49 protein-coding genes are annotated in these 57,265 nt (G+C 70.3%); 24 read left to right on the plus strand and 25 right to left on the minus strand.

Features of this window, described 5'->3' with window-relative positions; translation table 11 throughout:
• Nucleotides 1–181: 181 nt before the first annotated feature.
• Genes AB0M82_RS28590 through AB0M82_RS28600 form a run of 3 tightly spaced genes read right to left on the minus strand, consistent with a single transcriptional unit; the run spans nt 182 to nt 3,228 of the window.
• Nucleotides 182–649, minus strand: coding sequence for a DUF4262 domain-containing protein (locus AB0M82_RS28590; RefSeq protein WP_364728056.1), 468 nt, complete (start codon nt 647–649; stop codon nt 182–184).
• A gap of 60 nt (nt 650–709) precedes the next feature.
• Nucleotides 710–1,768, minus strand: a complete 1,059-nt coding sequence (locus AB0M82_RS28595) for a tartrate dehydrogenase (RefSeq protein WP_364728058.1) — start codon at nt 1,766–1,768, stop codon at nt 710–712.
• Nucleotides 1,765–3,228 (minus strand): NAD-dependent succinate-semialdehyde dehydrogenase, encoded by a 1,464-nt coding sequence (locus AB0M82_RS28600; protein WP_364728060.1) that lies wholly within the window; start codon nt 3,226–3,228, stop codon nt 1,765–1,767. The genes AB0M82_RS28595 and AB0M82_RS28600 overlap by 4 nt, the downstream gene beginning before the upstream one ends.
• 90 nt (nt 3,229–3,318) lie before the next feature.
• Here AB0M82_RS28600 and AB0M82_RS28605 point away from each other — a divergent pair, with 90 nt between their 5' ends.
• Entirely contained in the window at nt 3,319–4,575 is a 1,257-nt protein-coding gene (locus tag AB0M82_RS28605) for an aminotransferase class III-fold pyridoxal phosphate-dependent enzyme (RefSeq protein WP_364728063.1), read from the plus strand.
• A 2-nt stretch (nt 4,576–4,577) separates the two neighbouring features.
• Complete coding sequence (locus AB0M82_RS28610) at nt 4,578–5,075, plus strand: DUF3830 family protein (protein ID WP_364728065.1); 498 nt, start codon at nt 4,578–4,580, stop codon at nt 5,073–5,075.
• 52 nt (nt 5,076–5,127) lie between these two features.
• Here the strand turns inward: AB0M82_RS28610 and AB0M82_RS28615 are convergent, their stop codons facing one another.
• The 5 genes from AB0M82_RS28615 to AB0M82_RS28635 are packed head-to-tail and all read right to left on the minus strand — an operon-like array spanning nt 5,128 to nt 7,861.
• Entirely contained in the window at nt 5,128–5,949 is an 822-nt protein-coding gene (locus AB0M82_RS28615) for an aldo/keto reductase (protein ID WP_364728068.1), read from the minus strand.
• A 50-nt stretch (nt 5,950–5,999) separates the two neighbouring features.
• A complete protein-coding gene (locus AB0M82_RS28620; protein WP_364728071.1) occupies nt 6,000–6,269 on the minus strand; it encodes a hypothetical protein in 270 nt (89 codons plus the stop codon).
• A 52-nt stretch (nt 6,270–6,321) separates the two neighbouring features.
• Complete coding sequence (locus AB0M82_RS28625) at nt 6,322–7,197, minus strand: helix-turn-helix transcriptional regulator (RefSeq protein ID WP_364728074.1); 876 nt, start codon at nt 7,195–7,197, stop codon at nt 6,322–6,324.
• Nucleotides 7,127–7,660 (minus strand): DUF6879 family protein, encoded by a 534-nt coding sequence (locus AB0M82_RS28630; RefSeq protein WP_364728077.1) that lies wholly within the window; start codon nt 7,658–7,660, stop codon nt 7,127–7,129. Before AB0M82_RS28630 ends, AB0M82_RS28625 begins: the two co-directional genes overlap by 71 nt.
• Nucleotides 7,661–7,861, minus strand: coding sequence for a hypothetical protein (locus tag AB0M82_RS28635; protein ID WP_364728080.1), 201 nt, complete (start codon nt 7,859–7,861; stop codon nt 7,661–7,663). It abuts the gene before it with no gap.
• Between the two features lie 164 nt (nt 7,862–8,025).
• Between AB0M82_RS28635 and AB0M82_RS28640 the strand changes: the two genes are divergently transcribed.
• The 5 genes from AB0M82_RS28640 (at nt 8,026) to AB0M82_RS28660 (ending at nt 13,571) form a co-directional block, all read left to right on the plus strand.
• Nucleotides 8,026–9,411: an FAD-binding oxidoreductase gene (locus AB0M82_RS28640; protein ID WP_364728081.1), complete on the plus strand. Its 1,386-nt coding sequence runs from the start codon at nt 8,026–8,028 to the stop codon at nt 9,409–9,411.
• Nucleotides 9,408–10,970 (plus strand): acetolactate synthase large subunit, encoded by a 1,563-nt coding sequence (locus AB0M82_RS28645; RefSeq protein ID WP_364728084.1) that lies wholly within the window; start codon nt 9,408–9,410, stop codon nt 10,968–10,970. The genes AB0M82_RS28640 and AB0M82_RS28645 overlap by 4 nt, the downstream gene beginning before the upstream one ends.
• Nucleotides 10,971–11,012: 42 nt before the next feature.
• Nucleotides 11,013–11,813 carry an SAM-dependent methyltransferase gene (locus AB0M82_RS28650; RefSeq protein ID WP_364728087.1) on the plus strand — a complete coding sequence of 267 codons (801 nt, stop codon included), beginning with the start codon at nt 11,013–11,015 and terminating at the stop codon, nt 11,811–11,813.
• 88 nt (nt 11,814–11,901) lie between these two features.
• On the plus strand, nt 11,902–12,708 hold the full coding sequence (locus AB0M82_RS28655; protein WP_364728089.1) for an SAM-dependent methyltransferase: 807 nt from the start codon (nt 11,902–11,904) through the stop codon (nt 12,706–12,708).
• A 56-nt stretch (nt 12,709–12,764) separates the two neighbouring features.
• Nucleotides 12,765–13,571: an SAM-dependent methyltransferase gene (locus tag AB0M82_RS28660; protein WP_364728092.1), complete on the plus strand. Its 807-nt coding sequence runs from the start codon at nt 12,765–12,767 to the stop codon at nt 13,569–13,571.
• On the opposite strand, the gene AB0M82_RS28665 is transcribed toward AB0M82_RS28660, so the two are convergent.
• Nucleotides 13,568–14,971: an MFS transporter gene (locus AB0M82_RS28665; RefSeq protein ID WP_364728095.1), complete on the minus strand. Its 1,404-nt coding sequence runs from the start codon at nt 14,969–14,971 to the stop codon at nt 13,568–13,570. The genes AB0M82_RS28660 and AB0M82_RS28665 overlap by 4 nt on opposite strands.
• Nucleotides 14,972–15,062: 91 nt before the next feature.
• Complete coding sequence (locus AB0M82_RS28670; RefSeq protein ID WP_364728096.1) at nt 15,063–15,506, minus strand: DUF3761 domain-containing protein; 444 nt, start codon at nt 15,504–15,506, stop codon at nt 15,063–15,065.
• Between the two features lie 179 nt (nt 15,507–15,685).
• Here AB0M82_RS28670 and AB0M82_RS28675 point away from each other — a divergent pair, with 179 nt between their 5' ends.
• From AB0M82_RS28675 to AB0M82_RS28690, 4 genes are all read left to right on the plus strand, one after another.
• Nucleotides 15,686–16,375, plus strand: coding sequence for an MBL fold metallo-hydrolase (locus AB0M82_RS28675; protein WP_364728098.1), 690 nt, complete (start codon nt 15,686–15,688; stop codon nt 16,373–16,375).
• A gap of 9 nt (nt 16,376–16,384) precedes the next feature.
• Nucleotides 16,385–17,443, plus strand: coding sequence for a sensor histidine kinase (locus AB0M82_RS28680; RefSeq protein ID WP_364728100.1), 1,059 nt, complete (start codon nt 16,385–16,387; stop codon nt 17,441–17,443).
• A 7-nt stretch (nt 17,444–17,450) separates the two neighbouring features.
• Nucleotides 17,451–18,116 carry a response regulator transcription factor gene (locus AB0M82_RS28685; RefSeq protein WP_364728102.1) on the plus strand — a complete coding sequence of 222 codons (666 nt, stop codon included), beginning with the start codon at nt 17,451–17,453 and terminating at the stop codon, nt 18,114–18,116.
• Between the two features lie 114 nt (nt 18,117–18,230).
• Nucleotides 18,231–20,288: an MMPL family transporter gene (locus tag AB0M82_RS28690; RefSeq protein WP_364728104.1), complete on the plus strand. Its 2,058-nt coding sequence runs from the start codon at nt 18,231–18,233 to the stop codon at nt 20,286–20,288.
• Between the two features lie 61 nt (nt 20,289–20,349).
• On the opposite strand, the gene AB0M82_RS28695 is transcribed toward AB0M82_RS28690, so the two are convergent.
• Both AB0M82_RS28695 and AB0M82_RS28700 read right to left on the minus strand, forming a co-directional pair.
• On the minus strand, nt 20,350–22,521 hold the full coding sequence (locus AB0M82_RS28695; protein WP_364728107.1) for a 3-hydroxyacyl-CoA dehydrogenase NAD-binding domain-containing protein: 2,172 nt from the start codon (nt 22,519–22,521) through the stop codon (nt 20,350–20,352).
• An 8-nt stretch (nt 22,522–22,529) separates the two neighbouring features.
• A complete protein-coding gene (locus AB0M82_RS28700; RefSeq protein WP_364728110.1) occupies nt 22,530–23,741 on the minus strand; it encodes an acetyl-CoA C-acetyltransferase in 1,212 nt (403 codons plus the stop codon).
• 149 nt (nt 23,742–23,890) lie between these two features.
• Here AB0M82_RS28700 and AB0M82_RS28705 point away from each other — a divergent pair, with 149 nt between their 5' ends.
• From AB0M82_RS28705 to AB0M82_RS28715, 3 genes are all read left to right on the plus strand, one after another.
• Nucleotides 23,891–25,069 (plus strand): TetR/AcrR family transcriptional regulator, encoded by a 1,179-nt coding sequence (locus AB0M82_RS28705; protein ID WP_364728113.1) that lies wholly within the window; start codon nt 23,891–23,893, stop codon nt 25,067–25,069.
• Nucleotides 25,070–25,168: 99 nt separating this feature from the next.
• A complete protein-coding gene (locus AB0M82_RS28710) occupies nt 25,169–25,357 on the plus strand; it encodes a hypothetical protein (protein WP_364728116.1) in 189 nt (62 codons plus the stop codon).
• A complete protein-coding gene (locus AB0M82_RS28715; RefSeq protein ID WP_364728118.1) occupies nt 25,357–27,207 on the plus strand; it encodes an HEXXH motif-containing putative peptide modification protein in 1,851 nt (616 codons plus the stop codon). Before AB0M82_RS28710 ends, AB0M82_RS28715 begins: the two co-directional genes overlap by 1 nt.
• A gap of 20 nt (nt 27,208–27,227) precedes the next feature.
• Here the strand turns inward: AB0M82_RS28715 and fxsT are convergent, their stop codons facing one another.
• The 4 genes from fxsT to AB0M82_RS28735 all read right to left on the minus strand — a co-directional run bounded on the left by fxsT (nt 27,228) and on the right by AB0M82_RS28735 (nt 35,414).
• On the minus strand, nt 27,228–31,727 hold the full coding sequence (gene fxsT, locus AB0M82_RS28720) for an FxSxx-COOH system tetratricopeptide repeat protein (RefSeq protein WP_364728121.1): 4,500 nt from the start codon (nt 31,725–31,727) through the stop codon (nt 27,228–27,230).
• A gap of 1 nt (nt 31,728) precedes the next feature.
• Nucleotides 31,729–32,826, minus strand: coding sequence for an AAA family ATPase (locus AB0M82_RS28725; protein ID WP_364728123.1), 1,098 nt, complete (start codon nt 32,824–32,826; stop codon nt 31,729–31,731).
• Nucleotides 32,810–34,306, minus strand: a complete 1,497-nt coding sequence (locus tag AB0M82_RS28730; RefSeq protein ID WP_364728126.1) for a hypothetical protein — start codon at nt 34,304–34,306, stop codon at nt 32,810–32,812. The genes AB0M82_RS28725 and AB0M82_RS28730 overlap by 17 nt, the downstream gene beginning before the upstream one ends.
• Before the next feature lie 196 nt (nt 34,307–34,502).
• Complete coding sequence (locus AB0M82_RS28735; protein WP_364728129.1) at nt 34,503–35,414, minus strand: hypothetical protein; 912 nt, start codon at nt 35,412–35,414, stop codon at nt 34,503–34,505.
• Between the two features lie 116 nt (nt 35,415–35,530).
• Here AB0M82_RS28735 and AB0M82_RS28740 point away from each other — a divergent pair, with 116 nt between their 5' ends.
• The 5 genes from AB0M82_RS28740 to AB0M82_RS28760 all read left to right on the plus strand — a co-directional run bounded on the left by AB0M82_RS28740 (nt 35,531) and on the right by AB0M82_RS28760 (nt 40,632).
• A complete protein-coding gene (locus AB0M82_RS28740; protein ID WP_364728131.1) occupies nt 35,531–36,739 on the plus strand; it encodes a low temperature requirement protein A in 1,209 nt (402 codons plus the stop codon).
• A 99-nt stretch (nt 36,740–36,838) separates the two neighbouring features.
• The gene (locus AB0M82_RS28745; RefSeq protein WP_364728180.1) at nt 36,839–38,134 is read left to right on the plus strand and encodes an acyl-CoA dehydrogenase family protein; all 1,296 of its coding nucleotides are present in this window, start codon (nt 36,839–36,841) and stop codon (nt 38,132–38,134) included.
• An 18-nt stretch (nt 38,135–38,152) separates the two neighbouring features.
• Nucleotides 38,153–39,358: an acyl-CoA dehydrogenase family protein gene (locus AB0M82_RS28750; RefSeq protein WP_364728133.1), complete on the plus strand. Its 1,206-nt coding sequence runs from the start codon at nt 38,153–38,155 to the stop codon at nt 39,356–39,358.
• 98 nt (nt 39,359–39,456) lie between these two features.
• On the plus strand, nt 39,457–39,753 hold the full coding sequence (locus AB0M82_RS28755) for a hypothetical protein (protein ID WP_364728136.1): 297 nt from the start codon (nt 39,457–39,459) through the stop codon (nt 39,751–39,753).
• Nucleotides 39,754–39,756: 3 nt separating this feature from the next.
• Nucleotides 39,757–40,632: an N-acetylmuramoyl-L-alanine amidase gene (locus AB0M82_RS28760; RefSeq protein ID WP_364728139.1), complete on the plus strand. Its 876-nt coding sequence runs from the start codon at nt 39,757–39,759 to the stop codon at nt 40,630–40,632.
• Between the two features lie 3 nt (nt 40,633–40,635).
• Here AB0M82_RS28760 and AB0M82_RS28765 read toward each other — a convergent pair whose 3' ends face one another.
• The 7 genes from AB0M82_RS28765 to AB0M82_RS28795 form a co-directional block, all read right to left on the minus strand.
• Nucleotides 40,636–41,700, minus strand: a complete 1,065-nt coding sequence (locus tag AB0M82_RS28765; RefSeq protein WP_364728142.1) for an alpha/beta fold hydrolase — start codon at nt 41,698–41,700, stop codon at nt 40,636–40,638.
• Nucleotides 41,701–41,820: 120 nt separating this feature from the next.
• Nucleotides 41,821–42,666, minus strand: a complete 846-nt coding sequence (locus AB0M82_RS28770; protein ID WP_364728145.1) for an SDR family oxidoreductase — start codon at nt 42,664–42,666, stop codon at nt 41,821–41,823.
• 28 nt (nt 42,667–42,694) lie between these two features.
• Complete coding sequence (locus tag AB0M82_RS28775) at nt 42,695–43,222, minus strand: GNAT family N-acetyltransferase (protein WP_364728147.1); 528 nt, start codon at nt 43,220–43,222, stop codon at nt 42,695–42,697.
• A 14-nt stretch (nt 43,223–43,236) separates the two neighbouring features.
• Nucleotides 43,237–44,391, minus strand: a complete 1,155-nt coding sequence (locus AB0M82_RS28780; RefSeq protein WP_364728149.1) for an acyl-CoA dehydrogenase family protein — start codon at nt 44,389–44,391, stop codon at nt 43,237–43,239.
• Nucleotides 44,388–46,373 (minus strand): biotin carboxylase N-terminal domain-containing protein, encoded by a 1,986-nt coding sequence (locus AB0M82_RS28785; RefSeq protein WP_364728152.1) that lies wholly within the window; start codon nt 46,371–46,373, stop codon nt 44,388–44,390. Before AB0M82_RS28785 ends, AB0M82_RS28780 begins: the two co-directional genes overlap by 4 nt.
• Nucleotides 46,374–46,379: 6 nt before the next feature.
• Entirely contained in the window at nt 46,380–47,993 is a 1,614-nt protein-coding gene (locus AB0M82_RS28790) for a carboxyl transferase domain-containing protein (protein WP_364728154.1), read from the minus strand.
• Between the two features lie 137 nt (nt 47,994–48,130).
• Nucleotides 48,131–48,901 carry an SGNH/GDSL hydrolase family protein gene (locus AB0M82_RS28795; protein WP_364728183.1) on the minus strand — a complete coding sequence of 257 codons (771 nt, stop codon included), beginning with the start codon at nt 48,899–48,901 and terminating at the stop codon, nt 48,131–48,133.
• 196 nt (nt 48,902–49,097) lie between these two features.
• On the opposite strand from AB0M82_RS28795, the gene AB0M82_RS28800 reads away from it, so the two are divergent.
• Nucleotides 49,098–49,688: a TetR/AcrR family transcriptional regulator gene (locus AB0M82_RS28800; RefSeq protein WP_364728157.1), complete on the plus strand. Its 591-nt coding sequence runs from the start codon at nt 49,098–49,100 to the stop codon at nt 49,686–49,688.
• A 46-nt stretch (nt 49,689–49,734) separates the two neighbouring features.
• On the plus strand, nt 49,735–50,232 hold the full coding sequence (locus AB0M82_RS28805; protein WP_364728160.1) for a hypothetical protein: 498 nt from the start codon (nt 49,735–49,737) through the stop codon (nt 50,230–50,232).
• 6 nt (nt 50,233–50,238) lie between these two features.
• On the opposite strand, the gene AB0M82_RS28810 is transcribed toward AB0M82_RS28805, so the two are convergent.
• Together AB0M82_RS28810 and AB0M82_RS28815 are read right to left on the minus strand one after the other, a co-directional pair.
• Nucleotides 50,239–51,357: a homoserine O-acetyltransferase gene (locus AB0M82_RS28810; RefSeq protein ID WP_364728163.1), complete on the minus strand. Its 1,119-nt coding sequence runs from the start codon at nt 51,355–51,357 to the stop codon at nt 50,239–50,241.
• Entirely contained in the window at nt 51,354–52,673 is a 1,320-nt protein-coding gene (locus AB0M82_RS28815; protein ID WP_364728166.1) for a bifunctional o-acetylhomoserine/o-acetylserine sulfhydrylase, read from the minus strand. The genes AB0M82_RS28810 and AB0M82_RS28815 overlap by 4 nt, the downstream gene beginning before the upstream one ends.
• A 173-nt stretch (nt 52,674–52,846) precedes the next feature.
• On the opposite strand from AB0M82_RS28815, the gene rdmE reads away from it, so the two are divergent.
• The 3 genes from rdmE (at nt 52,847) to AB0M82_RS28830 (ending at nt 57,112) form a co-directional block, all read left to right on the plus strand.
• Nucleotides 52,847–54,397: an aklavinone 12-hydroxylase RdmE gene (gene rdmE, locus AB0M82_RS28820; RefSeq protein WP_364728169.1), complete on the plus strand. Its 1,551-nt coding sequence runs from the start codon at nt 52,847–52,849 to the stop codon at nt 54,395–54,397.
• A 73-nt stretch (nt 54,398–54,470) separates the two neighbouring features.
• Nucleotides 54,471–56,027, plus strand: a complete 1,557-nt coding sequence (locus AB0M82_RS28825) for a helix-turn-helix domain-containing protein (protein ID WP_364728171.1) — start codon at nt 54,471–54,473, stop codon at nt 56,025–56,027.
• 164 nt (nt 56,028–56,191) lie between these two features.
• On the plus strand, nt 56,192–57,112 hold the full coding sequence (locus AB0M82_RS28830) for a zinc metalloprotease (protein ID WP_364728174.1): 921 nt from the start codon (nt 56,192–56,194) through the stop codon (nt 57,110–57,112).
• Nucleotides 57,113–57,265: the final 153 nt, after the last annotated feature.

Genomic DNA, 57,265 nt, shown 5'->3' on the forward strand with positions numbered 1-57,265 from the left:
CTCACGTGACTGAGGCCGGAACTCACGTGACTGAGGCCGGAACTCACGTGACTGAGGCCGGAACTCACGTGACTGAGGCCGGAACTCACGTGACTGAGGCCGGAACTCACGTGACTGGGGGCGGAACTCGCGTGACTGGGTGGGCATCTTGCGTGATTGGGTGGGCATCGGGGGTGTGGGGTCAGGCATGGCGGACTCCCAGCACCGGCTGGCCACCCGCGCCGTCGCGGAAGTCGGCTGACCACGGCCAGCGGCCCCGCTCGTCCGCGTGGACCAGTTGCAGCGCGCGGATTTCCGGGCCGTACAACGCGACCGCGAAGATCAGGTGCGCCGACGGCTCCGCGAGCGGGACGACCTCGATCAGCGGGCCGCCCCGCAGCGGGATGCGTTCTCCCGGCTCCGGTGGCGCGGCGTGCAGGGAGTGTTCGGCCATGCCGTTGAGCAGGTCCGAGGCCGCCCACAGGGGCAGGCCGGTCGCGACCAGCTCGGGCAGGCCGAACCCGCTGAGCCCGATCGTGTAGGCCCACGGCGGGTACAGACCGGACTCCTCCACTCCCTGCACGATCCAGCCCCGGTCGGCCACCTCTTCCCGCAGCAGCGTCAGGTAGTCGGCCTGCGGGCGGCCCGGGTTGTCGCACTGCCAGCACATCGGTTTCTCCTCCCCCTCGGTGGACTCGCGACCACCGTGCCGGAGGGCACCGACAAAAACTCAGCCCAGCGCTTCGGCCACCGCCGTGCCGAGCCGTTCTGTGGTATCCGTGCCGCCGAGGTCCGGGGTGCGCACCCTGCCCTCGTCGAGCACCCGGTCCACCGCGGCCCGGATCGCTTGCGCGGCAACGGTTTCGCCCAGGTGTTCGACCAGCATCGCGGCCGCCAGGATCTGCGCGACGGGGTTGGCGATGCCTTGCCCGGCAATGTCCGGAGCGCTCCCGTGGACCGCTTCGAACATCGACGGGAATTCACCCGATGGGTTGATGTTGCCGGACGGCGCCATGCCGAGCCCGCCGGTGATCGCGGCCGCGAGGTCGCTCAGGATGTCGCCGAAGAGGTTCGACGCCACCACGACGTCGAGCCGGTCCGGCGCCTGCACCATCCGCGCGGCCAGCGCGTCCACGTGCATCTGTTCACTGTGGACATCGGGGTACTCCGCACCGACCTCGGCGAAGATCTCGTCCCAGAACGGCATCGAGTGGATGAGCCCGTTCGACTTCGTCGCCGAGCAGACGCGCGAAGACCGCGTCCGCGCCAGTTCGAAGGCGTACCGGATGATCCGCGAAACGCCGACACGCGTGAACACCGACTCCTGCAGCACGAACTCGTCCGGCCGCCCGGCGTTGTGGCGGCCGCCGATCGCGGAGTACTCCCCCTCGGAGTTCTCCCGGACGATGACCAGCTCCAGCTCCTCGGCCTTCCGCCCGGCCAGCACGGACGTCGTGCCCGGCAGCAGCCGCACCGGGCGCAGGTTGACGTACTGCGAGAACGCGCGCCGCAGCGGGATCAGCAGGCCCCACAGGGAAACGTGGTCCGGGACGCCGGGGAAGCCGACCGCGCCGAGCAGGATCCCGTCGAACGCCGAGAGCCGCGCGACGCCGTCCTCCGGCATCATCGAGCCGAGCTGGGCGTACCGCTCGCAGCTCCAGTCGAACTCCGTCCACTCCAGCGAGAAGCCGAATTTCGAAGACGCCCGGTCGAGGACCTTGCGGGCCTCGACCGTGACGTCGACGCCGATCCCGTCGCCGGGGATGCTCGCCAGGCGGTAGGCCGTCACAGTGCCACCGCGATGTACTTGGTCTCGAGGAACTCGTCGATGCCGACCGAGCCGCCCTCGCGGCCGAGGCCGGACTGCTTGATCCCGCCGAACGGCGCCGCCGGGTTCGACACGATGCCCTGGTTGAGGCCGATCATGCCGGCTTCGAGGGCCTCGGAGACGCGCAGCGCCCGCTTGAGGTCGCTGGTGAAGACGTAGGAAACCAGGCCGAACTCGGTGTCGTTGGCCTTGGCGATCGCCTCTTCCTCGGTGTCGAACGTCGTGATCGGGGCGACCGGCCCGAAGATCTCCTCGTGCGTCAGCCGCGCCTCCTGCGGGACGTCGGTGAGCACGGTGGCCTGGTAGAAGTGGCCCGGCCCGTCGACGCCGGAGCCGCCGGTGAGCACCCGCGCGCCACGGTCGGTGGCGTCCTTGACCAGCTCCGTGACCTTGTTCACGGCGTTGTCGTCGATCAGCGGGCCGACCACGACGTCCTTCTCGGTGCCGCGACCCATCGGCAGCGCCTCCATGCGCTCGGTCAGCCGCCGGGAGAACTCCTCGACGACGCCACGCTGCACGTAGAAGCGGTTGGCCGCGGTGCACGCTTCGCCGATGTTGCGCATCTTCGCCTGCATCGCGCCGTCGATCGCCGCGTCCATGTCGGCGTCGTCGAAGACCAGGAACGGCGCGTTCCCGCCCAGCTCCATCGAGGTGCGGAGGACCTTGTCGGCGCACTGCTCCAGCAGCTTCCGGCCGACGCCGGTGGAGCCGGTGAAGGAGAGCTTGCGGGCCCGGCCGTCGCGGATCAGCGGCTCCATCACGCCGCCGGAGTCGGTGGTGGTGACGACGTTGAGCACGCCGGCGGGCAGCCCCGCCTCCGCGAGGATGCCGGCCAGCGCGAGCATCGACAGCGGCGTCTGCGCGGCGGGCTTGATCACCGACGTGCAGCCGGCGGCGATCGCCGGGCCGATCTTGCGGGTGCCCATGGCCATCGGGAAGTTCCACGGCGTGATCAGCAGCGTCGGTCCCACCGGCTGCTTCGTGATGAGGAACCGGCCGGAGCCGTTCGGGGCGGTCGCGTAGCCGCCGTCGATACGGACGGCCTCCTCGGCGAACCAGCGGAAGAACTCGGCGGCGTAGGCGATCTCGCCCTTCGACTCCGCGAGCGGCTTGCCCATTTCCAGCGTCATGAGCAGCGCCAGCTCGTCCTGGCGCGCCATCAGCAGCTCGTACGCCCTACGCAGGATCTCGCCGCGTTCGCGGGGCGCCATCTTCGCGAAGTCCGCCTGGGCGGCGACGGCGGCGTCCAGCGCGGCGAGCCCGTCCGCCGGGGAGGCGTCGGCGACCTGGCACAGCTCCTTGCCGGTGGCCGGGTCCACCACCGGGAACGTCTTCCCGGCCCCGGCGGCGACCCACTTGCCGCCGATGAACAGTTCCTTGCCGACCGCGTCGACGACGCCGGTTTCGGTGCTCGCGCTCATCCCGACTACTCCTCACGTGTTGTCCCCAGGGCCATGCTATGGATATTGTCAACAATCGACAACCCGCTCAGACCGATCGAGGAGCACGCTGTGGCCCAGCTCTCTCCGCTGCTCAAGCAGGCAACGCCCGTCGTGGTCGACCACGGCGAAGGGGTTTACCTCTACGACGTCGAGGGCAAACGCCACCTCGACTTCACCGCCGGGATCGGCGTCACGAGCACCGGGCACTGCCACCCGCACGTCGTGCGGGCCGCGCAGGAGCAGATCGGCAAGCTCGTCCACGGGCAGTACACGACCGTCATGCACAAGCCGCTCCTCGAGCTGACCGAGCGGCTGGGCGAAGTCCTGCCGAGCGGGCTCGACTCGCTCTTCTACGCGAACTCGGGCAGCGAAGCCGTCGAAGCGGCGTTGCGGCTCTCGCGGCAGGCGACAAAACGCCCGAACGTCATCGTCTTCCAGGGCGGCTTCCACGGCCGGACCGTCGCGGCCGCGACCATGACGACGTCCGGGACGCGGTTCAGCGCCGGCATCGGCCCGCTGATGGCCGGCGTGCACGTCGCGCCGTTCCCCTACGCCTACCACTACGGCTGGGACGAGCAGACCGCGACGAAGTTCGCGCTGCGCGAACTGGACTACCTGTTCCAGACCGTCTGCGCCCCGAACGAGACGGCCGCGTTCTTCGTCGAGCCCGTGCTGGGCGAAGGCGGGTACGTCCCGGCGAACACCGAGTTCCTGGCCGGGCTGCGCGAGCGCGCCGACCGGCACGGCATCCTCCTCGTCGTCGACGAGATCCAGACCGGCTTCGGCCGCACCGGCCGGTTCTGGGGTCACGACCACTTCGACGTCTCGCCGGACATCGTGCTCATCGCGAAGGGCCTGGCGAGCGGCTTCCCGCTGTCCGGTATCGCCGCTTCCGAGGCATTGATGGCGAAGGCGTTCCCGGGTTCGCAGGGCGGCACGTACGGCGGCAACGCCGTCTCGTGCGCGGCGGCGATCGCGACGCTCGAGGTCATCCAGCGGGAGAACCTGGTGGAGAACGCCGCCGAGCGCGGGCGGCAGCTGCTCGAAGGCGCGCGGGTGATCGCGGACAAGACGCCGTCGATCGGCGAGGTGCGCGGGCTCGGGCTGCTGGTCGGCTCGGAGTTCACCACCGCCGACGGCGAGCCGGACATGGCCACGGCGCAGGCCGCGCAGCAGGCGGCCACGAAGAGCGGTTTGCTGCTGCTCACCTGCGGGCCGTACATGAACGTGGTCCGCATGGTGCCGCCGCTGGTCGTCACCGCCGAGCAGGTCGACGACGCGCTGCGTATCTGGGGAGACGTCGTCGCGTCGGTCACGGGGAGCTGAGCATGGCCCGGTACATCACGATCACCCTCGACAAGCGCGGCGTCTCCTGCCGCGCCCGGCTGCTGGACGACGAAGCGCCGCGGACGTGCCGCGCGGTCTGGGACGCGTTGCCGCAGAGCGGATCCGCCTACCACGCCAAGTACGCGCGCAACGAGGTCTACACACTCGTGCCGCCGTTCGCGGAGCCCAAGCCGGGGCGGGAGAACCCGACGGTCACGCCGATTCCCGGCGACGTCGTGTACTTCGGGTTCGAAGCCTGGGAGATCGGCAACCCGGCGTACGGCTACGACGAAGACAGCGAGGCGCACAGCGACCAGGGCGCGACCGACCTCGCGATCTTCTACGGGCGCAACAACCTGCTGATCAACGGCGACGCCGGCTGGGTGCCCGGCAACGTGTTCGCCACGATCGAGGAAGGTCTCGCCGAGATGGCGGCGGCCGCGCAGGACCTGTGGCTGCGGGGTGTCGAGGGCGAGACGCTCTCGTTCGCGCGAGCCTGAGCCCTTTCGGTCAACGGACGCCGGGTGCGGCTGCCGCACCCGGCGTCCCGTTTCAGGCGGCTTCGCCGAGCTGGGCGAAATCGTCGTCGGAAAGCTGTGTTCCGGCGGCGGCGCAGTTCTCCTCGAGGTGCGCGATGGACGACGTTCCGGGGATGGGGATCATCACCGGCGAACGGCGCAGCAGCCAGGCGAGGGACACCTGAGCGGGTGTCGCCCCGATGCCGGCCGCGACCTTCGCGAGCACCCCACCCGCCGTCGCGTGGTCACCCCGCGCGATGGGCAGCCACGGGACGAACGCGATCCCCTCGCGCTCGCAGTACTCGAGCACGTCTTCGGACGCCCGGTCGGTCAGGTTGTAGCGGTTCTGCACGCTCGCGATCGGCGCGATGGCCCGCGCTTCGGCCAGCTGCGCGACGCTGACCTCGGACAACCCGATCCGGGCGACCTTGCCCTCGTCCCGGAGCCGGGCGAGCGCGCCGACCTGGTCGGCGAGCGGGACCTGCGGGTCGAGCCGGTGCAGCTGCAGCAGGTCGAGCCGGTCGACGCGCAGCCGTCGCAACGAGAGTTCCGCCTGCTGCCGAAGGTATTCGGGCCGGCCGAGCGGCACCCACTCCCCCCGGCTCGGGCGGGCGTGCCCGCACTTCGTCGCGATGAGCAGCCCCGGGTACGGGTGGAGCGCGTCGGCGAGCAGTTCCTCGTTGAGTCCCAGGTCGTAGGCGTCGGCGGTGTCGAAGAAGGTCACGCCGAGCTCGACGGCGCGGCGCGCGACCGTCTTGGCGCCGTCCTTCACGTGGTCCCACCCGGTGAGCCGCATGGCGCCGAATCCGAGGCGGCGCACGGAAAGGCCGCCTTCGAAGGTGTACGTCGATGTCATGCCGGAAGCTTCGCCGCCGGTGGCGTCACCCACCAGAGATTTAGCCTGAGCTAAATCTTCGCAGCGCCGGTGCCTCTGCCGATGTAGCGGCTGATCTCGATGTCGAACTCGGCCATCGCCTTTGCGGACCTGGTGCCCTTCGCGCCGATCTCCTGCTCAGCGCCATCGTTGCGGCGGAGGAGCCAGGGGTATTTGGCGTTCGGGGTCGGTATGAGGAGCCAGACCGAGTCGTTCTGACTCAGGCGGAATGAGCCGTCGCCGAGGGGATTCCAGCGCTTCTTCGGTATGCGGTGCTCGAGTTTGGCGCATGTGCAGGTCATGCCGAGAACGGCATGGAGATGGGTTCGCGGATCGCGAGCTTTAGGCTGGGTCCTACATAAATTCGTCGCGGGTCGAGAGCAGAAAGGCCCGCGCACGGTCACCGGTCAGCGCATACTGGTAGTACAGCTCGAAAAGCTCGATGTGATACTTGATATCTTTGTAGTCACGCATGACCATTCGTCCCGAGAAGAGTTCGATGATCACCATTCGCTCATCGAGTACGAGAAAATTGTTCAACGGCGCATCAGGAACATAGGAACTCAGCGGGACGACTGCGATCTCGATGTTCGGACGCTCCGAAAGCTCGGCCATATGGGCGCACTGTCGAGCCATGACCGACCGCTCGGCACAGCGCCACCGCACTGCCTGTTCGGTAAGAATGAAAGTGAAGTGGCGGTTCGGATCATCGAGTACCCGCTGACGTTCGAGTCGCGCATCAACCATCTTCTCAACATCACGAGCGGGTTCGCTCGGAAGAGCAGGGGTCACCACCGCACGGACGTAGTCAGGAATCTGTATCAGCCCGTTGGGCATGCTCAGCAAGAACGATCGCACTGCCGCGCTCGCCTCGGTCAATGCCTTCAGTTCGAACTGGGCGCGCCACAGACCTTTCTCTGCCAGAGCCCGGATGGAGACATGTTCGACATTGGCCCGCCGCGCCAGGGCGATGATCTTCTCGGCAGTTTCGCGCGGGACTTCCAAGGCCACCAGGATCCGCTCGACATCCGCCACGCTCGCCAGAAGCTTGCCGCGCTCGATCCGGCTGATCTTGGACTGTGACATCGCGCAGCGAACGGCCAGCCTCTCGCCTGAGAGGCCGGCCGCCTTGCGGAGCCGTCGGAGGACAGCTCCGACGTCATTGCCCGTCGGATGGGTGCTGAAGTCGGTATTCGCTCCAGGGGATTGCTTCGGAGAGTGCCAGGTCACGCCACTTACGATACTGGTCGAGGTGCGCCGAGTCGGCCAGTTCATGACCGCGAACAGTGCCGTCTTCGTTGAAGTTCAGCAGCGCGACCGTCTCGTCGTCGAAGATCCAAAAATCCTGCTCAGGCAGGTCGACCGTACGATCGGTGACATCGAGGATCCGATAGTCCTCCCCTGCCACGACATTCCCAGGCACACCCCAGCTGAGCAGGTACCGGCTGTAGTCGGTCAGCGGACGCCGGACAAACTTGGCACGCTGCATGGTTTTACCTGCGGCGACGTAGCGGCCAATCCTGGCGTGCCACGCGGCATTGAAGGACTCCGGCTTCGGATCACCGGCCAGGAATTTGCGAAGCGACTCGTCGAACTGCGGGACAGTGTAGACCTGTCGGGTCTCCAAGCGAAAAGCCGAACTCTGGTAGTCCTCGAAGAGAGCGGAGAACTCTTCATCGGTCAATGGCCGCATTCAGCAACCTTCGGACAGTTCCGGCAGCGCCTGGCGCAGCACGCCGAAAGGCAACTCCACAGCCTGCTCGCCCTCACCCAGGTCGAGCCCATCGGCGCTGCTCACAACCGGCCCCTGGAACACGAAGGTACCCCTGTCCGACACATAGGCAGCCGGACACTTGAGGTCCTCGCAGTCGGCGGTGATCTTTCTCAGCTTCATGCTCACAGCGTGACCGCTCTGGCCACGGAGAGCAAGCAGTCAGTCACGGTCCCGCACAATGTCGACCTTGCCACCGCCAGAACGTGAAAAACTTTCATAGCGACGTACCGGCGGTACGTACTACGCTGCGGTAACCACAGCAGCGGCGCGGAGGAGAACTGTCGATGGGCGACGTGACGGCACGATTGGCCGAGATCGTCGGGGACAAGAACCTGCTCACGGGCGAAGCGATCTCCGAGGACTACGCGCACGACGAAGCTCTGACGGCGGAGCCGCAGAAACCCGCTTACGTCGCGAAGCCGGCGACTGCCGAGGAAGTCGCGGAGCTGCTGAAAGCCGCGACAGAACACCACCTGCCCGTGACCGCGCGCGGGTCCGGGAGCGGGCTCTCCGGGGCCGCCCGGCCGCAGGCAGACGGCCTGCTCATCTCCTTCGAGCGCATGAACAGAGTCCTGGAAGTCGACACCGGGAACCACGTCGCCGTCGTCCAGCCCGGTGTCACGCTCGCCGAGCTCGATGTCAAGACCGCCGAAGCCGGGCTCGGGTACACCGTCTACCCCGGTGAACTGAGCGCCAGCGTCGGGGGGAACGTCGGCACCAACGCCGGCGGGATGCGGGCCGTGAAGTACGGCGTCACCCGCCACAACGTGCTCGGCCTGGAGGCCGTGCTGCCGACCGGCGAAATCATCCGGACCGGCGGCAAGACGTCCAAGGTCTCCACCGGCTACGACCTCACCCAGCTGATCATCGGCTCCGAGGGCACCCTCGCGCTGGCCACCGAAGTCACCGTCAAGCTGCACCCGCGGCTGGCCCACGGCGCCACGGTCCTCGCCCCCTTCGGCGACTTCGGCCAGGTGATGGCCGCCGTGCCGGAAATCCTCTCCAGCGGGCTCGGGCCGCACATCCTCGAGTACATCGACAACCTGACGATGGCCGCGATCGTCTACAACGAGAAGCTCGAGCTCGGCGTCCCGGACAAGATCCGCGAGACCAGCGAGGCCTACCTCGTGGTGGCGCTGGAAAACCGCGAGAGCGGACGCCTCGAAGAAGACGTCGAGACCGTCGGCGTCCTGCTCGGCGAACTCGGCGCGACCGACGTCTACGTCCTCGAAGGCAACGCCGCCCGCAAGCTCATCGAAGCCCGCGAGAAGGCCTTCTGGACGGCGAAGGCGGCCGGCGCCGACGACGTGATCGACGTCGTCGTGCCGCGCACCGCGATGCCGCGGTTCATCTCGAAGGCGCGGGAGCTCGCGATGGCCGCGGGCGGTGGCGCGCTCGGCTGCGGGCACGCCGGCGACGGCAACGTCCACCTCGCGATCTTCTGCAAGGACGCCGTCAAGCGGAAGCAGCTGCTCACCGAGATCTTCGCCAACGCCATGGAACTCGGCGGCGCGATCTCCGGCGAGCACGGCCTCGGCCGCACCAAGGCGGGCTACCACCAGGAACTCGAAGACCCGGCGAAGATCGAGCTGATGCGCCGGATCAAGCAGAGCTTCGACCCCGCCGGGATCCTCAACCCCGGCGTTCTCTTCCCTGAAGGAATCGAATGAGCGAGTTGAACGGCGCCCAGTCCCTGATCCGCACGCTGGTCGACGCCGGTGTCGAGGTGTGCTTCGCCAACCCCGGCACGTCGGAGATGCACTTCGTCGCCGCGCTCGACACCGTGCCCGAGATGCGCGGTGTGCTCGCGTTGTTCGAGGGTGTCGTCACCGGCGCGGCCGACGGCTACGCGCGGATCGCCGGCAAGCCCGCCGCGACGCTGCTGCACCTCGGCCCCGGCCTCGGCAACGGTCTGGCGAACCTGCACAACGCGCGTCGCGCGCACACGCCGATCGTCAACGTCGTCGGCGACCACGCGACCTACCACAAGCAGTACGACGCGCCACTGGAGTCGGACATCGAGGCCCTCGCGGGCTCGCTGGAAGGCTGGGTGCGCCGCTCCGAGCACACCAAGGACGTCGGGGCGGACGCCGCCGCCGCGGTCGCCGCCGCGCAGGACGCGCCCGGCCGCGTCGCCACGCTGATCCTGCCCGCCGACGCCTCGTGGGGCGAGGGCGGCGAGACGTGCGCGCCGATCCCGCCGCGGGTGCCGCAGGCCGTGGCCGCGACGACCATCGAGGACGTCGCCGCGGTGTTCGGCACCGGGGAACCGGTGGCGCTGCTCATCGGCGGGGGCGCCTGCCGCGAAGAAGGCCTGCGCGCGGCCGGCCGGATCGCCGCCGCGACCGGCGCGAAGGTGTTCGTGGAGACCTTCCCGGCCCGGCTGGAGCGCGGCGCCGGGCTGCCGAACATCGAGCGGCTCGGCTACCTCGCCGAGCAGGTCGCCTACCAGCTCGACGGCGTCAAGCACCTCATCGTCGCGGGCACGAAGGCGCCGGTGTCGTTCTTCGCCTACCCGGGCAAGCCGAGCGACCTGGTGCCCGAAGGCGCCCGGGTGCACGTGCTCGCGTCCGTCGGCCAGGACGTCACGCGCGCGCTGGACGAGGTCGCCGGCCTGGTCGCCGCGGACGCCGAACCCGTGCTGCAGCAGGCGTCCCGGCCCGCGCTGCCCAGCGGGCCGCTGACCCCGCAGAACTGGGTCGACGTCATCGGGGCGCTGCTGCCGGAGAACGCGATCATCGCCGACGAGGCCAACACGTCCGGCCTGCTGCTGCCGACGGCGACGGCCGGCGCGCCGCGCCACGACGTGCTGACGCTGACCGGCGGCGCGATCGGCTACGGCATCCCGGTGGCGACCGGGGCGGCCATCGCCGCGCCGGACCGGCCGGTGCTGAACCTGCAGTCCGACGGCAGCGCGCTGTACACGATCTCGGCGCTGTGGACGCAGGCGCGGGAGAACCTGAACGTCACGACGGTGCTGCTCAACAACCGCGCGTACGCGATCCTGCGGCTGGAGCTGCAGCGCGTCGGGGCGGCCGCGGGCGGCCCGAAGGCGAACGACCTGCTCGACCTGTCGCGGCCGGACATGGACTTCGTGAAGATCGCGGAGGGCATGGGCGTCCCCGCGACCCGCGCGACCACCGCCGAAGAGCTCGCCGAGCAGCTGCAGCGGGCCTTCGCCGAGCCCGGTCCGCACCTCATCGACGCCGTGGTGCCGCCGCTGCTCTGAACCGGGCTATTCTCGCCGACAAACCGGACCCGGGGAGCGGCGATGAGCGAAGACGAACACGCGAGGCGGGGCATCGACCTCGAAAGACCGAACGCCGCGCGCGTGTACGACTACATGATCGGCGGCAAGCTCAACTACGCCGTCGACCGGATGTTCGCCGACCAGATCCTGGGTGTGCTGCCGAACGCGCGGCACATGGCGCTGGTCAACCGGGCGTGGCTGCGGCGCGCGGTGCGGTTCGGCGCGGAACAGGGCATCCGGCAGTTCCTCGACATCGGGTCGGGGATGCCGACGGTCGGCCACGTGCACGAGGTCGTCCAGGCGATCGACCCGACGTCGACGGTGGTGTACGTCGACAACGAGCCGATCGCCGTCGCGCACAGCGAGATCGTCTTGGAGGGCAACGACAATGCGGCGATGGTGCAAGCCAACGCCGAATATGCCGACGACGTGCTGGACCACCCGACCACCGAGGCACTGCTCGACTTCAGCGAGCCGGTGATGGTGATCATGGCCGCGTTCGTGCACTTCATCCCGGACTCCCGCGACCCGGCCGGCCTGATCGGCCGCTACCGCGATGTGCTCGCGCCGGGCAGCTACCTCGCGCTGTCGTCAGGGACGTGGGACGGCCAGGGCGAGGAGACGCAGCGGTCGGTCTCGCTGTACGAAAAGAGCGGCACGCCGCTGACGCTGCGCTCTCCCGACGAGCTGCGCGCGCTGGTGAAGGGCTTCGAGATCCTGCCGCCGGGTGTCGTGTTCACGCCGGAGTGGCGCCCGGACGAGCCTCTCGAGGACCCGCCGGAGCGATCGGGCGGGCTGGCGTTGGTGGCCCGGAAGGACTGACGGGCGACACCTGATCGGGGCAAGCGACGGCCGCTGCCCGAAAAGCGCCGCTATCCTCGCGTCACACCTGACCCCCGGGGGAGCGGCAGTGAGCGAGGACGGGCACGCGAAACGCGGGATCGACTTCGACAAGCCGAACGCGGCGCGCGTCTACGACTACCTGATCGGCGGCAAGCTCAACTACGCGATCGACCGGATGTTCGCCGAGAAGATCCTCGAAGTGCGGCCGGAGGCCAGGGAGCTGGCCCTGCTGAACCGGCGGTGGCTGCGCCGGGCCGTCCGGTTCGGGGCCGAGCAGGGGATCCGGCAGTTCCTGGACATCGGCTCGGGCATGCCGACCGTGGGGCACGTGCACGAGGTCGTCCAGGCGATCGACCCCGAGTCGCGGGTGGTCTACGTCGACAACGAGCCGGTCGCCGTCGCGCACAGCGAGATCGTGCTGCAGGACAACGAAAACGCCGCGATGGTGCAGGCCGACGCCGAGTACCCGGACGACGTCCTCGAGCACGAGACCACGCTCGAGCTGCTGGACTTCGGCCGGCCCGTGATGCTGATCATGGCCGCATTCGTGCACTTCATCCCGGACGAGCGCGACCCCGCCGGGCTGGTCGCCGCCTATCGCGACGCGCTCGTGCCGGGCAGCTACCTGGCGCTGTCGTCGGGCACGTTCGAAGGGCAGGGCGAGGAGGTGCGCCGCGCGGCCGAGCTCTACCAGAAGAGCGGCACCGACGTGTTCGCGCGGTCCCGCGAAGAGCTGCGCGCCCTGGTGGCGGGCTTCGAGCTCGTCGACCCGGGCATCGTGTTCACCCCGGAATGGCGGCCGGACGACCCAGACGAGGTCGGCGCGCACCCCGAACAGGCCAGCCAGCTGGCGTTGGTGGGGCGGAAAGCCTGAGGCGCTGTGTGTCCGGCTATTCTCGCCGTCACATCTGAACACGGGGAGAGCGGCGGATGAGCGAAGACGAGTACGCGAGGCGGGGCATCGACCTCGACAAGCCCAACGCCGCGCGGGTCTACGACTACATCCTCGGCGGCGAGCTCAACTACGCCGTCGACCGCATGTTCGCCGAACAGGTGCTCACCGCGCAGCCCAACGCGCGGGAGCGCGCGCGGCTCAACCGGCAGTGGCTGCGCCGCGCCATCCGGTTCGGGATGGACCAGGGCATCCGGCAGTTCCTCGACATCGGCTCGGGCATGCCGACCGTGGGGCACGTGCACGAGGTGGCCCACGCCATCGACCCGACCGCGCGGGTGGTCTACGTCGACAACGAGCCGGTCGCCGTGGCGCACAGCGAGATCGTGCTGGAGGACAACGAGAACGCGGTGATGGTGTACGCCGACGCCGAGTTCCCGGACGACGTCCTCGACCACGACGCCACCGAAATGATGCTCGACCTGGACCAGCCGGTGATGGTCGTGATGGCGCTGTTCGTGCACTTCATCCCGGACGAGCGCGAGCCGGCCCGGCTGGTCGCCGCCTACCGCGACGCGCTCGCGCCCGGCAGCTACCTGGCGATGTCGTCGGCGACGTACGAGCAGCAGAGCGAGGGCACCGCGCGGGCGGTCGCGATGTACCAGAAGAGCGCCAACCCCGTCACGCCGCGCTCGGCCGACGAGCTGCGGGCGCTGGTCGACGGCTTCGAGATCGTCGATCCCGGCATCGTCTTCATCCCGGAGTGGCGCCCGGACTCGCCGGAGGACGTGCCGGCCAACCCGGCGGAGAGCGGTGGGCTCGCCCTGGTGGCGCGCAAAAACTAGGCGGTCACCAGTTCCGGCGTCGTCCGCGTCTTCGGGACGAGCGCCGCCAGCAGCACGCCCGCCAGCGCGGCGAAAGCGGCCACCGCGAAGGTCGCGCGGAAGCCGGACAGCGACGGCACCGGCCGCCCGCCGACGCTGATCGTCAGCTGGGCCAGCATCGCCGCCATCACCGCGCTGGAGATCGCCGTGCCGACCGAGCGCATCAGGGAGTTCAGGCCGTTCGCGGACGCGGTTTCGGTGACCGGCACCGAGCCCATGATGAGCGCGGGCATCGCCGCGTAGGCGATGCCGACGCCGGCACCGATGATGACCGACGCGGTGATGAGCTCGAGCGCGTTGTCCATCAGCACGATCGCGAACGCGTAGCCGGTGGCGATCACCAGCGCGCCGCTCATCAGCGTCGGGCGGGGGCCGAACCGGGTGATGAGCCGCGCCGAAACCGGCGAGAGCAGCATCATGACCAGCCCGTTCGGGGCCAGGGTCAGCCCGGACTCGACCATCGTCTGGCCCACCCCGTAGCCCGTCGACGCCGGAGCCTGCAGCAGCTGCGGGAACGACAACGCCATGGCGTACAAGGCGAAGCCGACCATGATCGACGCCAGGTTCGTGAACAGCACCGGGCGGCGGGCCGACACCCGGAGGTCGACGAGCGGGTCGCGGCGGCGCAGCTGGTAGGCACCCCAGCCGAGCAGGATGACGACCGCCGCCGCGGCCAGCCCGAGCGTCGGCGCGCTGGTCCAGCCCCACGTGGCGCCCTTGACGACCGGCAGCAGCAGGCAGAGCAGCCCCGCGGCCAGGCCGAGCGCGCCGAAGTAGTCGAACGGCGCGGGCGTGCGCACCGGCGACTCCGGCACCACGGTGAGGATCAGCAGCGCGCAGGCGAGCCCGAGCCCGGCGGCGGTCCAGAACAGCACGTGCCAGTCGGTGTTTTCGGCGACGACGGCGGCGAGCGGCAGCCCGATCGCGCCGCCCACCCCGAGCGTCGCGCTCATCAGCGAGATCGCGCCGCCGACGCGTTCGGGCGGGAGCTCGTCGCGCATGATGCTGATGCCGAGCGGGATCACGCCCATCGCACAGCCCTGCAGGCCGCGGCCGAGGATCTGGAACGCGAGCGCGCTCGTCGTCGCGGACACGACCGAACCGGCGACGAGCAGCGCGAGGCTGACGAGGATCATCCGCCGCTTGCCGTAGAGGTCGCCGAGCCGCCCGCTGACCGGCGTGATCACCGACGCGGCGAGCAGGGTCACGGTGACCACCCAGGACGCGTCCGCCGCCGAGGCGTTGAGCAGCCGCGGGAACACCGGGATCAGCGGCACGACCAGCGTCTGCATGAACGCCGCGACCAGCCCGCACGAGGCGAGGACCACGACGATCGCCCGGCCGGACCGTCCGGAAGACACAGCAAACCCCCAGCGGGTAGTTAGTACGCATCATGCAACTTCATGCACTGTACCCACGGGGTGACGGGTTTCCGGACGACTGGCGGTTTCGTCACAGCCAGGTGCGGACGCCTCCGTGGCCGGAGCAGGTGCCCGACCGGTGCTGGCTGTAGCTGTAGCTCCCGTCCTTGCAGAGGGCCGTCGCGCCGGACGGGTTGTCACTGGGCCGGTGGATGCAGTTGCCGTCGGAGTTCCGGTAGTAGTCCGCGCCGCACTCGGCCGGTTTCGGCGCCGCCTGGGTGGTGGTCCGCGGCACCTTGGGCTTCGGCGCGGTCGTCTTCACCGCCGCCGGAGCCGTGGTGACCACCGGCGCTTCGGACGTCACCGGTGCCGGAACGGACGCCTCGGTCGGCGCCGGCGTGGAATAAGCAGGCGTCGAATACGTCGAAGAAGTGGCCGGGAGAACGCCGAGGTTTCCCGATTGCTTCGGCGGCAGCGAACCGGCCCCACATCCGGTGACCAGGACGCCTGCGAGCAGTACCGCACCGAACTTCATCCGCACAATGACTCCTTAGCATGACAAATTAATGCCGCGGATGTCGTCGGGAAACCGTCGGTCGTTACGCCGGTGATGATTTCGGGAAACAATCGGTTGCGGTCCGGCAACGGGCGTAACGGTTTCGCTGTCGGCGGATCGGGCAGCGAAACCCACCGCGTCTCCCTACCCTCGCGACCATGGAGCTCGTCGAGATCACCCCGCGCCTGCACCTCGTCCGGTACGCGTTCGGCCAGGCCTACCTCTGGCAGGACGACGACGGCCTGACGATGGTCGACGCCGGGATCGCCGGGTCGGCGGCCGACACCGCCGCCGCGATCCGGGCCGCCGGGCGGGCACCCGGGGAGCTGCGCCGGGTCGTTCTCACCCACTCCCACGCCGACCACGCCGGCGCCGCCGCCGAGCTGCGGGCCTGGGGTGGGGTCGAGGTCCTCGCGCACCGGGCCGACGCTCCGGTGATCCGCGGCGACCGGCCCGCCGCGGAGCCCGTGCTGCTCGACTGGGAACGGCCGCTGTTCGAGCAGAACAGCCCCCAGGCCGGCGGGCTCACCGGCCCGCCGTGCGCCGTCGACCACGAACTGCGGGACGGCGACGAGATCGCCTTCGGCGGCGGTGCGCGGGTGCTCGAAGTGCCCGGGCACACCGACGGCAGCATCGCCGTCCACCTCCCCCACCACGGCGTGCTGTTCACCGGCGACTCGATCGCCCAGCTGGACGGCAAGGCCATCCCCGGCGTCTTCAACACCGACCGGGAGAAGCTCCTCGAGTCCTTCAGCCGGCTCGCCGCGCTCGACGTCGAGATCGCCTGCTTCGGCCACACCGACCCCTTCACCCGCGACGCCGGGAAGAAGCTGCGCGAAGCGGCCTAAGCTCGGCGCATGCGGCGCTACGTACCCGAACTCGCAGTCACCGTCGCGGTGCTCGCCGGCTCGCTGTTCGCCGTGCTGGGCGACCGGCCCGAGCCCGCGCGCCACGCCGCCATCGGCTGGGTGCTCACCGTCCTCTGCTGCGGCGCCCTCTTCTTCCGGCGCCGGTACCCGCTGAGCGTCGCCGCGTTCACGCTCGTCTGCTGCGCGCTCTACTACCCGCTGACCGACCCCGACGGCCTCGTCCTGCTCGCCTTCGCCTACGCGCTCTACAACGCCGCCGCGGCCGGGCGGATCCGCGGGGCCGCCCTGCTCGTCGTCGCGGCGATGGCCGGTGTCACGGCGGGCGAGATCAGCTCGCGGACCGGGCGGCACGTCGACAACTTCGCGTTCTTCCTGATGACCGGCTGGTTCGTGGCCCTGGTCGCCGGCGGTGCCGTCGCGCACTACCGCGCCGAGGCCGAGCGCACCAAGGAGGCCGAGGCCCGGGCGCGCGCCACCGACGAACGCCTGCGCATCGCCCGCGAGCTGCACGACGTCCTCGGCCACCACCTCGCGCTGATCAACGTCCAGGCCGGCGCCGCGCTGCACCGCCGTGACCCGGGCCAGGCCGAGGAAGCACTCGGGGCGATCAAGGACGCCAGCAAGACCGCACTCCAGGAGTTGCGCGCAACGCTCGGCATGCTGCGCCAAGCCGACCAACCGAGCCTGGCACGGGTCGCGGACCTGGCCGAGTCGGTCGGCGCGTCCGGGCTGACCGTGCGCACCGAGATCGACGGCGTCGTCAGGGAACTGCCGCCGGACGTCGAGCACGCGGCGTTCCGCGTGGTGCAGGAAGCGCTGACGAACGTCGCGAAGCACGCCGCCGCGAAAACCGTCGTCGTCCGGCTCGGCTACGGCGCCGACGAGCTGACCGTGGCTGTCGACGACGACGGCCGGGGCGGCGACGCCCCGCCGGGCAACGGGATCCGCGGCATGGCCGAACGCACGCGGGCCCTCGGCGGCGAGCTGACCGCGTCGCCGCTCGAGAACGGCGGCTTCCGGGTGCGCGCCCGGCTGCCGGTGCGATGATGGGCCGATGATCCGGGTACTGCTCGTCGACGACCAGCGGCTGGTCCGCGCCGGCTTCCGGTCCATTTTGGACGGCGAGGAGGACATCGCCGTCGTGGCCGAGGCCGCCGACGGGCGCGAGGCGCTGCAGGCCGCGCACGACCACCACCCCGACGTCGTGCTGATGGACATCCGGATGCCGGTGCTCGACGGCCTCGCCGCCACCCGGCACCTCCTGGCGGACCCGGGAGTGCGCGCCAAGGTCGTCATCCTCACGACGTTCGACCTCGACGAGGACGTCTACGGCGCGCTGCGCGCGGGCGCGAGCGGGTTCCTGGTCAAGGACACCGAGCCCGAAGAGCTGATCCACGCCGTGCGCGTGGTCGCCCGGGGTGACGCGCTGCTGGCGCCGTCGATCACCCGGCGGCTGATCGCGGAGTTCGCCGCGCGGGTCACCCGGCCGGCGCCGCCCCCGGCGCTCGACCGGCTCACCGACCGCGAACGCGAAGTGCTGTCCCTGGTCGCGGCCGGGTTGTCGAACGACGAGATCGCCCGGGAGCTCACGCTCAGCCCGGCGACGGCGAAGACGCACGTCAGCCGCATCATGACCAAGACCGGCACGCACGACCGGGCCCAGCTCGTCGTGCTCGCCTACGAGTCCGGCGCGGTGACGCCCCGCTGGCTCACCCCCTGAGCCCTACTCCCGCGGGTGTACGGGAAGGGCCTTAGGGGACACCGCCGGGAGCACGTCAAGTGTCCTCCGCTGCGCGACGCGGAGTAGGGCCGTCTTCGCGAATCCTTGTCCACCATGGACACCATCACCCGCCCCGCCGGGGGACGACTGGCACGCTTGGCCGGCTGGGCGCAGCACCACCGGTGGCTCGCCGTCGCGCTCTGGGCGCTGCTCCTCATCGGCGTCACGTTCACCTCCCGGCTCGCCGGCGACGCGTTCCACGACGACAACTCGTTGCCCGGCACCGAATCCCAGCAGGTCCTCGACCTGCTGGAGAACACCGCGCAGTCCGGCGCGAGCGCGCAGATCGTGCTCAAGGCCGGCACCGGGCTGGCCGCGAACCGCGCTCCGATCGAAACCATGCTGACCGAAGTGCGGTCCCTCCCGCACGTGCGGTCGGTGACCGAGCCGTTCGAGACGCTCTCGCGCGACGGCCGGATCGGCTACGCCACCGTCACCTTCGACGCCGTTTCGACCGATCTCCCGTACGACGACATCGTGATGTTCGCCGACACCGCGAAGCGAGCCGGGCCCGTTCAGGTGGCGCTCGCCGGCGACCCGATCGAGCGGATCTCCGAAAGCGGCGGGCCCGCGGAAGGCGTCGGGCTGCTCGCCGCGCTGGTCATCCTCGTGTTCCTGTTCCGCTCGCTGCTCGCGGCCGGCCTGCCGGTGATCACCGCGGTGTTCGCGGTCGGCAGCACGCTGGGCGTGATCACGGTCGTCTCCCACTACGTCGACATCGCGAGCTACACCTCGCCGCTGATGATGCTGGTCGGGTTCGGCGTCGGCGTCGACTACGCGCTGCTGATCTTTTCCCGCTACCGCACCGAGATCCTCGCCGGCCTCGACCGGGACGCGGCCGCCCGGCGGGCGCTCGACACCGCGGGCCGCTCCGTGCTGTTCGCCGGGACGACCGTGATCATCGCGCTGCTCGGCCTGCTCGCGCTCGGGCTCGGCGGGCTGCGCGGGGTCGCCGTGGCCGTCGCGCTCACCGTCCTGATGACGATGCTCGCGTCGGTGACGCTCCTGCCCGCCCTGCTGTCGCTGTTCGGCAAGCGGCTCGAACGCGGAATCCGCAGGCACGCCGCGAAACGCGACCACGGCAGGGCGTGGCGCCGGCTCGCCGACGGCGTCCAGCGGCGTCCGCTCGCCCCGCTCGCCATCGGCCTGATCGTCCTCATCGGACTGTCCATTCCGGCCGCCGGGATGCGGCTCGGGTTCGCCGACGCGAGCACCGACCCGGCCGGGTCGACCACGCGGCAGGCGTACGACCTCCTGGCCGAGGGCTTCGGGCCGGGCTTCAGCGGCCCGCTCGCCGTGGTGAGCGTGGACGGTGACGCCGTCGCGCTGCACCAGCGGCTCGCCTCGACGCCGGGGATCGCGCGTGCGCTGGCGCCGATGGGCCGGACCGTGCTCGCGTTCCCGACGACGTCACCTCAGGACGAAGCGACCGCCGAGCTGGTGACGCGGCTGCGGACCGAGGTGCTGCCGACGCTGCCGGGCCACTACCTCGTCGGCGGTTCGGTCGCGGCCGCGACGGACTTCGCCGGCGCCGTCGCCGACCGGCTGCCGCTGTTCGTGCTGGTCGTCGTCGGGCTGTCGGCGTTGCTGCTGATGGTGGTGTTCCGGTCGATCCTCATCCCGCTGAAGGCGGCACTGCTGAACCTGCTGAGCATCGGCGCCTCGCTCGGCGTCATGACGCTGGTCTTCGGCGACGGCTGGTTCGGCGCGCAGCCCGGCCCGATCGAGGCGTTCGTGCCGGTGATGATCTTCGCCATCGTGTTCGGGCTGTCGATGGACTACGAGGTGTTCCTGGTGTCGCGGATGCACGAGGAGTGGCGACGCACCGGCGACGCGCGACTGGCGGTGCGCGAAGGACTCGCCTCGACGGGCGCCGTGATCACCGCGGCCGGCGCGATCATGGTGCTGGTGTTCGGCGCGTTCCTGCTCGACCCGTCGCGGATGCTGGCGCAGTTCGGCCTCGGCCTGGCGGTCGCCGTCCTGCTGGACGCGCTGGTGATCCGCTGCCTGATCGTGCCCGCGATCATGCGGTTGCTGGGCGCCCGGGCGTGGTGGCTGCCTCGTTGGCTGGATCGCCGTCTGCCGCACGTGGCGCTGGAGCCCACCTCGTAAAGCCGTGAATGGCACATTGAGGGACTTGAAGTCCCTCAATGTGCCATTCACGGCTTGGGGGCTATTCGTAGATTTCGCCCTTGGCGGCCTTATCCACCAGGGACTGCGGCGGCTCGAAGTGGTCGCCGTACCGGGCGGCCAGCTCGCGGGCCCGGTCGACGAAGCCCTGCAGGCCACCCTCGTACTGGTTGATGTACTGGATGACGCCACCGGTCCACGCCGGGAAGCCGATGCCGAAGATGGAGCCGATGTTGGCGTCGGCGACCGACGTCAGCACGCCTTCGTCGAAGCACTTGACCGTCTCGAGCGCCTCGGCGAAGAGCATCCGCTCCTTGAGGTCCTCGAACGGCACCTCGGCCGTGCCGGACTTGAACGCGTCGCGCAGGCCCGGCCACAACCCGGTGCGCTTGCCGTCCTCGCCGTACTCGTAGAAGCCGGCGCCGGTCGAGCGGCCCTTGCGGTCGAACTCCTCGACCATCCGGTCGATCACGGCCTCGGACGCGTGCGACTTCCACGTGCCACCCGCGGCCTCGACGGCCTCGCGGCTTTCCTTGCGGATCTTGCGCGGCAGGGTCAGCGTCAGCTCGTCCATCAGCTGCAGCGGCGGCGCCGGGTAGCCCGCCTGCGCGCCGGCCTGCTCGATCGAGGCCGGCTCGACGCCCTCGCCCAGCGTGGCGACGGCCTCGTTGATGAACGTGCCGATCACCCGCGAAGTGAAGAAGCCGCGGCTGTCGTTGACGACGATCGGGGTCTTCTTGATCTGCAGCGTGTAGTCGAAGACCTTGGCCAGCGTGGCCGGCGACGTCTTCTCGCCGCAGATGATCTCGACCAGCGGCATCTTGTCCACCGGCGAGAAGAAGTGGATCCCGATGAAGTCCTCGGTCCGCTGAACACCCTCGGCGAGCGTGGTGATCGGCAGGGTCGAGGTGTTGGAGCCCAGCACCGCGTCGGCGTTGACGATGTTCTCGATCTCGCCGAACACCTTGTGCTTCAGCTCGACGCTCTCGAACACGGCCTCGATGACGAAGTCGACGCCCGCGAAGTCGGCCGGGTCACCGGTCGGCTTGATCTTCGCCAGCAGCGCGTCCGACTTCTCCTGCGTGGTCTTGCCGCGCGAGAGGGCCTTCTCCTCGATCTTGACCGCGTAGCCCTTGCCCTTCTCGGCCGCCTCGAGCGAGACGTCCTTGAGCACGACGTCGATGCCGGCCTTCGCCGAGACGTACGCGATCGCGGCGCCCATCATCCCGGCGCCGAGCACGCCGACCTTCTTGGCCGTGTACTTCTCGAAGCCGTCGGGCCGCGAGCCACCGGAGTTGATGGTCTGCAGGTCGAAGAAGAACGCCTTCGTCATGTTCTTCGAGACCTGGCCGGTGGCGAGGTGGATGAAGTAACGCGTCTCGATCTGGATCGCGGTGTCGAAATCGACCTGCGCGCCCTCGATCGCGGCGGCCAGGATCGCCCGCGGCGCCGGCATGTTCGCGCCCTTGATCTGCTTGCGCAGGTTCGCCGGGAACGCCGGGAGGTTGGCCGCGAAGCTCGGGTTCGACGGCGTGCCGCCGGGGATCTTGTAGCCCTTGACGTCCCACGGCTGGACGCCGCCCTCGGGGTTGGCCTTGATCCACGCCTTCGCGGCGGGGACGAGCTCTTCGACGGCGCCGACGAGTTCGTGCACGAGGCCGAGTTCGAGCGCCTTGGCCGGGCGGTGCCGCTGGCCCTGGAGCAGGACGTTCAGCAGCGCGCTCTGGATGCCCAGCAGCCGGACGGTGCGGACCACGCCACCGCCGCCGGGCAGCAGGCCCAGCGTCACCTCGGGCAGGCCGATCTGGCTGCCCTTGACGTCGGCGGCGATGCGGTGGTGCGTCGCCAGCGCGATCTCCAGGCCACCGCCGAGCGCGGCGCCGTTGATCGCCGCGACGACCGGCTTGCCGAGCTGCTCGATGCGGCGCATCTGGCCCTTCATCAGGCCGCTGCCCTCGGTCAGCTCGGCCGCGTGCTCGGGCTTCGCCTGAATGAGGTCGTTCAGGTCGCCGCCGGCGAAGAACGTCTTCTTGGCGGACGTGATGACGACGCCGGTGATGGAGTCCTTCTCGGCCTCCAGCCGGTCGACGGTGACGCCGAGGGACTCGCGGAAGTCGGCGTTCATGGTGTTCGCCGACTGCTTCGGGTCGTCCAGGGTGAGGGTGACGATGCCGTCGTCATCCTGTTCCCAGCGGATGGTCTTGCTCTCAGCCATTTCTGTCCTCACACCCGCTCGATGATGGTCGCGACGCCCATGCCGCCGCCGATGCACAGGGTCACCAGCGCGCGGCGCGCCTGGCGGCGTTCCAGCTCGTCGACCACCGTGCCGACCAGCATCGCGCCGGTGGCGCCGAGCGGGTGGCCCATGGCGATCGCGCCGCCGTTGACGTTGACCTTCTCCTCGTCGAGGTGCAGGTCCTTGATCCACTTGAGCACGACGGAGGCGAACGCCTCGTTGAGCTCCCACAGGTCGATGTCGTCCGGGGTCAAGCCCGCGGTCTTCAGCACCTTCTCGGTGGCCGGTGTGGGGCCGGTGAGCATGATCGTCGGCTCGGAGCCGACCGTCGCGGTCGCCACGATCCGGGCGCGCGGGGTCAGCCCGAAGGTCTTGCCGATCTGCTCGGAACCGACCAGCACCAGCGCGGCGCCGTCGACGATGCCGGACGAGTTGCCGCCCGTGTGGACGTGGTTGATCTTCTCGACCGAGTGGTACTTCTGCAGCGCGACGGCGTCGAAGCCACCCATCTCACCGATCATCGCGAAGGCGGGCTTGAGCTTGCCGAGGCCCTCGATCGTGGAGCCGGGACGGCGGTGCTCGTCGTGGTCGAGGACCGTGACGCCGTTGATGTCCTTGACCGGCACGACGGACTTCGCGAAGTAACCGCCGGACCGGGCCGCCTCGGCCCGTTCCTGCGAGCGCACGGCCCACGCGTCGACGTCCTCGCGAGAGAAGCCTTCGATGGTCGCGATCAGGTCGGCGCCGGTGCCCTGCGGGACGATGTAGTTGTCGTACGCGGTGGCCGGGTCCATGAACAGCGCGCCGCCGTCGGAGCCCATCGGCACCCGCGACATCGACTCGACGCCGCCGGCGATGACCAGCTGGTCCCAGCCGGAGCGGACCTTCTGCGCGGCAGTGTTGGTGGCCTCGAGGCCGGAGGCGCAGAAGCGGTTGAGCTGCACGCCCGCGACGGTCTCCGGCAGGCCCGCGTTCAGCGCGGCGGTGCGGGCGATGACCGCGCCCTGCTCGCCGACCGGGGAGACGACGCCGAGCACGATGTCGTCGATCACGGCGGGGTCGAGGTTCGGGTGGCGGACCTTGAGCTCTTCGATGAGGCCGACCACCAGGTCGACCGGCTTGGTGCCGTGCAGGGCACCGCCCTTGTTCTTGCCGCGAGGCGTGCGGATCGCCTCGTAGATGTAGGCCTCGCTACTCACTGAACTACTCCTCGCGAGCGTGTCGGACGTCGTCGTGCCACCGGCTATGATACCGGCCAGTAGGGCTAATGGCCATTAACATATCGCTGGATAACCCCATGGTGTCAATGGGTTGCCCGTGTGCCGTTACCCGCTATCGTTCTTTCACCATGACGGAGGTTGAGCGCAGCACGCGTCCCCGCGACCGCAAGGCCCAGCTGGCCGCGGTGGCGGCGGAGCTGTTCCGCGCCCGCGGCTTCCCCGGAGTCGGCATCAAGGACATAGCGGACGCGGCGGGCGTCACGGGGCCGGCGTTGTACCGCCACTTCGCGGACAAGCAGGCGATCCTGGCGTACGTCGTCCTCAGCGGCTTCGAAGACCTCGAAGCCGCGACGGCGGAGGCGCTGTCGGACTCCGTTTCACCCGCTGACCAGCTGGAATCCCTGTTGGGCCTGCTCGCGACCCAGGCCGTCGAACGCCGGGAGATCGCGGCGCTCTGGCGCTGGGAAGGCCGTCACCTGCCCAAGGAGGACCAGCGGGAGATCGCCCGCCGCTCGGCGCAGGCGTTGACGGCGTGGGCGAAGTCGCTGCAGGTCCGGCGCCCCGACCTGCCGGCCGAGGACGCCGAACTGCTCTGCTGGGCGGCGCTGTCGGTGTTCGGCAGCGTGTCCGTGCACCACACGTCCGTGGCCCGCCGCCGCTTCGCCCAGCTGCTGGTGGAACTGGCCCTCGCTGTGCTCAACACCACACTGCCGACGCCTTCGCCGGCCGCCGATCCGCCTGCGGCGCGACTCGGCACCCCCTCCCGCCGCGAGCAGCTCCTGGCGGCGGCGACCGCTCTGTTCGCCCAGCGCGGCTTCCACGACGTGAGCATGGAGGACATCGGAGCGGCGGCGGGCATAGCGGGCCCGAGCGTCTACCGCCACTTCCCGAGCAAGGCGGCCCTGATGGTGGCGATCGGCCACCGCGCGGCGGACCGCCTGGCCCTGGCGGCCGAACGCGCGCTCCGGACGTCCGACGAACATTCGGCACTGCGCCGGCTGGCGGCGTCCTACGTGCACACGATTCTGCACACGCCGGAACTGCTGGTGTCATTCTCGGCGGACCGCGTCACGATGCCCGACCGCGACAAGGCCGACCTTTTGCGGGTGCAACGGGATTACGTGGCCCAGTGGGTGACACTGCTTTCGACGGCTCGTCCGGATTTGCCGCCACGCGAAGCGAAGATCACGGTCCACGCGGCCCTGACCATCGCGAACGACCTGGCCCGCACCCGCCGCGTGGCAGCCAGACCCCACTTCGAAGCCGAACTGACGACGTTGCTGCACACAGCCCTCGGCGTCGCCTGATCGACGCCCGCCTTCCGTCCCTGTCGCAACCGCCCGCAATGCGGGATGATGAAAGCGGGCCGACGGGGTCCGCTCTCCCTGCGGAAGGGGAAAAGCGCGATGCAGGCAGCACGTTCCGGCGCAGAAGAGGGAATCGAATCCGAACTTCTCGACCTCGGCGGCGTTTCACTCACCAGATTGCGCACAATAGACGGCGGCGAAATGCGCAAGGCAGTACGACATGCGGTTGAACGTGCTTCACATGTTCAAGTGACCGCGAGCGGCAGCGAGGCCAAGCGGGTCGACTGATGACCGCCGAAGGATTGCCCGGCGAATCGGACGAGCCCGCCGGTGCGTTGACACGCCACCAATTGCTCTGGTCGGATTTCGACGCGATCGCGCGCGGCGAAGGCGGTGCCGAACCGCTGGGCAAACTGCGGGCGGCCGAACGAAGCCGCCGCCTTCTGCTGCTGCGCGGCCTGGTCGAGGTGGCGACGAAGTCCGAAGACCTGTACCGCCCGCTCCCCTCACCGGAAACCGCGTGGGAATTGCTGGCCCGGGTCGAACGGGCGGCGCCGGAAGCACTCGAAACGATTCTCGCTCATCCCTACACCGGAACATGGGCCGGCTACACCACGCGTCTCTACCGGCAGGACGTCACCGGCGTCTGCCCGTTCTGGGTCCACGTCGGGCACGTGCACTGCCTGGCCGCGGCAGCCGCCGTGCGCGCCGGCATCCCGTTCGAGACGGAACTTCCGGTGTGGCGCGGGAAAGTCGCCCTGCCGACGCTCGGCATGGCGCAGCTGCGTGCCGAAGCACCGTTCTCCGTCGCCACGGTCAGGGGCGGCAGCGGCGTCGTGGAAATCCGCAACCGGCATTCGGTCGTCCACCTGCCCGCATGCACGTCCACCGACGCACCCGGATGGTCCGGGACCAGGGAAACCGTGTCGTGGTCCGGGAATCAGCGGCTCGCCGTCCGCCTCGACGACCTGGATCCGTATCGCGGGCTGTACGAACCGATTCCGCCGGAGCGGTTGAGTCCGGTCGAGGCCGAATCCTGGCGAACGGTGCTGGACGGTGCCTGGCGGCTGCTCGTCCGGCACCTGCCGGCTGTCGCGGAAACCCTGCCGGTGGGGCTGGACTCACTGGTGCCCGCCCCCGCTGTCCCGTTCCGGTTGCCCAGCGCGTCGACCGGGGAGGCGTTCGGCAGCGCGATCATCGCCTACGGCGAGGATCCCGCTACGCTGGCGGCCGCGCTCGTCCACGAGTTCCAGCACATCCGCTTGGGCGGGTTGCTCCATCTCGTCCGGCTCAGCCAAGACGACCCGCGAGAACGGCTGTACGCGCCGTGGCGCTCCGACCCACGGCCGATCGGCGGTGTCCTCCACGGGATCTATGCCTTCTTCGGTGTGACGTCTTTCTGGCGTGCCCTGGCCGCGGCCGAACCGGATCACGAACTCGCCGCCTTCGAATTCGCGTTGTGGCGCGGACAGACCTGGCGCACGCTGACCGCGGTGCGGACCGATGAAAGCCTCACCGCGGCCGGTCGCCGGTTCCTCGACGGTATCGCCACGAAACTCCGGCCGTGGCAAGACGAACCGGTCGCCGCGAGCCCCCGGATGTGGGCCCGCTTCGCGGCCGAAGACCATTATGCGGCTTGGCGGACCAGACACTTGCGTCCCGCCCCTGGCACGGTTGCGGAACTGGCAGACGCCTGGCGGGCCGGGCTTTCGCGGCCGTGGTCCGCTGCCACGGGCCTGCCGGAGCCACAGATGCCGACCCCGGTGCCGGACGGGGATTGGCAGGACGCGCGCACGGACCTGATCCGGCTTCGCCTCGGCCCGGACGGTGCCGCGCGGTACGCCGCGCAGGGATCTTCGGTCCCGGGCGCGACGGAGGCAGACCTGCGCTTCGTGGCCGGACAGCCGGTGGAAGCGGCGTCCGGGTACCGGGATCTGCTGGCCGAAGACCCGGACAACCCGGCGGCGCTGACCGGCCTGGGGGTGGCCCTCGGCGCCCGAAGCACCAGCCCGGTGTCCCGCGCGCTGCTGCACCGCCCAGAACTGGTCCGGGCGGTGCACCGCCTGCTACGCGATGAGTCCGGAACGTCCCCGACCGTCGAGACGGTCGCCGGCTGGCTGGGCCGGTTCATCCACTGAACCGCTCCGAACGGGGATTCCTACAATGGCATCGGGTCGATGTCGCAGTCCGCTCGGACGCCGCGCGTCGCCGACTCCGTGCCCGGGTGGTTTTCCCCGAGCACCGAGCGGTACCGCGTCAACACATCCTTGTACAGTGCGTCCGCCTCCGCGGTTTCGCCCAAGGCTCGCAAGTCCAGCGAACGGTTGAGCTGCGCCGCCAGCGTGGTCGGGTGGTCTTCGCCCAGGACGCGACGAGACCGGTCGAGCAGGTCGGCGTCGAGCGCGGCCGCCTCCGTCACCCGGTCGAGCGCGAAGAGGTCGCTCGCCACGTCGATCCCGCACACGATCGTGTGCGGATGGTCCTCGCCGAGCTTCTCCCGGAACTGCTCCAGGGACCGTTCGTCGAGCACGCGGGCACTCGCCGGATCGCCGCCGAGCCGGAGGGTCACCCCGAGGTCGAGCGCCGCCGACAACGTGTGCGGATGGCTTTCCCCGAGGTTCTCGCGATAGAGGTCGAACACCTCCTCGCCGAGCTTGCGGGCTTCGGTGAAGTTCCGCGCGTGCCGGAGGTCGATGGAGTGTCCGAGCGCGCAAGCCATCGCGTTCGGGTGGTTGTCGCCGTAGCGGATGCGGAACCTGCGCAGTGCGTCACTCGACAGTTCGAGCGCCGCGTCGTGGTCGCCGTCCTTGCGGCACGCCACCGACTGGTAGTAGCGGCGGCGGAGGGTGCCGACGCTGTCGCCGCCGTAGAGCTGTTCGGCCCGCTCCGCGATGCGTTCCATCTCGATCCTGGCCCACGGGTAATGCCCCAGCTCGCGACGCGCGAGCACATGCAGCACCTGCGTGCCGATCGTGTAGACATTGTCGAAGCCGAAGATCTCGGAGCGGCGACCGTAGGTGTCCTCGGCCAGCTCGCGAGCTTTCTCGTATTCGCCGGTCAGGAGCAGAGCGACGATGAATTCGTGCGCGGCGCCCAGTGCGATCGGGTCGTCGGTGCCGAACAGTCCGCGGGCCTTGAGGTAGATCTCCTCGTTCCGCCGCCGGGCCTCGGAGAAGTCACCACGTGCCTTCAGGATGAGCGCATAGGTGAGCTGCGCGTTCAGCGTTTCTTCACGCTCCGAACCGAGCGCTTCGGTGTAGCGATTCAGCGTCTCCTTCGCGACCTCGGCCGCTTCGCGGTAACGCCCGACCACCCAGTAGAGGAACGCCAGCCGCTCGAATGCCTCCAGCTCCTGCAGCGGTGCCTCTTCCACGGGGGCCACGCCGCGTGCCTGGCGTTCCACCCGATCGGTTTCCCAACTCCTGGCCGCGCGTTCGGCGAGCGTCAGTGCGCCCTGGTGGTCACCCCAGTGGTAGAGGAACTTGAAGAGGTTGATCACGAGCTGGCGAACCCACGGATCGCCGCACTCGGTCAGCTCGGCGTCGTAGATGTGCGGCAGGATCTCCTGGTAGCGCGGCCAGGTCTGCGTCGACGTCGGGTCGTTCGGGTCGAGGTTCGCCAGCAGCAGGTGCGCGCCGTGGCGCATCTCCAGGCCGTGCTGCCGGCTCATCCGGTTGCGCAGCACCAGCTGCACCAAGCGGTGCAGCAGCAGGGTGTCGCTGCGGTGGTCGATCTTCGCCAGGCCGTAGCGGTTGATGTCGCGGATCGCGCGGCCCAGCCGCATCGGGTCGCGCAGGGCCGCGTCGAGCTCGGGCGCGACGGAAACGCCACGCACCCCCGCGAACAGGCTCCGCGAGATCGGCTCGGGGGCGAAGAAAGCACAGACCTGCAAGAGCTGGTGGGCGGCCGGATTTCGGGAGCTGAGCTCGTCGAAGGAGACGTTCCACGCTGCGGCGACCGACACCTCGTAGTCGCTCGGGGCGGAGGTGTCGAGAATTTCGGTGACCTTCTCGTCGAACAGCCGCAGGTAATCCTGGGCAGGCATCCCGGTCTCGGCCAGCCAGGCGGCGGCCTGCTCGATGGCCAGCGGCAGGTCGCCGAGCTTCTCCGCGATCAGGTCGGAGTCCTCGTCGGCGAGCCCGGACCGGCGGAGGCCGAGCAGGTTCTTGCTCTCGTCGCGCTGGAAGACCGCGACCTCCAGCGGCCGCGCGATGCCTGCCCAACCGGGGTTGCGCGAGGTGACCAGAATCTGGCCCGGCCCGTCGACCGGGAAGAACGGCCGGACCATTTCCGGCTCTTCGGCGGAGTCGAAGACCAGCAGCCAGCGCCGGTACGGACGGCCCAGCCGCAGCGCCTCCCGGACCGCCGGCACGGCGGTGATGGCTTCGTCGGCTCCGGGCAGCCGCAGGTGCTGGGCGAGTTCGGTGAGCGACTTGCGGATCTGCGTCGGCCGGGTGGCCGGGATCCACCAGACGATGTCGTAATCCTGCAGGTGGCGGTAGATGTACTCGACCGCCATCTGCGTCTTGCCGATGCCGCCCATTCCGTGCAACGCCGCAGGGAGAACGGCGGTCGTTCCCGCCCCGAGCCGCTCCCCCAATTGATCGAGTAGTTCACGCCTTCCGGTGAAATTCGGATTCTTGGGCGGAACCGTGCCCCAAACGGGTGGCGCTTCGTCGCCGGAACGCCTTTCGTGCCTGGCGGTCGCGTCGGCGACCTCGCGGACGATCCTCGTCCGCACGGCCGGATTCGCCTCGCCGGCCGGCGGGGGAAGATCGTCAGCTCTGGTACGGGAATGGCCGTCGGCTGCAGGTTCGTTCGAGGAACCCATCGGTTTGAGTTCCTGCGACATCGTGTCACTCACCGCCGGGATGGTAGTGGGTCGATAACCAGGCTGCCCAACCCCTAGCTTACCCTCAGGCCGACCGGAGTGCGCCTGGCTGTCGTCCAGTCGACCAATGCCCGCGAGCCTGCTCTCCAATCTGTCCGCCCTGGACAAATAGGGACCCGACAATGCACGCATCAGGTCACGTTCCAACGCGATCTCCTCGGGTGTCGCGGCGGGAAGAACGGGATCCGGCGTGGCGTCCGGAGCCGCCAGCGCCGCCTGCAACCGCACCAGCACGGGTCTCTGGTCGCCGAACCGCCGCGACGCGCTGATCACGGCGTGCGCGGTGTCCGAGCGCCGGGCGCCGCGCAGGAGCAGCTGCCGCACGTGGCCGTCGAACTCCCATTGCGTGCGGTCCCACGGGGTTCCGTCCCGGACCCGCTCGAGCAGCCCGCTGGTGAAGACCTCGGCGAGGTGGTCGGGGCCGGAGCCCGGCACCAGGTCCGCCTGCAGGGCCCTGGCGACATCGACGTCCACGGGCACCGCGGCCAGCAACGTGGCGAGCCGGAACGCCGACGGGGAGGCGGAACTGTGGAAATGCTTCACCTTTTCCCGCGCGGACCGTTCGGCCTGCTGCCGCGCGGCCGGGTCGGCGGGCCGCGGCTGGTCGCGGGCGAGCACGACGGGGGCTTTCCGCGCGGTGCCATCGACCCCGGTGACCAGCGACGCGAACCAGCGCAGCCACCGCTCCCGCAGTTCGAGGACGGGCACCGGAACCGCCCCGGCGGTGAGTTCGGCGGCCTCGCCGGGGTCGAGGAGGATGTCGGCCGCCTGCAGGCCGTAGGCGCCGTTGGGCCGCAGCGGCCCCGGCGGGGTCAGCACCGCCGGGTGGATCTCCATCCCGCCGCGCGGCCACAGACGCTGCGGCAGCAGGTGCACGATCGCGACCGGCATGGCACGTCCCCACCGGGCGAGCATCGGGGAGATCAGGTCCCGGTGCCACGCGTCGCTCACCCCGTCGGTCAGGAGTAGCAGGAGGCTCCGTCCCGACGAGCCGATCACCTCCCCGGCGCCGCGCGCGGGCGTGTCGGCCGTCCCGCCACGCAGGGTCGGACCGAGTACCGCGCCTCCTTCGGCCGCCCCGGTCTTGCCGGTTTCCAGCAGCCGGACCCGGACGGACCGGAAGGCGCCCAGTCGTTCCAGCAGCCGGACGAACGCGTTCACCGTCGGCGTCCACAGCGCCATCGAAGGCGACGAATCGACGACGAGCGTCAGATCGAGCCAACGGCCGCGGCGGCGTTTGGTGACCGGCAACCACACCCCCGTCTGCGCCGCCTCCTCCGCGGTGCGGTCCTCGTCGAGCTCGACGTCACCCACGCTCTTCGAGAAGACTTTCCGCTTGAAGGGGCGCATGGCGCGGATGAGTTCGGTCGCGTCGGGCAGGACCGGGGCTGTCGTCGCGCCGGCGAGGTCGGCCTCCGGTGCGGCCCCGCCGGTCCGGCGTGCGAGCAGACCGCCGTTTCCGGCGGTCTGCTCGGTGAACGAGGTCCGGTCGTCCACCGGCGGGTCGCGATCGGGGCCGCTCCCGGCCGCGACCCGGGGGAACTGCGGTTCGCCGGGATCACGCGATCCAGGCGGCGCCGATGCGCCGCGATCCGGGCGTTTCGCCGGACGCGCCGGTGGCGGGGCGCCGGGTGGCTCCGGGGCGGCCGCCGGGTGGGCGCCCGGAACGGCGGTCGCGTCGATGGCCGCCATGAGCCACAGGCCGTCGCCGAGCTCGGTCCACGTCAGATCGTGGTCGTCCGCGGTGGGATCCGGCCGCTCCGGCATCTCACGGCACCTGCTGGTTGAGCTGTCGCCAGAGCGAATCGACGAGGCGCGGCCAGGCCTCGTCCTCGGGCCGGTAGGCACCGGAGGTGGCCAGGAAGATCGCGTCGAGCAGCTTGTCCGCGGGCAGGCCGCCGACGGCCGCGCTGCGCGCGACGAAGTCTTCGATCAGCCCGGCGCGGCTGCGCTCCGGATCCAGGGCGTGTGCCGCGACCATCGCCGCGAGCTGGTCGGCGTCCGGCTCACGCGTCTCCAGCCGCAGGCACCGCCGGAGGAACGCGGGCGGGAACTCGCGCTCGCCGTTGCTGGTGATGACCACGATGGGGAACGCCGAACACCGGACCCTGCCGTGCTCGATTTCGGCGGGGTACCCGGGATCCGCCGTGAACACCACGGCCCGCGCCGAGCGGCGCGCGTCCCGGGCCAGCTCGGGGATCAAGAATTCGCCGTCCTCGAACAACCCCAGCAGATCGTGCGGCAGATCCGACTCCGACTTGTCCAGCTCGTCGACCAGCAGCACCCGCGGTAGCCGTCGCGGGAGGAAGGCCGTGCCCAGTTCGCCCAACCGGACGAATTCGCCGATCGGGACCTCACCCGGCGTTTCCGCGCCGGGGTCGGCACGGGCGAGTTCCTTCCACGCGGCCGCGGCCTGGACCCGGCCGATCGCGTCGTAGTCGTAGAGCCCCGACCTGAGCGTGGTCTGCGAGGTGACGGCCCAGCGGAGGACCCGGCCCAGCCCCAGCTCCCGGGAAATCCGGTAGGCCAGGCTCGACTTGCCACTTCCCGGGCGGCCGGTCACCAGCAGCGGTCGCCGCAGGTAGAGCGCCGCGTTGACCATCTCGACCTCGTGCTGGTCGACGTCGCGGGCGGAATAGCTGAGCTCGGTTCCGAGCTTGCGGTCGATCTCCCCGTCGTCGGGCGGGAACACGTCGTGTTCCGGGAGCATGGCTCCCCGGAAGGTCCGCCACGGAGGCGGGGCCGGCAACCGGTCGGCCAGCCGGACGTCGTGCAGCGGACGTCCGGTGCCGCGGTAGATCCACCAGTCGGGCGGGCTGTCCGGATGCGGCGGCCCGCCGATCGGGTGGTCAGGATGCTCGGTCACGCTCGTCGGCACCTCCTTCGAAGTGCCCGACGATCCCGGTTTCGCCGAGGGGAAGCAACCGATTCGGGTCGTCCCATAGCACCACCAGGTCCGTGATTGCGCCACCATCACCCGACGACAGCGGGTTCCGAAGTGCGTCCAGCCGAGACTCCCTTGCCAGCGCGGGCAAATCCCCCAGTCCGCCACTGCTTTCGGCTAGCCAGGCTACCACTTCGCGAACGACTTCCGAAGGGGCCGAGGGGTGCCAGACGATGACCGGGACCCCTACCCGCAATGCCGGCAAAAGCTCGTCCTCCTCGGAAATCGCGCTGACCGGCGGCGATTCGGTCAACACCGTCATCGCCCATTGCTCATTACTCAATATCGCTTCGAGCCGGAGTCGATCCCGGCGGTCACCGGTACGGCAGAAATACACCCGTTCGAACGAAGGATCGCGAGTCCAGGACTTCCAGCGCTGCCGCCAGACGCGGTGCCAGCGCGGGGAGCTCATCCGCTCCAGCGATCGCACGACCGTCGGGTAGCCGAGGTACAGCGGCTTGGGCGAGCCGGAGGCTCGCTCGGTCGTCCACGAATGCACCGGCAGGTTCAAGAGCGCACGCGGCAGGACGAACTCGACCGCCACTTCGGCCGCCACCTCGGACCAGGCGCGTTCGGCTTCGGCGACCATCACGTCGACGTGGTGCTCGAGCTGGCTCTCGCGGACCAGCACGGTCTCCCCGCGGGCGGGCGGCCAGTCAGCCGGATCGTCCTGCCGCCAGCACGACAGCTCGTACAGGCCCTCCTCGATGGGATCGGGCCGGACGACGATCAGGAGGTAGAGCCTGCCCGGCGCCGGCGAAGCCACCGTCAGTTCCGCCCGCAGCTGGTCCAAGGCGTCCCCGAGACGAAGCCGCCGGACCTGTCCTTCGGACCACGCGCGCAGCTCCGCGGCAAGGGCGTCATCACACTCGGCGGCGATCAGCTCGACGAAGATCAGCAGCGGCGGCAGTTCGCCGGGACCCGCGTTGAAGTCCGCGAGACCGGAGAACGCGGCCGACGCGTCGTCGTAGCGCGGCGGCGGGGAAACGTAGCGGGCCGCGCGGCGCACGGCCATACCGAGCCCTGGCGGCGCGAACCCGGCCAGCCGCTCCCGCAGTTTCTCCTGCTCGGCCTCCGGGACGACCTCGTGCATCCGGACCGACGACACGAGGGTGCGCACCTCCGCGCACTCCTTGCTGCCGGGCCGGAGGAACTCGATCACGTCCGCCAGCACGTTCAGTCCCTCCGCGAGACGGCAGCACGCGGAAACGATCTCGATCAGCTGGTCACGGCCGGCCAGCTGGTCCGAAAAGGTGAACGGATGATCGAGCGCCGCACGCAGTTCGCTCACCATCAGGGTGCGAATGGACTTGTCGTCGGCGAAGCCGGCCACCACGAGCACGTCCACCACTGCCTTGCGGACCGCGATACCCGGGCCGGGCTGCCCCTGCCTCGCCCCCACCGGACGCACCACCTCCGACCCCGAGAAGCGCACCGAAGATCGTGAGTTTACCTGTTCGGCTTAATCTCAAAAGGGCAAAAACGTGACACCACCCGCGCACTCGATCTCGCCGGCCCGGTCCCGCCGTCGAACGCTCCCCGCTGCCGGGCCACGCTCTCGGATTGGTGTCTCGAATGAGTCATTCGGGACCGAGAACTCATCGGGCTCGCGGTTCCAGCCTGCCGTCGATGATCGCGGCCAGCGCCATGACCTGTGGTGACTCCGGCTCGATGGTCCTGATCGCGTCGAGCAGGACCGCCAGCCCGCCGTCGAAGCGCTGGCACGTGCGCGCCAACGCGATCACGTGCAGGCGGTCTTCGGCGTGATAAGGCACGACGTCGGCGATTTCCCGCCGGGAAAACAGCTCCAGCAGCAGCCGGCGGCTTTCCGCCTGGCGCACGCACGGCACCGCGAGCAACGCTTCCACGAGCGCCGGGAAGTCCGTGGCCGACGGCGGCCGGGGGGCGGGCACCGGGAATCCGTTCGTGACCGCGCCGAGCAGCCGCAGCCAGGCCTCGGTCTTCGTTTCCTTGTTCACAATGGGAATCCGGCGGTACGAGGGCGCGTCCGCGGCCGGGTCCGCGCGGACGACGTCTTCGTAGAACGTGTTCGACACGACCAACGCCAGCGCGGCTCTCGATTCCTTCAGCGCGGCCTTGATCTCGTCCGCGTCGAGGAGGCGGAAGGCGTGGCTGTTCGCGTCGCTGACCGTTCCGTGGCTTCCCTGGTAAACCTCGCCGGCGTGGAGCGCGACCCGCAGCTGGACCCTGGCCTCGTCGGCGTGAGCCGCGTTGTACCGGCGCAGCTCCGCCAGCATCCGGTCGGGCAGCAGGGCCACCAGGTCCGCCTTCGCCACCTCGGCGGGCAACTGGATCATCGCGCCGTCACCGGTGTTCTCCATGAAGAGGACGTCCCAGGGGACCCCGGCCTCCGCGAACGCCGCGCGCATGAGGTTCCAGAACCCTTCGTGGACGACGAGCCGATGCGCCGTCGTGCGCCTCGGGTCGTTGTAGCCGGCGATGTCCACCGCCATGATCGTCTTGTGGTGCGCGGCTGGATACGACTGCACGACACCTCCCCACGTCCCGCGCTCATTGTCCCAGACGCATGCACGCTCGGCCATGTTCGCGCAGGGCGTTACGGCGAAACCGGACCTCGTTGTCCTTCTTTCGTCCATAATTCGGCGTGCCCACGACACGCCTGCACCTGGTGAACGCGGATGAGGACCACCGCGTCTCGACCATCGAGCTGTTCTTCGACCTGGTCTTCGTCTACGCCATCACCCAGACCACCCAGCTGATGGCCGACCACTTGAGCCCGGTCGGGGTGGGGCAGGGGCTGGCGATGCTCGCCGTGCTGTGGTGGTGCTGGTGCAGCTACGCCTGGCTCGGGAACACCATCCACGTCGACCACGGGATCGCGCGGCTGGCGATGTTCGGGGCCATGGCCGTGATGTTCCTGGTGTCGCTGACCATCCCGGAAGCCTTCGTCGACCACCCCGGCGGGCTGTTCGCCCCGGCGCTGTTCGTCGTCTGCTACGCGCTCGTGCGACTGCTGCACCTCGTCGCCTACCTCGGCGCGGCGAAACACGATCCAGGACTGCGGCGCGTGCTGCTGCGGATGTTCGTCGGGCTGCTGCCGAGCGTCGTGCTCCTCACCGTCGCCGCTTTCCTGAGCGGGCCGTGGCAGCTGACGCTGTGGGTCGTCGCGCTGCTCGTCGACTACCTCAACGTCTACTTCACCGGCCCCGAGGGCTGGCGGCTGAACGCGCCCGCGCACTTCGCCGAGCGGTTCGGGCTCATCGTGATCATCGCGCTGGGCGAGTCGATCGTCGCGATCGGCATCGGGATCGGGGCGCTGCCGATGTCGTGGCTGATCGCGGGCGGGGCCGTGTGCGGGCTGGCGCTGGCCGCCGGGATGTGGTGGGCCTACTTCGACGTCGTCGCGCGCGTGTCCGAGCACCGCCTGACCCAGGCGACCGGCGTCGAACGCGCGAAGCTCGCCACCGACTCCTACACGTTCCTGCACCTGCCGCTGATCGCCGGGATCGTGCTGGTCGCCCTCGGCCTGAAGAAGGCGTTCCTCTACATCGCCGACACCGAGCACCACACCCCCGGCGAAGCTCTGCACGGCGTGCCGATCTGGACGCTGACCGGCGGGCTCGCGCTCTACCTGATCGCGCTGAGCTCCCTGCGCAAGCGCAACCTCGGCAGCTGGAACCACCAGCGCCTGGTCCTCGGCGTGCTGCTGGTCGCGGCGACGCCGTTGCTGGAACACGTGCCCGCCGCGGTCCTGCTCCTGGTCGTCGCCGGGCTCGTGCTCGGGCTCATCGCCTTCGAACGGCTCCGCTTCGCCGAATGGCGCAAACAGGTCCACACGGGAACTCGCTCGTAAGCGACCCCACACTGGCGCGACGCCGCTTCCCGGGTTAACCTACTCGCGAGTAGGTAACGGATGGAGGGCCACATGGCTGCGCCAAGGAAACGGGACGCGATGGGCTGGGGCCTTTCCGCGCTGACCCGGCTGGCCGGGAGCAAGGTCGTCGATCGAGCCGGGCTGCGCAAGCCCATCGAGGACCTGGTCACCGCGGGGACCCGCAACGGCTTCCGCGTCGCCGGCGCGGCTACCCGGTCGTTCAAGTCGGCGCGGAAGCTGGGCAAACCCGCCCGGCTCGCGCCGGCCGCCGACACCGGGCTGTTCGACCTCACCCCGACCGAGGACCAGCAGCTCATCGTCGAGACGGTGACGGAGTTCGCCGCCGAGCAGCTCCGCCCGGCCGCGGCGGACGCCGACGCCAAGCTCGAGGCGCCCGGTGGCCTGCTGAGCCGGGCGGCCGAGCTGGGCATCAGCCTGGTCGGCATCCCCGAGGAGCTCGGCGGCGTCGGTGCCGAACGCTCGGTGGTGACCAACGCGCTCGTCGCGGAAGCGCTTGCGCACGGGGACCTCGGCCTGGCCGTGGCCGTGCTCGCGCCGTCCGCGGTGAGCACCGCGCTGGTCAACTGGGGGGACGAGCAGCAGCAGGCCGACTACCTGCCCGCGTTCGTCGGCGAGAACGTGCCGGCCGCGGCCCTCGCGCTGCAGGAGCGGGCGGCGCTGTACGACCCGTTCAAGCCCGCGACGAAGGCCCGCCGCACCCCCAAGGGCTACCAGCTCGACGGCGTGAAGTCGCTGGTCCCGCGGGCGGCGCAGGCCGAGCCGTTCATCGTGTCGGCCGACCTCGAAGGCCGCGGCCCGGCGCTGTTCCTCGTCGAGTCGTCGAACGCCGGGGTGTCCATCGAGGCCGAGCCGGCCATGGGCCTGCGCGGCGCCGCGACCGGCAGGCTGCACCTGGAGAAGGCGTCGCTGCCCGCGGGCGCGCTGCTCGGCGGCGGCAAGCTCGACGTCTTCACCGAGCTCGTCCGGCTTTCGCGGCTGGGCTGGGCGGCGTTGGCCGCCGGCACCGCGAAGGCCGTCCTCGACTACGTCGTGCCCTACGTCAACGAGCGGACCGCGTTCGGCGAGCCGATCAGCCACCGCCAGGCGGTGGCGTTCTCCGTCGCCGACATCGCGATCGAGCTGGAGGGCCTGCGGCTGGTCACGCTGCGCGCGGCGGCGCGGGCCGAGCAGGGCAAGTCCTACGCCCGCGAGGTCGCGCTGGCCAGGAAGCTGGCCGTGGACAAGGGCATGCAGATCGGCAGCGCGGGCGTGCAGCTGCTCGGCGGGCACGGCTTCGTCAAGGAGCACCCGGTCGAGCGCTGGTACCGGGACCTGCGCGCCATCGGCGTCATGGAAGGCGCCGTCCTTCTTTAGGCTTCGGAAAGGCAAGTCATGATCAACCTGGAAGTCCCCAAGAAGGCCGGCGCGCTGATCAACCAGGCGTACCAGGCCGCGGCCGAGGTGTTCCGGCCGATCTCCCGCAAGTACGACCGCGCGGAGCACACCTACCCGACCGAGCTGGACATGTTCGCGGCGCTGCTGGACGGCCTCAACTCGTCCGGCGAGGGTGGCGCGGGCGCGGCGGGCGTGCGGCGGTCCGCGTCCGACAAGGACGAGAAGGGCAACCGCAACGGCGCGAACCTGAACGTGGTCCTCGGCACGATCGAGATGTGCTGGGGCGACGTGGGCCTGCTGCTGTCGATGCCGCGGCAGGGCCTCGGCAACGCGGCGATCGGCTCGGTGGCGACGGACGAGCAGCTCAAGCGATTCTCCGGCATGTGGGCGGCGATGGCGATCACCGAGCCGTCCTGCGGTTCGGACTCGGCGGCCATCACGGCGACCGCGCGCCTGGACGGCGACCACTACGTCCTGAACGGCGAGAAGATCTTCGTGACGTCGGGCGAGCGCGCCGACGCGGTCGTGGTGTGGGCGACGCTGGACAAGTCCAAGGGCCGCGCGGCGATCAAGTCGTTCGTGGTGGAGCGGGGCACGCCGGGCTTCGAGGTGGTGCGCGTCGAGCACAAGCTCGGCATCCGCGCCTCCGACACGGCGGTGCTGCGCTTCGAGAACTGCCGCGTCCCTCGCGAGAACTTGCTGGGCACGCCGGAAATCGACACCGCGAAGGGCTTCGCGGGCGTCATGCAGACGTTCGACAACACGCGCCCGCTGGTGGCGGCGATGGCGATCGGCGTCGCGCGGGCGGCTCTGGAGGAAACCCGCCGGATCCTTTCCGAGGCGGGCGTGGTCATCGACTACGACCGCCCGGCACACACACAACACGCGGCGGCGGCGGAGTTCCTTCGCCTGGAGGCGGACTACGAGTCGGCGTACCTGCTGACGCTGGAATCGGCGTGGATGGCGGACAACCGCAAGCCGAACTCGTTGCAGGCGTCGATGGCGAAGGCCAAGGCGGGCCGCTCGGTGGTGGAGATCGCGCTGAAGTGCGTCGAGCTGACGGGTGCGTACGGCGAGGAGTCTTTGCTGGAGAAGTGGGCTCGGGACGCGAAGATTCTGGACATCTTCGAGGGGACGCAGCAGATTCAGCAGCTCATCGTGGCTCGCCGGGTGCTGGGCAAGACCTCCGCCGAGCTGAAGTAGGTCATCGGCCGATCGGCCTCCGGGGCTTGACCGCGGCGTCGCGATACGACCCAATGGTCGTCGCACTCGTGACCTCACCGCGACTACGGAGGCCGATCGTGACCGACCCCACCGAGACCGAGACCGAGGACGCGCAACGCCGCGCCTTCACCGAGGCCGGCCCGGCCGACTGGGCCGCCGAGACCGCGCTCCTCGCCGGCGCCCTCGTGTACGAGCCCGGTGACCCCACCCCGATCAAGACGCCGGAAGAGTGGGACGCCGAGGACTGGGACGCCGGCCGGCAGAACCCGAAGACCCTCGACGAAGCCCGCGCCGCTCTCGCCGCCCGCATCGCCGATCCCCACGCACCCGACACCGAAGCGGAATCCGGCGCCTACGACGAGCTGGAGGGCTGAGGAATGTACGTCCCCTGGCTTGTCGACGCCGCTCGCAGCACCGGCTACCCCGTCGTCGAGGTCGCCGGCTGGCAGACCCGTGGCCACGGCGGTATGCGCGTCGTCGAAGGCGTTGTCGGGCACCACACCGCCACCGCCGAGTCCGCGCCCGGCGACTACCCCTCCCTCGGCATCGTCATCGACGGCCGCGCCGACCTGGCCGGACCGCTGTGCAACCTCGGCCTCGGCCGCGGCGGCACCATCTACGTCGTCGCCGCCGGCTGTGCCTACCACGCCGGCGCGTCCCGCTGGCTCGGGTACCTCGACGTGAACGACGAGTTCCTCGGCATCGAAGCGGAGTCCGCCGGCACCGGCTTCTGGACGGCCGCGCAGCTGGACGCCTACCCGAAGCTCGTCGCCGCGCTGTTGCGCTACATGTCCCGCGGCGTCGACCGCTACGCCGGTCACAAGGACGTCTGCGTTCCCGCCGGCCGCAAGATCGACCCGGTCGGCATCGACACCGCCTGGCTCCGCGCACGCGCCGCCGGCGACCCGGACGCCGGGCCGGGCGACCGCGCCGAGGTGGAGATCGTGGAGCGGATCACCGTCACGCCACCGGACGACGGCGAGCACACGGTCCGCGTCTTCCTGCCCGGCAGTCCGGGCACGGCGATCGTCGTCCGGCCCCCGCTCGGCGGCGACGGCTCCGCGAAACCGATGTGGGTGCCGAGCATCTTCGCGTGGGGTTCGGACCGCGCGGGCATCGGCCACAACCCCGCGCAGCTCCCGGGCTACGACCCGAAGCTGACGTCGCACCGGCGCTACGAACTGCCCGGCGCGGTGTGGGCGGACGTCCGCTACAGCGCGGCCGAGCCGTTCGAGCTCGACCTCGTCGGCTGAAGCTCAGATCGAGGCGGCGATCTGGTCGTCGAGGAACTCGTCCAGGTAACGCCACGTCGTCCCGCGCGCCTTGCGGCCCGTCAGGACGCCCAGGTGGCCGCCGGGAGCCGTCTTGAAGCGGACCTCCGGCGCCTTGTCCAGCAGCTCCACCACCCGTTCCACCGACGGCCTCGGGGCGATCGTGTCGTTCTCGCCGGCCACCACCAGCGTCGGCACGCGAACCGACGACAGCGAAATGATCCGCCCGTTGAGGTCCACCTTGCCCTCGGCGAGGTCGTTGGTGCGGAACAGCCGGTGGTACAGCTGGCCGAAGGTGCGCCCCGGATAGGCGTACATGTTGCCCATGAAGTGGTCGACCGCCTCGATCTGTGCGAGGTAGTCCCGGTCGTCGAGGTGGGTGAGGATCGCGATCGGCTTCGTGATCTCCTTGCTGATCCCCGTCGCGCGGAACACGCGGCTGACCAGATAGGACGGTGCGCCGCCGAACGCGCGGTAGATCGGCGTCAGCAGGTGGCCGCCCGTCAGGTCCACCAGCGGGCGGAACGGCGCGACGATCGGGATCGCCGTGAAGTCCACCGGCGAGCCGATCGCGGTGATCGACGCGATCGGCAGGTCCGGCCGGTCGGCGTTGACCAGCAGCGAGAAGATCCCGCCGAGCGACCACGACACCAGGTGGACGGCCTGGCCGCCGGCATCGGCGCTGACCTTGCGGATCGCCCGCGGCAGCACCTCGTCGATCCAGTGCTCGATGCCGAGGCGCCGGTCGGAGAAGGCAACCATGCCGTAGTCGACGAGGTAGGTGTTGCGGCCGCGCTCGACCAGGTGCTCGATGAGGCTGCAGCCGCGGCGCAGGTCGAAGCAGATCGCCGGCGCGGCCAGCGGCGGCACCAGCAGCACCGGCGGCCCGGACACCGTCCCGCCGCTGTGCGTCATCCGGTACAGCGAGCGGTTGGGGCCCTGGTCGACCAGCACCCGCGGCATCGGCCGCAGGTCGGCGACACCGCCGTGCAGCACCTTGCCGACCACGTTCGACGCCGCGGCGGCCAGCCGTGCGGGCGGTGAAAACATTTCTCGTGCCTCCTGCGAGTTACCCGGGCATCCCCGGCAATCTTGCCGGGTACGGCTGATCGGCTCAACACGCCACGGCCGCGAGCACGTCCATTTCGGACGGTCGTTAGACCGTCCGAGTTACGCCGGGTCCGCGCCGGGCGCGCTCTCCGCGGCCCGGGCTTCGTAGTCCGCGCGGGCCGGGGAATGGGCCGCCGAGGCCAAAAGCCGGTCCGCCTTGAGCGCTCGCGCGAGCGCCTCGCCCGCCTTGCGCGGGAGCAGCCGCGTGAGCTTGCCCATAGTGCCCAGCGACCGGGGCACGAAGACGTCGAAACGAGGCTTGCGCAGCGTGGCGACGATGGCGTCGGCCACTTCTTCGGGCCGCACCGACTTGAACATCTTCGCCTCGCCGAGCCCGCTCGCGAGTTCCGTCCGCACGATGCCCGGCATCACGCACGAGACGTGGACGCCGCTGCCGTGCAGCTCCAGGTGCACCGCTTCGGACAGCCCGACGACGGCGTGCTTGGTGGCGCAGTAGGTCGCCGCACCGGGGAAGCCGGCCTTGCCCGCGAAGGAGGCGACGTTGACGATGTGCCCGCTGCGCCGCGGGCGCATCCGCTTCACGGCTTCGCGAGTGCCGTGGATGACGGCGTGGAGGTTGATCTCCAGCTGACGTCGGGTCGTCGCGTCGCTCTCCTCCTCCAGCGCGGCGAGCAGCATGATGCCGGCGTTGTTGATCAGCACGTCGATCCGGCCGTGGCGGCGTTCGACCTCGTCGAGGAACCCGGTGAAGCCGCGGATGTCGGTGACGTCCAGCGGCAGCGCTTCGGCACCCAGCTCGCGGGCGGTGTTTTCGGCCCGGGCCTGGTCCAGGTCGCCGATCACCACCCGCGCGCCCAGCCGGGCCAGCGCCGACGCGGTCGCCGCGCCGATCCCCTGCCCGCCGCCGGTGATGACGACGACCTTGCCCGCGAACTCCTCGGCCATGGCGACTCCTTCGTCTGTTGGCGAGAAGTCAACAGTGTGCCGCTACCCCCACGCGTTGCTCAAGCACCTGACCCACCCACTCGTCGACGGTGAACCGGACGGTCGGCTTGAAACCGTGGCTCTCGTAGTAGCGCTGCAGCGCGCCGTCGCCGCCGGCCCAGCAGTCGACGCGCACCAGGTCGATGCCGCGCCGCCGCGCCTCGTCGAGCGCGTACTCGATCAGCCGTCCGCCGACGCGCCGGCCGGTGAACCGCCGGGACGTGATCAGCAGGCGAATGTACAGCTCACGCTCGTCGACGGAGGGTACGTGCGGGTCACGCTCTTCGGAGACGATCAGCGCACCGGCGGGCTCGCCGTCGACCATCGCGACGCGCAGGCCGGGGTCGGCGGCCATGCCCTTCACCCGTTCGACGCGCTTCGGGACGCGGCTCCACGGCTCCGTGCCCCACTGCTTCGCACTACCTCGCGCGACGAGCCATTCGACGGCTTCGTCGAAGAAACACAGCAACGTGTCGGCGTCCCCAGGATCACCCGATCGGATGACGGTGTTGTCCATGCCGCCATTCAACCTCAGGCGACCCCGAGGTGGCGCGAGATCAGCATCTTCTGGACCTCGCTGGTCCCCTCGCCGATCTCCAGGATCTTCGCGTCGCGGTAGAAGCGGCTCACCGGGTACTCGTTCATGAACCCGTACCCGCCGAAGATCTGCGTCGCGTCGCGCGCGTTGTCCATCGCCGCGTTCGAGGCCACCAGCTTCGCGATCGACGCCTCCTTCTTGAACGGCTCGCCGCGCAGCATCTTCGACGCCGCCTGGTAGTACGCCAGGCGGGCCGTGTGCGTGCGGACCTCCATGTCGGCGATCTTGAACTGGATCGCCTGGTACTCCCCGATCCGCTTGCCGAACGCGACCCGGTCCTTCACGTAGCGGAGGCACTCGTCGACGCAGCCCTGCGCCAGGCCCACCGACAGCGCGGCGATCGCGACGCGGCCCTCGTCCAGGATGGACAGGAACTGCGCGTAGCCCCGGCCCCGCGTGCCCACCAGGTTCCCGGCCGGGACGCGAACATCCGAAAAGGACAGTTCGTGCGTGTCCGAGCAGTTCCAGCCGACCTTTGAGTACTTCGGTGCCACTTGGAAGCCCGGCGTGCCGGACGGGATGAGGATCGCCGAGATCTCCTTGCGGCCGTTCTCCATCACGTCGGTGACCGCGGTGGCGGTGACGAACTTCGTGATGTCCGTGCCCGAGTTCGTGATGAACGCCTTGCTGCCGTTGACGATCCAGGAGTCGCCGTCCAAGGAGGCGCGGGTGCGCGTCGCGCCCGCGTCCGAGCCGCCGCCCGGCTCGGTCAGGCCGAAGCCGCCCAACGCCGTGCCGGCGCACAGCGACGGCAGCCACTCCTCCTTCTGCTCCTGCGTCCCGAAGCGGAAGATCGGCATCGCGCCCAGCGAAACCCCGGCCTCCAAGGTGATCGCCACCGACGAGTCGACCCGCGCCAGCTCCTCCAGCGCCAGGCACAGCGCGAAGTAGTCGCCGCCCATGCCGTCGAACTCCTCGGGGAACGGCAGGCCGAAGAGGCCCATCTCGCCCATCTTCGCGACGATCTCGTACGGGAACTCTTCCTTCTCGTAAAGCTCGCCGATCACCGGCGCGACCTCGGCGCGCGCGAAGTCCTCGACGGTCTTGCGAAGGGACTCGTACTCCTCGTCAAGACGGAAGTCGATCACAGCTGCTCCTCCTGAGGCGTAACGACGGCAAGGGTTTCGTCCAGCGCGACCTGTTGGCCGGCCCGGACGGGGAGTTCGCTGACCACGCCGTCGATCGGCGCCGTGACCGTGTGCTCCATCTTCATCGCTTCGACCACCAGCAACGGCGTCCCGGCGCGCACCGTGTCTCCGGCCGTGACCTTGACCACGAGCACCGTGCCCGGCATCGGGCTGGTGACCGGCCCGGCCCCGGCGGCCTCACCGCGTGCCGACAGCACGAACTCCTGCTCCCCGAAGGGAAAGCTCAGTCCGTCGCGGGCGAGCCACACCGTCCGGCCGGGACCGCAGGCCTGGCGGTAGCGGTGGAACCCGCGGGCGTGCCGGATCTCCAGCACGTCGCCGTCGCGCCGAGCCGACACCTGGACCGGCCCACCGTCGTCGACGAAGACCGTCGCGTCCGCCGGCGTGCCCTGCACCCGGACCACGGCCTTGGCCTGGCCGGACTTCAGCCGGAACGTCACCCCGCCGGAGCCGCCCATCCGCCAGCCGTCCGGCACGTCCCACGGGTCCACGACGGCCCCGGACGGCTGCAGCTCGAGCAACCGGTCCAGGGCGGCCGCGACGAAGAACTCGCCGGGCACGTCCGAAGAGACCAATGTGGACAGCCGGCGGTCGACCAGTTCGGTGTCGAGCCGACCGGCGCGCACGTCGGGATCGGCCAGCAGCGCGCGCAGGAACGCGGTGTTCGTGCCGACGCCCAGCAGCGCCGTGTCGGCCAGCGCCAGGTCCAACCGGTGCAGCGCGGCCGCGCGGTCCGGGCCCCAGGCGATGACCTTGGCCAGCATCGGGTCGTAGTTCGAGCCGACCACCGCGCCGGGCGTCATCCACGAATCGACACGGACGCCGTCGCCGCACGGCTCGTGCACGGCCAGCACCGTCCCACCGGTCGGGATGAAGCCGCGCGCCGGGTCTTCGGCGTACACCCGCGCCTCGACGGCGTGGCCGGTCAGCACGACGTCTTCCTGGGTGAGCGAAAGCCGCTCGCCGGCCGCCACCCGGACCTGCCACTCGACCAGGTCGAGCCCGGTGACCAGCTCGGTGACCGGGTGCTCGACCTGCAGGCGGGTGTTCATCTCCATGAAGAAGAACTCGTCCGGGTCGTGCGCCGACAGGATGAACTCGACGGTGCCCGCGCCGACGTACCCGACCGAGCGCGCGGCCTCGACCGCCGCCGAGCCCATCTTTTCGCGCGTCGCGGGATCCAGCAGCACCGACGGCGCTTCCTCGATGATCTTCTGGTGCCGCCGTTGCAGGCTGCACTCGCGCTCGCCGAGGTGGATCACCGTGCCGTGGGTGTCGGCCAGCACCTGGATCTCGATGTGCCGCGGCGTCGTGACGAACCGCTCCATCAGCAGCGTGTCGTCCCCGAAGGAACCGAGCGCCTCACGCCGTGCCGACTCGATGGCGGCGGCCAATTCGGACTCGGCGTGCACCAGCCGCATGCCCTTGCCGCCACCGCCCGCGGACGGCTTGAGCAGCAGCGGGTACCCGACTTTCGCCGCCGCCGAAGCGAACCCTCCGGCCGGGATGTCCACATCGGACGCGCCGGGCACCACTGGAACTCCCGCGGCGGACACCGTCGCCTTGGCGCGGATCTTGTCGCCCATGGCGTCGATCGCCGCCACCGGCGGGCCGATGAACACCAGCCCGGCGGCTTCGCAGGCCCGCGCGAACTCGGCGTTCTCCGCCAGGAAGCCGTACCCCGGGTGCACCGCCTGCGCACCGGACGAAACCGCGGCGTCCACGATGGCCGGAATCGAAAGGTAGCTGCGGGACGCCTCGGCCGGACCGATGCGCACCGCGGCATGCGCCTCGCGGACGTGCCGCGCGTCGGCGTCCGCGTCGCTGTACACCGCGACCGCGCGGACACCGAGGGCGCGCAGCGTGCGGATGACCCGGACCGCGATCTCGCCGCGGTTCGCGACCAACACTGAGTCGAACATCATCCCTCACATCCGGAAGACGCCGTAGTTGACGGCAGCCAAGGGCGCGTTCGCCGCGGTCGAAAGCGCGAGGCCGAGCACCGTACGGGTGTCCGCCGGGTCGATCACGCCGTCGTCCCACAGCCGCGCGGTGGAGTAGTACGGGCTGCCCTGCGCCTCGTACTGCTCGCGGATCGGGTCCTTGAACGCCTCTTCGTCCTCTGTGGACCAGTCGCCGCCGCGCGCCTCGATCGAGTCGCGGCGGACCGTCGACAGCACCGACGCCGCCTGTTCGCCGCCCATCACCGAGATCCGCGCGTTCGGCCACATCCACAGGAACCGCGGCGAGTAGGCCCGGCCGCACATCGAGTAGTTGCCCGCCCCGAACGACCCGCCGATCACGACGGTCAGCTTCGGCACCCGCGCGCAGGCCACCGCGGTGACCATCTTCGCGCCGTGCTTGGCTATGCCGCCGGCCTCGTACGCGCGCCCGACCATGAAGCCGGTGATGTTCTGCAGGAACAGCAGCGGGATCGAGCGCTTGTCGCACAGTTCGATGAAGTGCGCGCCCTTCATCGCGGACTCGGCGAAGAGCACGCCGTTGTTCGCGATGATGCCGACGGGGTGGCCGTGGATCCGGGCGAACCCGGTGACCAGCGTCGAGCCGTACTCCTTCTTGAACTCGCCGAACCGGCTGCCGTCGACGATCCGCGCGATGACCTCGCGCACGTCGTACGGCGTGCGCGGGTCGGTAGGAACGACGCCGTACAGCTCGGCCGGATCGGCAACCGGCGCTTCGGTCGGCAGGACGTCCCATGGGCGCGGCGCGCGCGGCCCAAGCGTCGAGACGATGGAGCGGACGATCCGCAGCGCGTGCGCGTCGTCGTCGGCCAGGTGGTCGGTGACGCCGGACTGGCGCGAGTGGACGTCGCCGCCGCCGAGCTCTTCGGCAGTGACGACCTCGCCGGTCGCGGCCTTCACCAGCGGCGGGCCGCCGAGGAAGATCGTGCCCTGGTTCCGGACGATCACGGCTTCGTCGCTCATCGCCGGGACGTACGCGCCGCCGGCGGTGCAGGAGCCGAGCACCGCGGCGATCTGCGGGATGCCGCGCGCGGACATCGTGGCCTGGTTGTAGAAGATCCGGCCGAAGTGTTCACGATCCGGGAAGACCTCGTCCTGCCTGGGCAGGAAGGCGCCGCCGGAGTCCACCAGGTAGACGCACGGCAGGTTGTTGTGCAGCGCGACCTCTTGGGCGCGCAGGTGCTTCTTCACCGTCATCGGGTAGTACGTGCCGCCCTTGACGGTGGCGTCGTTGGCGACGACCACGCACTCGCGGCCGGAGACCCGGCCGACGCCGGTGATGATGCCCGCGGACGGCGCTTCGTCGTCGTACAGTCCGTTCGCGGCCAGCGGCGACAGCTCGAGGAACGGCGAACCCGGGTCGAGCAGCGTGTCGACGCGGTCGCGCGGGAGCAGCTTGCCGCGTTCGACGTGCCGGGTGCGCGCCTTCTCCGGCCCGCCGAGGCGGGCGGCGGCCAACCGTTTGCGGAGGTCCTCGACCAGCTCCGCGTGGGATGTGACGTTGCGGGCGTAGGCCTCGCTGTCCGGGGCAGCCGTAGTCCCCAGTGCCGGCGTGTCCATGGGCTCCCTCGAAGTTAGCGGTCGTTAACCTCCGTTTCGATGTTAGCGACCGCTAACGTGAGTGTCCAGTGGCCGGAATGCCGCGAAGGGCACCCTCGCGAACCTGAGGGCGCCCTTCACGAATCTTCGCAGGAGGCTCAGCCGATCGCCGCCCGCAGCGGCGGGTAGTAGCCGCCCGACTGCCCGGCCACGGTCGGGTGATACGACTCGATCACCGGCCAGGTCAGGCTGTGCAGGTAGTCGCCGGCCGACGAGCAGATGTTGTGCCCGGCGAACGACGGCCGGACGTCGACGAACGTCGCCCCGGCCGAGGCGGCGCGTTGCTGGGTCACCGACGCCAGCGCGTCCGCGCCGGAGTTGATCGCCGAGCGCTTGGTGTCGCTCAGCCCGACCCAGCAGGAGCCGGGCACGGTGTAGAAGCGCGGGTAGGACAGGACGACGAGGCGAGCGCCCGGCGCCTTGGCCTTGATCGCGTTGTAGGTGTTGGTCAGCAGCGGCGGCAGCGTGCCGTTGATGTACGTCTTCGCCGTGTTGACCCGGTTCACGCAGTCCGAGTCACTGCCCAGGGTGCAGGCCTGCATCACGTCGGCGAAGCCGGCGTCGTTTCCGCCCACCGTCACCGTGACCAGCGTGGCGGACGACGGGATCGAATTCGCCTGGCCGATCACGTCGCCGGTCTTGGCCCCGGAGCAGGCCAGGAACGTGAGCGACGTGCCGCTGTGGGCGTTGGTCCACAGCTGCGGATAGGCCTTGGAGCTGCGATAACAGCTCCCGGAACTGCCGTAGCTGCCGGCCCCGACCCCGGAGGAGTAGGAGTCGCCGAGCGCGGCGTAGACGGTCCCGGCGGCATGGGCGAGGCCCGTGACGCCGAGAGTGGCAAGGACAACGGCCCCCAGGGCCGTACTCAACCGTAGAAGGGATCGCCGGAACTTACGGATGGGAACAGCCATGGGTCACTCCTTTGTGACAGGGCCGACTCAAATAGGACAGCAGGTAAAGACCCCACAGGGAACCCCTAGTTACCGGTAGGTAACCCACACGGCCCACGTCGGAAGGAGGAAACACGTGTTAGCGCTCGCTAACCTGCCGCTCTAATATGGCCGGATGGCGGCCAACCCCACGCCCCTCGTGAACGGCGAGAAGGCGAACAGACGTGAACAGATCATGGCCGCGGCCGCCGAGCTGTTCGCGCACCACGGCTTCCACGGCGTCGGCATCGACGACATCGGCGCCGCCGTCGGCATCTCCGGCCCCGCGCTCTACCGGCACTTCCGCAGCAAGGACGCGATCCTCGGCGAGATGCTGAACTCGATCAGCCGCTACCTGCTCGACGGCGGCACCGCGCGGGCGAGCCGGCCGGGCGAGCCGGCCGACACGCTGACCGGGCTCGTCCGGTTCCACGTCGACTTCGCGCTCGCCCACCCGGCGCTGATCACCGTCCAGGAGCGCAACCTCGCGAACCTGACCGACACCGACCGCAAGCAGGTGCGCGCGCTGCAGCGCCAGTACGTGGAGGTCTGGGTCCGCGCGATCCGCGAGGCGGTGCCGGACCTGGGTGAACGGCAGGCGCGGTCGGCGGCACACGCCGTGTTCGGATTGATCAACTCGACACCGTACAACCGCCATCTCAGTGACGACGAACTCGCCGGGCTGCTCTGCCGGCTCGCGCTGGGTGCCCTTCGCGCGGCTGGATGACCGACCCGGATCAAGGTATCCCCACGAGGGCCGTCGCTGGTGTTTGATGGGGCACGTGGACCCGGACTGGAACGAGCGGCTCGTCGAGAAGGCCCAGCGCGCGTTGACCGCGCTGAGCGTCGGTGACGACGCCGAAGCCCTCGTCGAGGTCGCCCCGACGGCCGTCGAACCGCAGGCCCGCGCGGACGAGACGAAGGCCCTGATGCTGCTGCTGTTCGGCGAGTGCAGCGCGATGGTCTCCACCCTCGGCGACGGGGGCAGCGCGCCGGTGAAGGTCCAGGTCTTCGACGAGGACGGTGAAGAGGTCTCGATCGACCAGGCCGACCCGCCGGTGCGGACCGCGGTGCGGACGTTGCTCGCGGAGGTGCACGGCAACACGGAGGCGGCGCAGGAGCAGGTGGAGATCGCCCTGGCCAACGCGGCGCCGGACGAGGTCGACAGCCTGGTCCTGCAGGCGCTCCGCTGGACGATCCGGCTGTCGGTGGAGTGCCTGGACCGCGACCTCCCGGTGGCCCCCTGGATCTCGGAAGCCGTCTCGGACTGAACGGCACTAGCCCAGCAGGGCCTTCACCAGCGCCGCGATCTGGCTCGTCTCGATGAGGAACGAGTCGTGGCCGTACGGCGAGGAGACCACCGACGGCTTCGCCGCCCCGGCGATCCCCGCCGCGATCTCCGCCGACTGGTACAGCGGGTAGAGCCGGTCGCTGTCGACGCCGCCGACCACCGCCCGGGCCGTCACGCGGCCCAGCGCCGCCGCCACGCCGCCGCGGCCGCGGCCGATGTCGTGGGTGTTCATCGACTCCGTCAGCACCACGTAGCTGTTCGCGTCGAACCGCCGCGCCAGCTTGCGGGCGTGGTGGTCCAAATAGGACTCGACGGCGAACCGCCCGCCCCGCAGGGGATCTTCCGGCCCCTGGTGGGTCCGGCCGAACCGCTGGGCCAGCTCGGGCTCGCTGCGATAGGTGACGTGCGCGATCCGCCTCGCGATGCCGAGGCCGCGGTGGGGTCCCGCCGACGCCGAGTAGTAGTCGCCGCCGTGGAAATCCGGGTCGCCGCGGATCGCGTGCAGTTGCGGCGCCGCCCAGGCGATCTGCTCGGCCGACGCACGGGCCGTCGACGCCAGCACCAGCACCGACGCCACCCGCGAGGGCAGCGACACCGCCCACTCCAGCGCGCGCATCCCGCCCATGGACCCGCCGACGACGGCGGCCCAGCGGGAAACGCCCAGCGCGTCCGCCAGCACCGCCTCGGCCGCGACCTGGTCCCGCACCGTCACCACCGGGAACCGGCTGCCCCACGGTTTCCCGGACGGGTCCGGCGACGACGGCCCGGTCGACCCCTGGCAGCCGCCCAGTACGTTCGGGACGACGACGAAGAACTCGCTCGTGTCCACGGCCTTCCCGGGCCCGATCAGCGCGTCCCACCAGCCCGCGCTGGGATGTCCCGGCTCGAGAGGCCCGGCCGCGTGGCTGTCCCCGGTCAGCGCGTGCTCGACCAGGATCGCGTTGGACGCGTCCGAGTTCGGCGTCCCCCACGTCTCGTACGCCAGGGTGAACCCCGGCAGCACGCCACCGGCCTCCAGCGCGAGCGCGCCGGGGCCGGTGACGAACTTCCGGCGGCCCGGCGGATCGCCGATCCGCCAGGCGCCGGTGACGGGCTCATCCGTCACAGTTCCGCCTTGGCCGCCCGGAATCCGGCCTCCAGGTCGGCCTTGAGGTCTTCGATCCCTTCCAGCCCGACGGCGAGCCGGACCAGCCCGGGCGTCACGCCGCTGGTCAGCTGCTCCGCCGGGCTGAGCTGGCTGTGGGTGGTCGACGCCGGGTGCACGATCAGGCTGCGGACGTCGCCGATGTTCACCAGCTGGCTGTGTAGTTGGGTGCCGTCGACGAACTTCCGGCCTGCCGCAATGGCACTGTCGCCGCCGCGCAAATCGAACGACAGGACCGCGCCCGCGCCGCGCGGCAGGTACTTCCGCGCGGCGGAGTAGAACGGGCTCGACGGCAGGCCGGCGTAGTACACCTTTTCGACCTCGTCGCGCTGTTCGAGCCACTCGGCCAGCGCCTGCGCGTTCGAGACGTGCCGCTCGAGGCGCAGCGACAGCGTCTCGATGCCCTGCAGGATCAAGAAGCTGTTCAACGGCGCGATCGCGGCGCCGGTGTCGCGCAGGATCTGGACACGCGCCTTCGCCGCGTACGCGCCGGGGCCGAGCGCCTCCCAGTACTTCAGGCCGTGGTAGCTCGGGTCGGGCTGGTTGAAGCCCGGGAACTTCGCCGGGTCCTTGCCGAAGTCGAACGTGCCGCCGTCGACCAGCACGCCGGCCACCGTCGTGCCGTGCCCGCCGAGGTACTTCGTCGCGGAGTGCACGACGACGTCGGCGCCGTGCTCGATCGGGCGCAGCAGGTACGGCGTCGGCACGGTGTTGTCGACGACGAGCGGGACGCCGGCCTCGTGCGCGACGTCGGCGACGCCGCGGATGTCGAGGACGTTGCTGCCCGGGTTGGCCAGCGTCTCGCCGAAGAACAGCTTCGTGTTCGGCCGGACGGCGGCGCGCCACTGGTCCAGGTCGTCCTGGTCGTCGATGAACGTGACCTCGACGCCGAGCTTCGGCAGCGTGTAGTGGAAGAGGTTGTAGGTGCCGCCGTAGAGCGACGGGCTCGAGACGAAGTGGTCGCCCGCGCTCGCGAGGTTGAGGATCGCCGCCGTGGTCGCGGCCGAGCCGGACGCGAACGCCAGCGCGGCGACCCCGCCTTCGAGCGCCGCGAGCCGCTGCTCCAGGACGTCCTGGGTCGGGTTCATGATCCGCGTGTAGATGTTGCCGGCCTCGGCGAGGCTGAACAGGTCGGCGCCGTGCTGGCTGTCGCGGAAGACGTACGACGTCGTCTGGTAGATCGGCGTGGCCCGCGCGCCCGTGGCCGGGTCCGGCGCGGCGCCCGCGTGGATCTGCTTGGTCTCGAAGGACCACGCCGAGGTCTCGTCCGCGCTCATCGGTTCTCCTTGCGGCTCAAGGGGTTCATCTGGCGGCTGCCGCCACCGAAGCTACTTCGGCCGAACGGGGCCCCCAACCGTTCTCACGCCCTGGGAGCAGGACACCCTTGCAAACCAAATCTCTCTGTGTCTAAGATATTTCTCAAGGGAGATTCACAGGTATGGAGGTAGTCATGGGTGAGCGGGTTCAGGTCCTCGTCGTCGGGGCCGGGCTGGGGGGCTTGTCGGCGTCGCTGTTCCTGGCGCGGAACGGGGTGGACGTCGTGACCGTCGAGCGGCACCCCGGAACGTCGATCCACTCGCGGGCCGCCGGGCAGAACTGGCGCACGATGGAGCTGTTCCGCTGGGCGGGCATCGACCGCGAGGTGCTGGCGGCGAGCCCGCGGGCGTCGCAGGGACTGCGGATCACCGTCGCGACCAGCCTGGCCGGCCGGGTGCTGCACCGGCTCGTGGAAGACGGCAGCGAGTTCGACGTCTCGGCCACGACGACGCTGCCCGCCGGCATGGCCGGGCAGGACGTCGTCGAGCCGATCCTGCTGGCGCACGCGGAGAAGGCCGGCGCGCGGATCAGGTTCCGCACCGAACTGGTCGAGCTGACGCAGGACGACGACGGCGTCACCGCGACGCTGCGGCACCGCGACTCCGGCGAGGAGACGGTGGTGCGCGCGGACTACGTCGTCGCGGCGGACGGCGGCCGCAGCGGGATCCGGCAGCGGCTGGGCATCGGGACCACCGGGATGGACGCGCTGAGCCACTGCCTCGGCGTGGTGTTCGACGCCGACCTCGGCGACCGCGTCAAGTCCGGCGTGACCGACCTGTTCTACCTTCAGCACCCCGAGTTCACCGCCGGGCTGGTGAACACCGACGTGCCGAACCGGTACGTCTTCGCGCCGGACTACTTCCCGGAAAAGGGCGAGAGCCCGGCCGACTTCGCCCACGACCGGCTGGTCGCGATGATCCGCGCCGCCACCGACCTGCCGGACCTGGAGCCCGAGGTCGTCTGGACCGGCTCGTGGGAGATCGCCGCGCGGCTCGCCGACCGGTTCGCCTCGGGGCGGGTGTTCCTGGTCGGTGACGCGGCCAAGGTGACGCCGCCGACCGGCGGGCAGGGCGGCAACACCGCGGTCGGCGACGCGGCGGACATCGCGTGGAAGCTCGCCGCGGTGCTTCGCGGCGAAGCGGGTCCGGCGCTGCTCGACACCTACGAAGCCGAGCGGAAGCCGATCGCGCGGATGATCATCGACACGTCGCTGCACAACATGAAACAGCGCATGCACCCCGACCTGGACGTCTCCGGGCTGACCGAGCCGGTGGACCTCCTGGCCGCCATCCTGGCGTTCCGCTACCGCTCGACCGCGGTGCTGCCGGAGGAGCCGGACGACGGCGAGCGCGTCGAGGACGTGCACGCGCCGACCGGGCGGCCGGGGTTCCGGGCGCCGGGGATGGAGTCCACTGTGGACCTTCTCGGCCACTCGTGGGTCCTGCTGTGCGCGGGTGACGGGACACGCTGGGCCCCGGCCGCGACGAACGTCGCGGCGGAAACCGGCATTCGCCTCGACTGCCACGTGATCGAGGACAGCGCGTTCGCGGCGAAGTACGGCCTGGCGCCGGGCGGCGCTTCCCTCGTGCGCCCGGACGGCGTCGTCGCGTGGCGGGCGAAGGAGCCGGTCGAGGACCCGGCAGGCGAGCTTTGGCGAGTCCTGACCGCGGTCCTGTCCCGCTAGCCGCACTACCGCGACATGCGCCGGTGGGCGGCCCTACCGAGCCGTCCACCGGTTTCTCGGCGAGAATGACCACGTGGTGTCGGTACGCAGCGTGGTCGACCGGGTGGGGCCGACGCTGCTCCACGTGCTCCAGCTGCCCGACGACTCCCCCGCGGTCGCCGACGTCGTCATCGCCGAGCCCGGCGGCGCGGTCACCCTGGCGGCGGGCGACCTCGTCCTCGGCGTCGCCACGACCGGGCCCGAAGACGCCGCCGAGCTGGTGAAACAGAGTGCCGGGCAGGGTGCGGCGGCCGTCCTCCTCAAGCCGCCGCTGGCCGCGAAGCCCGCGGTGAAACGGGCCGCGAAAGCCAGCGGGATCGCGCTCGTCCAGGTGCACGCGGCGACGTCGTGGGCGCAGCTCGTCTGGCTGCTGCGGACCGTCCTCGACGCTCTCGCCGACGAGTCCGACAACCTCGACCCCGGCTCCGGCGACCTGTTCCGGCTGGCCGACGCCGTCGCCGCGGTCGTCGACGCGCCGGTGACCATCGAGGACACCAACTCGCGCGTGCTCGCCTACTCCGCGCGGCAGGACCTCACCGACCCCGCGCGGGTCGCCACGATCATGGGCCGCCGCATCCCGGACGACGTGCTCGCGCGGTTCCGGTCGCGCGGGGTGTTCCGCGAGCTGTCCCGCGGCCGGCAGACGATCTTCGTGCCCGCCCAGCGTGACGGCACGCTGCCGCGGCTGATCGTGCCGATCCGGATGGGCGGCGAGCTGCTCGGGTCGATGTGGGCGGTGGTCGCCGGACCGGTGTCCGACGAGCGCGCGGCCGCGTTCGCCGACGCCGCCCCGGTCGTCGCGCTGCACCTGCTGCGCCGCCGCGCGCACACCGACGCGCAGCGCCGCGCGTCCGCCGAGCTGCTGCGCGCGGTGCTCGAAGGCCGGGCGAACCCGCGGAAGGCGATGGCGGAGCTCGACCTGTCCGACGAGCCGCACCGCGTGGTCGTCATCGAGGTCACGGGCGGTGATGGGCGTGACGCCGAAGGCCTGCGGCTCGCGCTGCTCGAACGGATCTCCCAGGGCATCGGCAGCCGTCCGGTGACGACCGAGCTGGCCGGGCTGCTCTACGCCGTGGTCCCGGACCGCGCCGGGGCCGGCGGCTGGGCCGAGCTGCGGCAGGCGCTGGCCACGCAGCCGGCGTCCCGGCGCGGCGGGGCCCCGCGGGCGGCGGCGGGCGCGCCCGGCGAGATCGGCGATCTCTCGGTGTCGCGCGCCCAGGCCGACGAAGCGCTCGGCCTGCTGCGCGCCGAACTCCTCGCCGAACGCGTGATCGCCTTCGACGAAGCCTGGACGGCGTTGACGCTGCACCGCGGCGCGACGGCGGCGTCCGCGGCGAAGGTCGCGGAGCTCGGCCCGCTGGGCGCCCTGCGCGCGCACGACGAAACGGGCAAGGCCGGCTACGTCGAGACGCTCTACGCGTGGCTGCGGCACCCCGGCGACCCGCGGGCGGCGGCGCGGGAGCTGCGGATCCACCCGAACACCCTGCGGTACCGGATGCGGAAGCTCCTGGAACTGGTGCCGATGGACCTCGAGGACCCCGACGTCCGGCTGGCGCTGATCACCCAGCTGGTCGCCGTACGCTGGAGCTGATGGGCCATTCGGCCCAGTGTTTGACTTATGCGTTACGCCGCATGGATCGCGCCGATCGTTCCGATTGTCTTTTCCAGCCGAAAGATGGTGGATTCCGAAGATCGTGTGCCGCATTTTCTCTTCACCACCCCGGGTGCCCGGGTCGTTGCAAGAGGAGTTCCTCCATGAGCAGTTCGGAGCGGTTCGGTAAGGCCATCAAGCTGGGCGCGGTGTCCGCGCTCTCCCTGGTCGCCCTGGTCGTCCCGGCCGCAGGAGCCGGGGGCGCCGTCGCGGCGCCGAGCGGCGACTGCTTCACCCCCACGCACGCCGCGGACCGCGGCAAGGACGGGCACGCCGACTCGGTGTCCCCGGCCGAGGCGGCCCGCATCGAAGCGGACATGCAGAGCAAGCTCGCCGGCAAGCGGACCGCGCTGTCGGCCGAGGCCGCCGCCGCGGTGTCGATCCCGGTGTACTTTCACGTGATCACCAGCGGCTCGACCGGCAACCTGCCGTCGTCGGCCATCACCAAGCAGATCTCGGTGCTCAACAGCGCCTACGCTTCGAGCGGCTTCAGCTTTTCGCTGGTGAGCACGGACTACACGAACAATTCGACCTGGTACAACGGCATCACCGACGGCACGTCGGCCGAGCGCAACATGAAGAACGCGCTGCGCAAGGGCGGCAAGAACGCGCTGAACATCTACACCGCCAAGCTCGGCGACGACCTGCTCGGCTGGGCGACGTTCCCGTCGAACTACAGCTCGCAGCCGAAGCTCGACGGCGTCGTCCTCCTCGACGAGTCGCTGCCCGGCCGTTCGGCGGCGAACTACAACGAGGGCGACACGGCCACGCACGAGGTCGGCCACTGGATGGGGCTGTACCACACGTTCCAGGGCGGCTGCTCCGGTTCGGGCGACTACGTGGCGGACACCCCGGCCGAAGCCACGGCGACGTCCGGCTGCCCGACGACCAAGGACACCTGCACCTCGACGGGCAAGGACCCGGTGCACAACTTCATGGACTACAGCTACGACAGCTGCATGTACGAGTTCACCGCGGGTCAGGCCACGCGGATGAACAACGCGTGGTCGGCCTACCGCGCCTGACGTCCGCTCCCGCGGCAAAGGCCGTGAATGTCGCATTGAGGGACTTCAAGTCCCTCAATGCGACATTCACGGACACCGAACGCCCCCCGGGTAGTGGCGCGGGGATGAACCCCCGGGCCCCCCCCCCCCACACGCCCCCCCCCCCCCACATGG

The sequence above is a fragment of the Amycolatopsis sp. NPDC051128 genome, from assembly GCF_040682715.1.
Taxonomy (GTDB): Bacteria; Actinomycetota; Actinomycetes; order Mycobacteriales; family Pseudonocardiaceae; genus Amycolatopsis.

What these genes read in the sequence shown, in the direction of transcription:
- AB0M82_RS28710 (WP_364728116.1), top strand. Translation starts at nt 25,169, where the DNA reads ATGCAGGCAGCACGTTCCGGCGCAGAAGAGGGAATCGAATCCGAACTT.
- AB0M82_RS28750 (WP_364728133.1), top strand. Translation starts at nt 38,153, where the DNA reads ATGATCAACCTGGAAGTCCCCAAGAAGGCCGGCGCGCTGATCAACCAG.
- AB0M82_RS28785 (WP_364728152.1), bottom strand. Translation starts at nt 46,373, where the DNA reads ATGTTCGACTCAGTGTTGGTCGCGAACCGCGGCGAGATCGCGGTCCGG.
- AB0M82_RS28640 (WP_364728081.1), top strand. Translation starts at nt 8,026, where the DNA reads ATGGGCGACGTGACGGCACGATTGGCCGAGATCGTCGGGGACAAGAAC.
- AB0M82_RS28790 (WP_364728154.1), bottom strand. Translation starts at nt 47,993, where the DNA reads ATGGACACGCCGGCACTGGGGACTACGGCTGCCCCGGACAGCGAGGCC.
- AB0M82_RS28670 (WP_364728096.1), bottom strand. Translation starts at nt 15,506, where the DNA reads ATGAAGTTCGGTGCGGTACTGCTCGCAGGCGTCCTGGTCACCGGATGT.
- AB0M82_RS28610 (WP_364728065.1), top strand. Translation starts at nt 4,578, where the DNA reads ATGGCCCGGTACATCACGATCACCCTCGACAAGCGCGGCGTCTCCTGC.
- AB0M82_RS28650 (WP_364728087.1), top strand. Translation starts at nt 11,013, where the DNA reads ATGAGCGAAGACGAACACGCGAGGCGGGGCATCGACCTCGAAAGACCG.
- AB0M82_RS28675 (WP_364728098.1), top strand. Translation starts at nt 15,686, where the DNA reads ATGGAGCTCGTCGAGATCACCCCGCGCCTGCACCTCGTCCGGTACGCG.
- AB0M82_RS28695 (WP_364728107.1), bottom strand. Translation starts at nt 22,521, where the DNA reads ATGGCTGAGAGCAAGACCATCCGCTGGGAACAGGATGACGACGGCATC.
- AB0M82_RS28770 (WP_364728145.1), bottom strand. Translation starts at nt 42,666, where the DNA reads ATGGCCGAGGAGTTCGCGGGCAAGGTCGTCGTCATCACCGGCGGCGGG.
- AB0M82_RS28745 (WP_364728180.1), top strand. Translation starts at nt 36,839, where the DNA reads ATGGGCTGGGGCCTTTCCGCGCTGACCCGGCTGGCCGGGAGCAAGGTC.
- AB0M82_RS28690 (WP_364728104.1), top strand. Translation starts at nt 18,231, where the DNA reads ATGGACACCATCACCCGCCCCGCCGGGGGACGACTGGCACGCTTGGCC.
- AB0M82_RS28600 (WP_364728060.1), bottom strand. Translation starts at nt 3,228, where the DNA reads ATGAGCGCGAGCACCGAAACCGGCGTCGTCGACGCGGTCGGCAAGGAA.
- AB0M82_RS28685 (WP_364728102.1), top strand. Translation starts at nt 17,451, where the DNA reads ATGATCCGGGTACTGCTCGTCGACGACCAGCGGCTGGTCCGCGCCGGC.
- AB0M82_RS28815 (WP_364728166.1), bottom strand. Translation starts at nt 52,673, where the DNA reads ATGAGCGCGGACGAGACCTCGGCGTGGTCCTTCGAGACCAAGCAGATC.
- rdmE (WP_364728169.1), top strand. Translation starts at nt 52,847, where the DNA reads ATGGGTGAGCGGGTTCAGGTCCTCGTCGTCGGGGCCGGGCTGGGGGGC.
- AB0M82_RS28830 (WP_364728174.1), top strand. Translation starts at nt 56,192, where the DNA reads ATGAGCAGTTCGGAGCGGTTCGGTAAGGCCATCAAGCTGGGCGCGGTG.
- AB0M82_RS28705 (WP_364728113.1), top strand. Translation starts at nt 23,891, where the DNA reads ATGACGGAGGTTGAGCGCAGCACGCGTCCCCGCGACCGCAAGGCCCAG.
- AB0M82_RS28660 (WP_364728092.1), top strand. Translation starts at nt 12,765, where the DNA reads ATGAGCGAAGACGAGTACGCGAGGCGGGGCATCGACCTCGACAAGCCC.
- AB0M82_RS28765 (WP_364728142.1), bottom strand. Translation starts at nt 41,700, where the DNA reads ATGTTTTCACCGCCCGCACGGCTGGCCGCCGCGGCGTCGAACGTGGTC.
- AB0M82_RS28775 (WP_364728147.1), bottom strand. Translation starts at nt 43,222, where the DNA reads ATGGACAACACCGTCATCCGATCGGGTGATCCTGGGGACGCCGACACG.
- AB0M82_RS28620 (WP_364728071.1), bottom strand. Translation starts at nt 6,269, where the DNA reads ATGACCTGCACATGCGCCAAACTCGAGCACCGCATACCGAAGAAGCGC.
- AB0M82_RS28635 (WP_364728080.1), bottom strand. Translation starts at nt 7,861, where the DNA reads ATGAAGCTGAGAAAGATCACCGCCGACTGCGAGGACCTCAAGTGTCCG.
- AB0M82_RS28800 (WP_364728157.1), top strand. Translation starts at nt 49,098, where the DNA reads ATGGCGGCCAACCCCACGCCCCTCGTGAACGGCGAGAAGGCGAACAGA.
- AB0M82_RS28630 (WP_364728077.1), bottom strand. Translation starts at nt 7,660, where the DNA reads ATGCGGCCATTGACCGATGAAGAGTTCTCCGCTCTCTTCGAGGACTAC.
- AB0M82_RS28680 (WP_364728100.1), top strand. Translation starts at nt 16,385, where the DNA reads ATGCGGCGCTACGTACCCGAACTCGCAGTCACCGTCGCGGTGCTCGCC.
- AB0M82_RS28590 (WP_364728056.1), bottom strand. Translation starts at nt 649, where the DNA reads ATGTGCTGGCAGTGCGACAACCCGGGCCGCCCGCAGGCCGACTACCTG.
- AB0M82_RS28645 (WP_364728084.1), top strand. Translation starts at nt 9,408, where the DNA reads ATGAGCGAGTTGAACGGCGCCCAGTCCCTGATCCGCACGCTGGTCGAC.
- AB0M82_RS28715 (WP_364728118.1), top strand. Translation starts at nt 25,357, where the DNA reads ATGACCGCCGAAGGATTGCCCGGCGAATCGGACGAGCCCGCCGGTGCG.
- AB0M82_RS28615 (WP_364728068.1), bottom strand. Translation starts at nt 5,949, where the DNA reads ATGACATCGACGTACACCTTCGAAGGCGGCCTTTCCGTGCGCCGCCTC.
- AB0M82_RS28805 (WP_364728160.1), top strand. Translation starts at nt 49,735, where the DNA reads ATGGGGCACGTGGACCCGGACTGGAACGAGCGGCTCGTCGAGAAGGCC.
- AB0M82_RS28760 (WP_364728139.1), top strand. Translation starts at nt 39,757, where the DNA reads ATGTACGTCCCCTGGCTTGTCGACGCCGCTCGCAGCACCGGCTACCCC.
- fxsT (WP_364728121.1), bottom strand. Translation starts at nt 31,727, where the DNA reads ATGCCGGAGCGGCCGGATCCCACCGCGGACGACCACGATCTGACGTGG.